This is a genomic window from Pseudomonas sp. PDM18, assembly GCF_014852585.1.
GTDB lineage: Bacteria > Pseudomonadota > Gammaproteobacteria > Pseudomonadales > Pseudomonadaceae > Pseudomonas.
The window spans coordinates 1-56,959 of sequence record NZ_JACVBX010000020.1 but is presented as its reverse complement, the minus strand read 5'-3'; the positions used below and the strand labels follow the sequence as shown (position 1 = coordinate 56,959).

General features: G+C 65.5%; 50 protein-coding genes and 2 pseudogenes (1 of these 52 cut by a window edge). 31 read left to right on the top strand and 21 right to left on the bottom strand.

All coding sequences use genetic code 11. The annotated features are described in order from the left end of the window. The 5 genes from IB274_RS27865 to IB274_RS27845 form a co-directional block, all read left to right on the top strand. Positions 1-420: the 3' portion of a thermonuclease family protein gene (locus tag IB274_RS27865; protein ID WP_225615075.1), read on the top strand. Its footprint begins 333 nt before the window's first position; the window shows 420 of its 753 coding nt (coding positions 334-753); its start codon lies beyond the left edge, outside the window; its stop codon occupies positions 418-420. Beyond that, on the top strand, positions 417-1,868 hold the full coding sequence (locus tag IB274_RS27860; protein ID WP_412548456.1) for a M48 family metalloprotease: 1,452 nt from the start codon (positions 417-419) through the stop codon (positions 1,866-1,868). The genes IB274_RS27865 and IB274_RS27860 overlap by 4 nt, the downstream gene beginning before the upstream one ends. Positions 1,869-1,971: 103 nt before the next feature. Next, complete coding sequence (locus IB274_RS27855) at positions 1,972-3,240, top strand: malic enzyme-like NAD(P)-binding protein (protein ID WP_192436031.1); 1,269 nt, start codon at positions 1,972-1,974, stop codon at positions 3,238-3,240. A 180-nt stretch (positions 3,241-3,420) separates the two neighbouring features. Beyond that, entirely contained in the window at positions 3,421-4,194 is a 774-nt protein-coding gene (locus IB274_RS27850; protein ID WP_225615074.1) for a phosphatase PAP2 family protein, read from the top strand. Between the two features lie 62 nt (positions 4,195-4,256). Next, positions 4,257-4,991 (top strand): substrate-binding periplasmic protein, encoded by a 735-nt coding sequence (locus tag IB274_RS27845; protein WP_192436030.1) that lies wholly within the window; start codon positions 4,257-4,259, stop codon positions 4,989-4,991. A 29-nt stretch (positions 4,992-5,020) separates the two neighbouring features. On the opposite strand, the gene yccS is transcribed toward IB274_RS27845, so the two are convergent. After that, positions 5,021-7,216 (bottom strand): YccS family putative transporter, encoded by a 2,196-nt coding sequence (gene yccS / locus IB274_RS27840; protein ID WP_192436029.1) that lies wholly within the window; start codon positions 7,214-7,216, stop codon positions 5,021-5,023. A gap of 229 nt (positions 7,217-7,445) precedes the next feature. Then, positions 7,446-8,822, bottom strand: coding sequence for an ATP-dependent RNA helicase DbpA (dbpA, locus tag IB274_RS27835; protein WP_192436028.1), 1,377 nt, complete (start codon positions 8,820-8,822; stop codon positions 7,446-7,448). 321 nt (positions 8,823-9,143) lie between these two features. Between dbpA and IB274_RS27830 the strand changes: the two genes are divergently transcribed. After that, on the top strand, positions 9,144-9,353 hold the full coding sequence (locus IB274_RS27830; protein ID WP_138213067.1) for a cold-shock protein: 210 nt from the start codon (positions 9,144-9,146) through the stop codon (positions 9,351-9,353). A gap of 110 nt (positions 9,354-9,463) precedes the next feature. Next, a complete protein-coding gene (locus IB274_RS27825; protein ID WP_192436027.1) occupies positions 9,464-9,976 on the top strand; it encodes an ATP-dependent zinc protease in 513 nt (170 codons plus the stop codon). On the opposite strand, the gene mdtD is transcribed toward IB274_RS27825, so the two are convergent. Then, the gene (gene mdtD / locus IB274_RS27820; protein ID WP_192436026.1) at positions 9,977-11,413 is read right to left on the bottom strand and encodes a multidrug transporter subunit MdtD; all 1,437 of its coding nucleotides are present in this window, start codon (positions 11,411-11,413) and stop codon (positions 9,977-9,979) included. It abuts the gene before it with no gap. Positions 11,414-11,704: 291 nt separating this feature from the next. Here mdtD and IB274_RS27815 point away from each other — a divergent pair, with 291 nt between their 5' ends. After that, positions 11,705-12,247, top strand: a complete 543-nt coding sequence (locus IB274_RS27815) for a DUF2780 domain-containing protein (RefSeq protein WP_192436025.1) — start codon at positions 11,705-11,707, stop codon at positions 12,245-12,247. A gap of 97 nt (positions 12,248-12,344) precedes the next feature. After that, complete coding sequence (locus IB274_RS27810; protein ID WP_192436024.1) at positions 12,345-12,908, top strand: DUF2780 domain-containing protein; 564 nt, start codon at positions 12,345-12,347, stop codon at positions 12,906-12,908. Between the two features lie 6 nt (positions 12,909-12,914). Here IB274_RS27810 and IB274_RS27805 read toward each other — a convergent pair whose 3' ends face one another. Beyond that, positions 12,915-13,799 (bottom strand): acyltransferase, encoded by an 885-nt coding sequence (locus IB274_RS27805; protein WP_192436023.1) that lies wholly within the window; start codon positions 13,797-13,799, stop codon positions 12,915-12,917. Positions 13,800-13,934: 135 nt separating this feature from the next. On the opposite strand from IB274_RS27805, the gene IB274_RS27800 reads away from it, so the two are divergent. From IB274_RS27800 to IB274_RS27780, 5 genes are all read left to right on the top strand, one after another. Next, the gene (locus IB274_RS27800) at positions 13,935-14,456 is read left to right on the top strand and encodes an ATP-dependent zinc protease (protein WP_192436022.1); all 522 of its coding nucleotides are present in this window, start codon (positions 13,935-13,937) and stop codon (positions 14,454-14,456) included. A gap of 66 nt (positions 14,457-14,522) precedes the next feature. Further along, complete coding sequence (creB, locus tag IB274_RS27795) at positions 14,523-15,212, top strand: two-component system response regulator CreB (RefSeq protein ID WP_192436021.1); 690 nt, start codon at positions 14,523-14,525, stop codon at positions 15,210-15,212. Continuing rightward, complete coding sequence (gene creC, locus IB274_RS27790) at positions 15,212-16,627, top strand: two-component system sensor histidine kinase CreC (protein ID WP_192436020.1); 1,416 nt, start codon at positions 15,212-15,214, stop codon at positions 16,625-16,627. The genes creB and creC overlap by 1 nt, the downstream gene beginning before the upstream one ends. Before the next feature lie 109 nt (positions 16,628-16,736). Further along, on the top strand, positions 16,737-18,179 hold the full coding sequence (gene creD / locus IB274_RS27785) for a cell envelope integrity protein CreD (RefSeq protein ID WP_192436019.1): 1,443 nt from the start codon (positions 16,737-16,739) through the stop codon (positions 18,177-18,179). 11 nt (positions 18,180-18,190) lie between these two features. Next, on the top strand, positions 18,191-18,487 hold the full coding sequence (locus tag IB274_RS27780; protein ID WP_081519652.1) for a hypothetical protein: 297 nt from the start codon (positions 18,191-18,193) through the stop codon (positions 18,485-18,487). 291 nt (positions 18,488-18,778) lie between these two features. Here IB274_RS27780 and IB274_RS27775 read toward each other — a convergent pair whose 3' ends face one another. Together IB274_RS27775 and IB274_RS27770 are read right to left on the bottom strand one after the other, a co-directional pair. Next, positions 18,779-19,402, bottom strand: a complete 624-nt coding sequence (locus IB274_RS27775) for a glutathione S-transferase family protein (protein WP_192436018.1) — start codon at positions 19,400-19,402, stop codon at positions 18,779-18,781. Between the two features lie 31 nt (positions 19,403-19,433). After that, the gene (locus tag IB274_RS27770) at positions 19,434-20,393 is read right to left on the bottom strand and encodes an SMP-30/gluconolactonase/LRE family protein (RefSeq protein WP_192436017.1); all 960 of its coding nucleotides are present in this window, start codon (positions 20,391-20,393) and stop codon (positions 19,434-19,436) included. 81 nt (positions 20,394-20,474) lie between these two features. Between IB274_RS27770 and IB274_RS27765 the strand changes: the two genes are divergently transcribed. Continuing rightward, a complete protein-coding gene (locus IB274_RS27765; RefSeq protein ID WP_192436016.1) occupies positions 20,475-21,332 on the top strand; it encodes a protein phosphatase 2C domain-containing protein in 858 nt (285 codons plus the stop codon). Positions 21,333-21,452: 120 nt separating this feature from the next. On the opposite strand, the gene IB274_RS27760 is transcribed toward IB274_RS27765, so the two are convergent. The 3 genes from IB274_RS27760 to IB274_RS27750 form a co-directional block, all read right to left on the bottom strand. After that, positions 21,453-23,861 (bottom strand): TonB-dependent siderophore receptor, encoded by a 2,409-nt coding sequence (locus IB274_RS27760; protein WP_192436015.1) that lies wholly within the window; start codon positions 23,859-23,861, stop codon positions 21,453-21,455. Positions 23,862-24,087: 226 nt separating this feature from the next. Then, positions 24,088-25,050 carry a FecR domain-containing protein gene (locus IB274_RS27755; RefSeq protein ID WP_192436014.1) on the bottom strand — a complete coding sequence of 321 codons (963 nt, stop codon included), beginning with the start codon at positions 25,048-25,050 and terminating at the stop codon, positions 24,088-24,090. Beyond that, the gene (locus IB274_RS27750; protein ID WP_401088583.1) at positions 25,047-25,550 is read right to left on the bottom strand and encodes an RNA polymerase sigma factor; all 504 of its coding nucleotides are present in this window, start codon (positions 25,548-25,550) and stop codon (positions 25,047-25,049) included. The genes IB274_RS27755 and IB274_RS27750 overlap by 4 nt, the downstream gene beginning before the upstream one ends. Positions 25,551-25,737: 187 nt before the next feature. On the opposite strand from IB274_RS27750, the gene IB274_RS27745 reads away from it, so the two are divergent. Further along, positions 25,738-26,490: a glutathione S-transferase family protein gene (locus IB274_RS27745; RefSeq protein ID WP_192436012.1), complete on the top strand. Its 753-nt coding sequence runs from the start codon at positions 25,738-25,740 to the stop codon at positions 26,488-26,490. Here the strand turns inward: IB274_RS27745 and IB274_RS27740 are convergent, their stop codons facing one another. Continuing rightward, positions 26,491-27,366, bottom strand: a complete 876-nt coding sequence (locus IB274_RS27740) for a LysR family transcriptional regulator (RefSeq protein WP_192436011.1) — start codon at positions 27,364-27,366, stop codon at positions 26,491-26,493. Positions 27,367-27,461: 95 nt separating this feature from the next. Here IB274_RS27740 and pcaD point away from each other — a divergent pair, with 95 nt between their 5' ends. Further along, positions 27,462-28,259 carry a 3-oxoadipate enol-lactonase gene (pcaD, locus tag IB274_RS27735; protein WP_192436010.1) on the top strand — a complete coding sequence of 266 codons (798 nt, stop codon included), beginning with the start codon at positions 27,462-27,464 and terminating at the stop codon, positions 28,257-28,259. 46 nt (positions 28,260-28,305) lie between these two features. On the opposite strand, the gene IB274_RS27730 is transcribed toward pcaD, so the two are convergent. Both IB274_RS27730 and IB274_RS27725 read right to left on the bottom strand, forming a co-directional pair. Continuing rightward, on the bottom strand, positions 28,306-29,835 hold the full coding sequence (locus tag IB274_RS27730) for an NCS1 family nucleobase:cation symporter-1 (protein WP_192436009.1): 1,530 nt from the start codon (positions 29,833-29,835) through the stop codon (positions 28,306-28,308). Positions 29,836-30,234: 399 nt separating this feature from the next. Beyond that, positions 30,235-32,412, bottom strand: a complete 2,178-nt coding sequence (locus tag IB274_RS27725) for a malate synthase G (RefSeq protein ID WP_192436008.1) — start codon at positions 32,410-32,412, stop codon at positions 30,235-30,237. A 294-nt stretch (positions 32,413-32,706) separates the two neighbouring features. On the opposite strand from IB274_RS27725, the gene IB274_RS27720 reads away from it, so the two are divergent. Together IB274_RS27720 and IB274_RS27715 are read left to right on the top strand one after the other, a co-directional pair. Continuing rightward, the gene (locus IB274_RS27720) at positions 32,707-33,156 is read left to right on the top strand and encodes a GNAT family N-acetyltransferase (RefSeq protein WP_192436006.1); all 450 of its coding nucleotides are present in this window, start codon (positions 32,707-32,709) and stop codon (positions 33,154-33,156) included. Between the two features lie 19 nt (positions 33,157-33,175). Further along, positions 33,176-33,694, top strand: coding sequence for a glycine cleavage system protein R (locus tag IB274_RS27715; RefSeq protein ID WP_045212798.1), 519 nt, complete (start codon positions 33,176-33,178; stop codon positions 33,692-33,694). Positions 33,695-34,341: 647 nt separating this feature from the next. On the opposite strand, the gene rarD is transcribed toward IB274_RS27715, so the two are convergent. From rarD to IB274_RS27680, 7 genes are all read right to left on the bottom strand, one after another. Further along, positions 34,342-35,229, bottom strand: coding sequence for an EamA family transporter RarD (gene rarD, locus IB274_RS27710; protein ID WP_192436004.1), 888 nt, complete (start codon positions 35,227-35,229; stop codon positions 34,342-34,344). A gap of 131 nt (positions 35,230-35,360) precedes the next feature. Continuing rightward, entirely contained in the window at positions 35,361-36,356 is a 996-nt protein-coding gene (locus tag IB274_RS27705) for a lysozyme inhibitor LprI family protein (protein WP_192436002.1), read from the bottom strand. A 57-nt stretch (positions 36,357-36,413) separates the two neighbouring features. Beyond that, positions 36,414-37,388 carry a serine/threonine protein kinase gene (locus IB274_RS27700; RefSeq protein WP_192436000.1) on the bottom strand — a complete coding sequence of 325 codons (975 nt, stop codon included), beginning with the start codon at positions 37,386-37,388 and terminating at the stop codon, positions 36,414-36,416. 68 nt (positions 37,389-37,456) lie between these two features. Next, entirely contained in the window at positions 37,457-37,828 is a 372-nt protein-coding gene (locus IB274_RS27695; RefSeq protein ID WP_192435992.1) for a hypothetical protein, read from the bottom strand. 107 nt (positions 37,829-37,935) lie between these two features. Continuing rightward, positions 37,936-38,700, bottom strand: coding sequence for a TOBE domain-containing protein (locus IB274_RS27690; protein WP_192435990.1), 765 nt, complete (start codon positions 38,698-38,700; stop codon positions 37,936-37,938). 93 nt (positions 38,701-38,793) lie between these two features. Next, positions 38,794-39,528, bottom strand: a complete 735-nt coding sequence (locus tag IB274_RS27685; protein ID WP_192435988.1) for a ComF family protein — start codon at positions 39,526-39,528, stop codon at positions 38,794-38,796. 25 nt (positions 39,529-39,553) lie between these two features. Then, positions 39,554-39,847, bottom strand: coding sequence for a hypothetical protein (locus tag IB274_RS27680; protein WP_081519671.1), 294 nt, complete (start codon positions 39,845-39,847; stop codon positions 39,554-39,556). Positions 39,848-40,087: 240 nt separating this feature from the next. Between IB274_RS27680 and bioB the strand changes: the two genes are divergently transcribed. From bioB to IB274_RS27630, 10 genes are all read left to right on the top strand, one after another. Next, a complete protein-coding gene (gene bioB, locus IB274_RS27675; RefSeq protein WP_192435986.1) occupies positions 40,088-41,146 on the top strand; it encodes a biotin synthase BioB in 1,059 nt (352 codons plus the stop codon). 138 nt (positions 41,147-41,284) lie between these two features. Continuing rightward, positions 41,285-42,490: an 8-amino-7-oxononanoate synthase gene (gene bioF, locus IB274_RS27670; protein WP_192435984.1), complete on the top strand. Its 1,206-nt coding sequence runs from the start codon at positions 41,285-41,287 to the stop codon at positions 42,488-42,490. After that, positions 42,483-43,208 carry an alpha/beta fold hydrolase gene (locus tag IB274_RS27665; protein ID WP_192435982.1) on the top strand — a complete coding sequence of 242 codons (726 nt, stop codon included), beginning with the start codon at positions 42,483-42,485 and terminating at the stop codon, positions 43,206-43,208. The genes bioF and IB274_RS27665 overlap by 8 nt, the downstream gene beginning before the upstream one ends. Further along, a complete protein-coding gene (gene bioC, locus IB274_RS27660; RefSeq protein WP_192435980.1) occupies positions 43,201-43,998 on the top strand; it encodes a malonyl-ACP O-methyltransferase BioC in 798 nt (265 codons plus the stop codon). Before IB274_RS27665 ends, bioC begins: the two co-directional genes overlap by 8 nt. A 105-nt stretch (positions 43,999-44,103) precedes the next feature. After that, positions 44,104-44,787 carry a dethiobiotin synthase gene (gene bioD / locus IB274_RS27655; protein ID WP_192435978.1) on the top strand — a complete coding sequence of 228 codons (684 nt, stop codon included), beginning with the start codon at positions 44,104-44,106 and terminating at the stop codon, positions 44,785-44,787. A gap of 73 nt (positions 44,788-44,860) precedes the next feature. After that, entirely contained in the window at positions 44,861-45,091 is a 231-nt protein-coding gene (locus tag IB274_RS27650) for a hypothetical protein (RefSeq protein ID WP_192435977.1), read from the top strand. A gap of 308 nt (positions 45,092-45,399) precedes the next feature. Then, positions 45,400-47,205 (top strand): phenylacyl-CoA dehydrogenase, encoded by a 1,806-nt coding sequence (locus IB274_RS27645; protein ID WP_138525329.1) that lies wholly within the window; start codon positions 45,400-45,402, stop codon positions 47,203-47,205. Between the two features lie 171 nt (positions 47,206-47,376). Beyond that, positions 47,377-48,657 (top strand): sensor domain-containing diguanylate cyclase, encoded by a 1,281-nt coding sequence (locus IB274_RS27640; protein WP_192435975.1) that lies wholly within the window; start codon positions 47,377-47,379, stop codon positions 48,655-48,657. Between the two features lie 119 nt (positions 48,658-48,776). After that, positions 48,777-50,573 carry an acyl-CoA dehydrogenase C-terminal domain-containing protein gene (locus IB274_RS27635; protein WP_192435973.1) on the top strand — a complete coding sequence of 599 codons (1,797 nt, stop codon included), beginning with the start codon at positions 48,777-48,779 and terminating at the stop codon, positions 50,571-50,573. 208 nt (positions 50,574-50,781) lie between these two features. Beyond that, positions 50,782-52,560, top strand: a complete 1,779-nt coding sequence (locus IB274_RS27630) for an acyl-CoA dehydrogenase C-terminal domain-containing protein (protein WP_192435971.1) — start codon at positions 50,782-50,784, stop codon at positions 52,558-52,560. A gap of 346 nt (positions 52,561-52,906) precedes the next feature. On the opposite strand, the gene IB274_RS27625 is transcribed toward IB274_RS27630, so the two are convergent. Next, positions 52,907-53,785, bottom strand: coding sequence for a LysR family transcriptional regulator (locus IB274_RS27625; protein WP_024763624.1), 879 nt, complete (start codon positions 53,783-53,785; stop codon positions 52,907-52,909). A 100-nt stretch (positions 53,786-53,885) separates the two neighbouring features. Between IB274_RS27625 and IB274_RS27620 the strand changes: the two genes are divergently transcribed. Further along, positions 53,886-54,593: an MOSC domain-containing protein gene (locus IB274_RS27620; RefSeq protein ID WP_192435969.1), complete on the top strand. Its 708-nt coding sequence runs from the start codon at positions 53,886-53,888 to the stop codon at positions 54,591-54,593. Positions 54,594-54,799: 206 nt separating this feature from the next. Next, a pseudogene (locus IB274_RS27615) lies at positions 54,800-56,772 on the top strand (PhoX family protein). A 36-nt stretch (positions 56,773-56,808) separates the two neighbouring features. Here IB274_RS27615 and IB274_RS29770 read toward each other — a convergent pair. Continuing rightward, a pseudogene (locus tag IB274_RS29770) lies at positions 56,809-56,959 on the bottom strand (IS110 family transposase); the annotation flags it as partial.

The following is a 56,959-nucleotide window of genomic DNA, read 5'->3' as shown; positions in this document are numbered from 1 at the left end:
CTGCTCGCCGAAGGCCTGGGCTACCTTGTAGCTATCGCTCCGAACACCGACCTCACTGCCTGCCAGCAGGCTGCCGAGCGGCAAGCGCGCAGCGCCGGGCTCGGCCTGTGGAAGCGCTCGCCGGTGCAGACGGCGGAACAACTTCACGAAAGCGGATTCGCAGTGGTTCGCGGACGGGTCGAGCAGGTACAACGCAATCGCGGCGGGCTGTGGATCGATCTCGACGGCCCGCTGGTGCTGCGGATCGAGGCCAAACTCGTGAAGCGCTTCGACGATGCAACCCTGCGCGATCTCAAGGGTCGACAGGTGGAGGCGCGCGGCTGGGTCATCGACCGCGCCGAGCGTGGTGGCGTAAAACCCGGACAGGCGCGCTGGATGCTGCCTGTGACCGACCCGGCGATGATGGAGGTATTGCCATGAGCTTGCGCTCGTTCGGAATTCTGACCCTGCTGGCGCTGCTGAGTGTCCTCGGCGGCTGCGCCACCAACCCGGCCACCGGCAAGTCTGATTTCGTGATGATGAGCGAGCAGAGCGAGCTGGAAATGGGGCAGAAGTACAGCCAGCAGATCGCCCAGCAGTATCCGCGCTATGAAGACGGCAAGCTGCAGGCTTACGTCCAGCAGGTCGGCGAGCGGGTTGCCCGCGCCAGCGACCGGCCGAACCTGCAGTATCACTTCACGGTCATCGACACGCCGGACATCAACGCCTTCGCCCTGCCCGGCGGCTACATCTATATCCACCGCGGGCTGATGGCCTACCTGGGCTCCGAAGCGGAGCTGGCTGCCGTACTCGGCCACGAGGTCGGCCACGTCACGGCCCGCCATAGCGTGCGCCAGCAGAGCCAGTCCAGCGCCTGGAGCATCCTCGGCCAGGCCGTGGCCATTGGCACCGGCGTCGGCGCCGCCGCGGACCTCACCAACGTGCTCGGCACTGCCTTCGTGCGCGGTTATGGCCGCGACATGGAGCTGGAGGCCGACGGCCTGGGCGCCAAGTACCTGGCCCGTGCCGGCTATGACCCGACCGCCATGATCCAGGTGGTGCGGGTGCTGAAGAACCAGGAAGACTTCGCCCGCGACGAGGCGGCGCGCAAGGGCCAGGCGACCCAGCCGGTCGGCTACCACGGGCTGTTCGATACCCACCCGGACAACGACCAGCGCCTCAAGCAGGTCATCGGCCCCGCCCAGACCCTGGCCGCCAACAGCCAGCACGAGATCGGCGCCGAGCGTTACCTGAAGGCCATCGACGGCATGCCTTTCGGCGACTCAGCCTCCAGCGGCGTGCGCCGCGGGCAGAGCTTCTACCACTCCGAGCTGGACTTCACCCTGACCTACCCGTCGGGCTGGGGCATCCTCAACCAGCCGACCGCGCTGGTAGGCTACACCGCCGACCAGCAGGCCTACATCGGTATGAAGCTGGTGCCCCGCGAAGGCCAGCTGACCCCGGCGGAGTACCTGCGCAAGGGCGCTGGCGGGCGGTTATCGAACGAAGAAAGTTTCCAGCAGGCCGGCCTGGAGGTGGCCACCGGCGTAGTGCCCGGTTCGCCGGCCCGCCGCGCTGCGGTGATCTACCAGAAGGACCACGCCTACCTGTTCATTGGTGTGGTCAAAGGTCGCGCTTCGCTGGAAAGCGAAGACGACCACTTCATGCAGGTCATCCGCAGCTTCCGGCCGATGCGCGCCGACGAGCAGAAACTCGCACAACCGCGCCGGATCGCCGTCATTCAGGTCAAATCCGGGCAGACTGTCGAGCAATTCGCGAAGGCAGAATCCGGTCCGGAATCTGACTCGATAAATCGTATACGTTTATTGAATGACTTGTATCCAACTGGCCAGCCAAAAGCTGGAGACTGGCTGAAAGTCGTACGCTAGAGGTCTTGACAGCAGGGGCTTGGGCTACCTTGGCAGGTGCGGGGTTTGTGCGTATGCTCGGACCCCCGTCTGTCCAACAAGCAACAAAAGCGGAAGTGCCCAAATGTCTGATCTCAAGACCGCTGCCCTCGAATATCACGCCCAACCCCGCCCCGGTAAACTGAGCGTCGAGCTGACCAAGCCGACCGCCACCGCCCGCGACCTGTCGCTGGCGTACAGCCCGGGCGTTGCCGAGCCGGTGCGCGAAATCGCGCGTGATCCGGAACTGGCCTTCAAGTACACCGGCAAGGGCAACCTGGTCGCGGTCATTTCCGACGGCACCGCCATTCTCGGCCTGGGCAACCTCGGCCCGCTGGCCTCCAAGCCGGTCATGGAAGGCAAGGGCGTGCTGTTCAAGCGCTTCGCCGGTGTCGACGTGTTCGACATCGAAGTCGACGCCGAGAGTCCGCAGGCCTTCATCGATACCGTCAAGCGCATCTCCATCACCTTCGGCGGCATCAACCTGGAAGACATCAAGGCACCCGAGTGCTTCGAGATCGAACGCGCGCTGATCGAGCAGTGCGACATCCCGGTATTCCACGATGACCAGCACGGCACCGCCATCGTGACCGCCGCCGGCATGCTCAACGCGCTGGAAATCGCCGGCAAGAAGCTGGAAACCGCGAAGATCGTCTGCCTGGGCGCCGGCGCCGCCGCCATCTCCTGCATGAAGCTGCTGGTGAGCATGGGGGGCAAGGTCGAGAACATCTTCATGATCGACCGCCAGGGTGTGATCCACTCCGGTCGCAACGACCTGAACCAATACAAGGCCGTGTTCGCCACCGAGACCGACAAGCGCACCCTGGCTGACGCCCTGGAAGGCGCCGACGTATTCGTCGGCCTGTCCGGCGCCAACCTGCTGAGCCCGGACGACCTCAAGCGCATGGCGCCGAACCCGATCGTCTTCGCCTGCTCCAACCCGGACCCGGAAATCAAGCCGGAACTGGCCCACGCCACCCGCGACGACGTGATCATGGCCACCGGCCGTTCGGACTACCCGAACCAGGTCAACAACGTACTGGGCTTCCCCTTCATCTTCCGCGGTGCCCTGGACGTGCGCGCCACCCGCATCAACGAAGAGATGAAGATCGCCGCCGCCCTGGCCCTGCGTGACCTGGCCAAGCTGCCGGTACCCAAGGACGTGTGCGACGCCTACGGCGTGAGCGCCATCGAGTTCGGCCGCGAGTACATCATTCCGAAGCCGATGGACAAGCGCCTGATCACCGTCGTTTCCGACGCCGTGGCCAAAGCCGCCATCGAGACCGGCGTGGCGACCCTGCCGTATCCGAAGCACTATCCGCTGCAGTCGGTGGAAGACGTCTTCAAAGGCTGATTCCGTCTGATTCGAAGAACCCCGCCTCGGCGGGGTTTTTCTTTTTCCGCTGAAGGAAACGAAGAGTTACCGATTAATGACTGAAGGCAGGGGCCTTCAGAACGTACCGGACTATCCTTCCCCGCTCATGCATTGACGCGTCCGCTGCCCTGGAGTGGGCCGGGCGCATGGGGGAGCATCATGAATCGGACTTTGCCGGCAGTCGCCACCCTGGCGGCCAGCGCCGCGCTCATCGGTTGCGCAGGGGCACCGCAAATGAGCTGGGAGAGGGTAGGGGATTCGGCGCAGCGCGCGGTCACCAGTGCCGACGTCTGGGCCCCGGTGGCCGGCGCGGCGGTGATCGCTGCCGGTGGCTGGGACCATCAGTGGCAGAAGTCGGCGAGCAACCACGACTGGTTCTTCGGCGGCGACGCCAACCAGGCGGCCGACCGCATGCTCAACCTCGCCACCGGCCTGAGCGTCGTCACCGCCCTGGTGGCTTCGCCCAAGGACGTGAGCAGCGAGGAGAAGTGGAGCTGGCGCGGGCGCAATCTGACGCTGCTGGCGGCGGACCGTTACGCGGTGACCGGCTTCGTCGAGGAGGCCAAGGAATGGTCCGGGCGTGAGCGGCCGGACGGGATTCCCGACGACTCCTTCCCCTCCAAGCACACCGCCGTGACCGCCGTGCACACCAGTTTCACCCGCCGCAACCTGGACTACATCGACATGGACCCGACCTGGCGCTACACCGCCAAGGCTGGCCTCTACACCCTTGACGGGCTGACCGCGCTGTCGCGCGTGGAAGGCGACAAGCACTATCCCACCGATGTGCTGGTCGGGATGGCGGTGGGCAACTTCTTCGCCAACTTCACCTACAACCTGTTCCTCGAAGGCCCGGAAAGCGAACGCTACAACGTGACAGTGGTGCCGGAAACCGGCGGCGGCATGAGCCTGCGCGCGGCGATGCTGTTCTGAGGTTGGCGCGACGCCGTGGGCAGCGTCTAGTCTTGAAAGCTTCTCTCTGGACGACAAACCCGATGCCGTTGCGCCTGTTGCTGATCCTCTTGTTCCTGTGCGTTACCGGCGCGGCGCGGGCCGGGGAAGTGCTGCGCATCGCGGCGGATCGCTGGCCGCCCTACGCGGATCGCCAGTTGCCCGGCAACGGCGTGGCGGTGCACCTGGTGCAGGCGGCGCTCAAGCGTGCCGGTTATGCCAGCGAGTACATCGAAGTGCCCTGGCCGCGCGTGCTGCACGGCGTGGCCAACGGTGAGTACGATCTGGTGGCGGATGCCTGGTATTCGCCGGAGCGGGAATCCTTCGGGGTGTATTCCGAGCCCTACCTGGTCAATCGTGTACGTCTGATCAAGCGCAAGGGCTCATCCATCACCTTCGCCAAACTGGCCGACCTCTACCCGTATCGCATCGCCATGGTGCGCGGATATGCCTATTCCCAGGCATTCGACAACGATCCGAAACTGCAGCGGGTACCGGTGTTCAGTTTCGTCAACGCAGCGTTGATGTTGCAGGCCGGGCGGGTGGACCTGACGCTGGAAGACGAGATCACCGCGCGAGTGCACTTCAACGGTGACCTCGCCGAACTCAAGGGGCAGCTGGATTTCCTGCCGGTGCCGCTGACCGAGAATGGCCTGCACATCCTGGTCGGCCGGCATGTGCCCGACCACGCGGCGATCATCGCGGCGTTCAACAAAGCGATCGGCGAGATGCACCAGGACGGCAGCTACGACGAGTTGATGCGCGAGCACGGGCTGTAGCGGTCGCTGCATTTCCCTGCAGGAGTGCGTCAGGCGGCTTCGATCTGTTCCGCGCCGAGGTCCTTCTTCAGCAGGTGCGCCGCCAGGGTGCGCAATGGTGTGAGCTGTCGGCAAATGAGTGCCAACTGGGTCTGCACCAGTCGGTGGGCGTCGTCCTGTTCCTCCGGCAGTTCTTCCAGGCGTTTGGCCAGCGCGTCTTCCTCGTCGCTGTAGATATCCACCGGGCGTCTCTCGTTGAGGCGCGCGGCGATGTCGTCGAGGCTGCTGGTCAGGCGTTCGGCGGCTTCGGCGATGAGGTCGTCGTTGACGTCCGGCGGCAGCTGGTTGCGGTGCGCGCCGAGGGCGGAAAGGTAGCTGAGCAGGGTGTGCGACAGCACCAGGAAGCGGAAGCCGATCTCCGCGTCCTTATGGAAGTGGCCAGGCTCCAGCAGCATGTTCGACAACGTGGTGGAGAGCGTCGCGTCGGCGTTGTGCGCGTTGCGCCGGGCGGTGCGGTAGGCGAGGTCGTCGCGCTTGCCGTTGGCGTACTGTTGCATGATTTCCCGCAGGTAGCGGCTGTTGCAGGCCAGGGTGCCGCCGACCAGGCGGTGCAGGCTGCGTCCGTGCCAGTCGGGCAGGATCAGGAATACCGCGATGCCGGCGATCAGCGCACCGAGCAGGGTATCGAACAGGCGCGGCAGGATCAGCCCGTAGCCGTCGCCCACCTGGTTGAAGCAGAACAGCACCAGCAGCGTGATCGCCTCCGTCGCCAGGGTGTAGCGGGTACTCCGCGTGGCGAAGAAGGCGACCCCGGCGACCACCGCCAGCAGCGACTGGATCAGCGGGTTGGGGAACAGGTCGATCAATGCCCAGCCAGCCACCAGGCCGACCAGCGTGCCGAGTATCCGCTGCACCATGCGGATGCGCGTGGCGCCGTAGTTCGGCTGGCAGACGAACACCGTGGTGAGCATGATCCAGTAGCCCTGGGTCGGGTGGATCAGGTGCAGCATTCCGTAGCCGGCGGCCAGCGCCAGCGACAGGCGCAGGGCGTGGCGGAACAGCAGTGAGGTCGGCGAGACCTGCAGGCGGATGCGCTCCAGCGCGTCCTTGAATGAGCGCGGCGAGCGGTCCAGCAGCGTGCTGTCCTGCTCGTCGTCGAGCATGTCGGGGTTGCTCGCGCCGCTGAGCTTGCGGTCCAGCGTGGTGAGGTTGGCCGCCAGCGCGCCGAGGGAGCGCAGCAGCCCGCGCCAGGCCGGGTTGCCCTGCTGGCGCAGGTACTCCAGCGAGGCGTTGAGGTCGGCCAGGGCCAGTTCGCTGTCGTTGTAATCGAACGGCTGGCGCAACTGGATCGCCTTCGCCAGCGCCTTGCACGCCTTGCCCTGCTGATTGAGCAGGCGCTGGCAGCGGAACAGCACGTCACTGTGGAAGAAGGCTTCGGCCAGCTGGTTGTATGGGTAGTGCGAGGAGCTGGCGCGCTCGTGGACGTCCTGGGCGATGAAGTAGAGCTTCAGGTAGCGGCTGATCTTCGGGCTCGGCCTGCCGTGGGACAGCCGGGCGAGGATGGTTTCCTTGGCCTGGTTGAGCGCCACCACGACCCGCCCGTTCTGCCGCGCCAGCGCCAGACGCTGGGCCTCGACGTCGAGCTGACGCAGCGGCTCCAGCAGGGTCGACTTGATCTTCAGGTACTCGCCCAGTTCGAGGAACAGTTTGGCGAGGCTTTGCTGCACCGGCTGATTGGCGAACAGCGCGTTCCACAGCACCGACAGCAGCCCGTACCAGAGCGCACCGGCCACCAGCAGCAGGGGTTCGCGCCAGAAGTCGGTGGGCGTGCCGCCGCGCTGGTCGACGCCGATCATGGTGTAGATCGACAGGATCAGGGTGGCCGAGGCGATCGCCGCATAGCGCTCGCCCAGGGCGCCAAGCAGGGTCATGGCGAAGGTCGAGAGCGCGAGCCCGGCGACGAACAAGTGTGGGTAGGGGAACAGCAGTTCGACCGCCAGCGCGGCGATGGTGAAGCACGCCAGGGTCACCAGCAGCGCCTGCAGGCGGCCCAGCCAGTGGTCGTCGGTTTCCGCCAGGGCGCTGGCGATGACCCCGAGGAACAGCGGGATCACCAGCTCCGGGCGACCCTGCAGCCAGCACGCGAGCATGACCCCGCTGAGGGCGACGAACACCCGCAGGCTGTAGGCGAACTTGTCCAGCGCCCAGAGGCGCCGCAGAGACTGGAGCAGTGGGGAGGAGAACATGCGCGTGGCGGGACTTCCGGGTGTCTGCCGCTCAGACTAGCGGATCGCTCCGGGCGCGGCTATCGCGAGGGCGACACGCAAGTGTCCTGGCTGCGCAGAGAGGCTTTTTCCAGGAGCTAGCATGCTCGCGAACTCCCAATTCTGGCGCTGCCGGATGGCACGTTCGCGAGCAATAACTAGGCGTTCCCCTCGCTCCTGCAGGATGCCCCAATCAAACAGGGCATCGGTGTCAGAGAATCCGCGCCTTGAACGAGCGACCCTTGATCTTGCCTTCGTTGAAATGCTTCAGCGCCTGCTTGGCGATGTCGCGCTCGACCGCGACGAAGGCCTGGAAATCGAAGATGGCGATCTTGCCGACCTGCGTGCCCTTGAGTCCGGCGTCGCCGGTCAGCGCGCCGAGGATATCGCCGGGACGCAGCTTGTCCTTGCGCCCGCCGGCGATGGCCAGGGTTGTCATAGCCGGCAGCAGCGGAGTGTCGTTGGCCTTGAGGAAATCGATGCGCTCCCAGTTCAGCGGCTTACCCTGCAGGTCTTCGATGGCCTGCGCGCGATTGGCTTCGGCGGGAGTGACCAGCGACAGCGCCAGGCCCTTTTCGCCTGCGCGGCCACTGCGGCCGATACGGTGAATGTGGATCTGCGCATCGCGTGACAGTTCGACGTTGATCACCGCTTCCAATGCGGCGATGTCCAGCCCGCGTGCGGCCACGTCGGTGGCCACCAGCACGCTGCAGCTGCGGTTGGCGAACATGGTCAGCACCTGGTCACGCTCGCGCTGTTCCAGATCGCCATGCAGGGCCAAAGCGGAAATCTTGCGGGCGTTAAGCTGCTCGACCACTTCCATGCACTGCTGGCGGGTATGGCAGAACGCGACGCAGGACTGCGGGCGGAAATGCTGAAGCAGGCGGACGACGGCATCGAGGCGCTGCTTGGGATCGATCTCGTAGAAGTGCTGTTCGATCTGGCTGTCGTCGTGCAGTGCTTCCACTTCCACGCGCTCGGGGTTCTTCAGGAACTTCGCCGCCAACTGGTCGATACCCTCGGGGTAGGTGGCGGAGAACAGCAGGGTCTGCCGGCGCGCCGGTGCCTGGCCGATGATGTCGGCGATGCTGTCGTAGAAGCCCATGTCGAGCATGCGGTCGGCTTCGTCGAGTACCAGAGTGTTCAGGCCTTCGAGCTTAAGGGTGCCGCGGCGCAGGTGTTCCTGGATGCGACCGGGCGTGCCGACCACCACGTGGGCACCGTGCTCCAGCGAGCCGATCTGCGGGCCGAAAGGCGTGCCGCCGCAAAGGGTCAGTACCTTGATGTTGTCGGCGGCGCGGGCCAGGCGGCGGATTTCCTTGGCGACCTGATCGGCCAACTCGCGGGTCGGGCACAGCACCAGCGCCTGGCAACCGAAGTAGCGCGGATTCAGCGGGCTGAGCAGGCCAATGCCGAAGGCAGCGGTCTTGCCGCTGCCGGTCTTGGCCTGGGCAATCAGATCGCGGCCCTTGAGGATCGCCGGCAGGGCGGTGGCCTGGATCGGCGTCATCTCGCGGTAGCCGAGAGAGTCGAGGTTGGCCAGCAGGTCGGCCGACAGCGCGAGGCTGGAAAATGCAGAGGTGGTCACGAAGGGAACCCGGGTGAATCCATATGGCCGCGCAGTGTAGCAGGAGAGCATCGCCAGCAGGGCTGAGAAGCCGATATGGCAAGGGTTTGAGGCCGCTCGTCCGATTTTCTCCAGGTGGTGCTCCGCGGTTTTTTCAAGAGATTCGCTTTCCTCAGATTTTTGTCGTAGAGTTTCTGCACTGTGTTTGCATGGGTCGCCGTCGATCGTGACCTGATGCGGTCGGTTCTTCCACCCCGTCCTGCTCGACTCCTTGTAACTCCTTGCAACTCAGTTCCTGGCCATTCGTGGCTAATTTCAAAAATACGTTCCAAGGAGAACACCATGTCGAATCGTCAGAACGGCACCGTCAAGTGGTTCAACGAGACCAAAGGCTATGGCTTCATTACCCCGGAAAGCGGCCCGGACGTGTTCGTACACTTCCGCGCCATTGAAGGTACCGGCTTCAAGACCCTGGCCGAAGGCCAGAAGGTCACCTTCGAAGTCGTGCAGGGCCAGAAAGGCATGCAGGCCGAGCGCGTACAGGTAGCCTAAGCGCTTCCTGGCGTCAGCCAAGAAACCCCGGGTGGAAACATCCGGGGTTTTTTATTGCCTATGTTCTGAATGCCTATAGTGCCGCCATCGTTTTTCCGGAGCCGCCATCCATGCCATCGCCCGCCTTCCGACTGCTGCTCGCCGCCCTGCTCTTCTCGGGCAGCGCCCTTGCCGCCGACGCCCCCACGCAGCCCACCACCTGGGGCTGGGTGGAAACGCTCATGCTCATGCCCGAGCAGGCGCCGCTCAAGGCCAAGCTGGATACCGGTGCGCAGACGTCGGTGATGGATGCGCGCAACATCGTCCGGATCAAGAAGAACGGCGAGCGCTGGGTGCAGTACGACGTGATGCTCACCGATCCTGCCACGGGTAAGGAGCAGCGCTTGCCCTTCGAGCGGCGCGTCGAGCGTGTGCTCAAGTTCAAGAATGAGAGCGGCGTCGAGCGCAGCCCGGTGGTGCTGATGGACGTATGCCTGGGCGGCAAGGTCTACCGCGAACAGTTCACCCTCCGTGACCGCCAGACCCTGGATTACCCGGTACTGCTCGGCCGCCGTACCCTGGAACACTTGGGCGCGGTGGACGCTTCGAAGACGCAGACTGTCGCGCCCACCTGCAAGCCCTGATCAGTGCTCGTCGACGCCATGCTCCGGCTCGACTCGGCGTGGCGTGGTACGACCGTCTTCGGCGTTGAGCTGGAAGAAGATCGCCGCCGCCAGCATCGAGAGGATGCCGACGCTGAAGTAGGTCGCGTGGAAGGCTGACAGCACGTCATCCTGCACGCTTTCCTGATCGCCAGTGAAGCCGCCCAGCAGTGCCGCCGCGCAGGCGATGCCCATGCCGATGGACAATTGCATGACCACCGAGAGCAGGCTGTTGCCCGCGCTTGCGTTGTCGTCGCGCAGGTCGATCAGCGTCAGCGTGTTCATCGCGGTGAACTGCAGCGAGTTGATCCCGCCCAGCACCGCCAGTTGCACCAGCAGCAGGATGTAGGAGGTGTTCTGGTCCACCAGCCCGAGGCTGGCGATCATCGCCCCCAGCAGCAGCGTGTTGCTCACCAGCAGCTTGCGGTAGCCGAACAGGTCCAGCAGCGGGCGCGCCAGTGACTTGATCAGCATGGCCGCCAGCGCCATCGGGATCATGGTCATCCCGGCACGCGAGGGCGAGAAGCCGAGGCCAACCTGTAGCAGCAGCGGCGTGAGGAAGGGCAGGGAGCCGCTGCCCAGGCGCGCGAACAGGTTGCCCAGCACCCCCACCGCGAAGGTGCGGGTGCGGAACAGCGCCGGCGGGAACAGCGGCGATTCGATACGCAGTGCCCGCAGCCAATACGCCGCCAGCAGCACCAGCCCGCCCACCAGCAGCAGGACCACGCGGACGTGGGGCATGTGCAGCTCGCCCAGGCCTTCCAGGGCGATGGTGATCAGCACCATGGCGCCACCGAAGAGCAGGAAGCCGATCGAGTCGAAGCGCGTCGCGCGCACGCCGTGCAAGTCCGGCATCAGGCGCAGGGCGACGATGAAGCCGACCAGCCCCACCGGCAGGTTGATCAGGAAGATCCAGTGCCAGCTGGCGTACTCCACCAACCAGCCGCCCAGGGTCGGGCCGGCGAGCGGGCCTAGCAGGCCGGGGATGGTGACGAAGCTGAGGATGCGCACCAGCTCCGTCCGCGGGTACACGCGCAGGATCACCAGGCGCCCGACCGGCATCATCAGTGCACCGCCGATACCCTGTACCACCCGCGCGCCGACCAGGGTGCCGAGGCTGGTGGAGAGCGCGCAGAGTAGCGAGCCGAGGCTGAACAGGAAGATCGCGAAGAGGAATACCCGGCGCGTGCCGAAGCGGTCGGAAATCCAGCCGGAGGAGGGGATCAGCAGCGCCACGGTGAGCAGGTAGGCGATCACCACGCCTTGCATGCGCAGCGGGTCCTCCGCCAGAGAGCGGGCCATGCTTGGCAGGGCGGTATTGAGGATGGTGCCATCCAGGGCCTGCATGAAGAAGGCGATGGCTACCAGCCAGGGCAGCAGGCGGGCCACTCGGGGCGTGAGGATGAAGGGTTCGCTCATGGTCGGTCCGTCGGGCGGGAATGGCTCTAGCTTAGGGAAACTTTGGCAGGCGTGGGGGAAATCGGCGCGCTCGCGAAACGGAAAGTAGCCGCCGTGACACCGGGAAGGATTGGACGCATGCCTCTTCATCGCCGCCATGCAGGCGCTGCGAGATCCCCCTCCTCAGGCGCTGAAACGGCTTTTCCGGCAGTTTCGTGGGGGGTACCGGATTTCTTCTGGCGGCGGCCATGGAGGAACAATGCCCTGCTCGTCCGGTCGATATGGCGTCCGGTACACCCCCAGGAGACAGCGATGTCCGTCAAACCCCGTGTCACCCTCGCACTGGCCGCCTTGCTGGCGGCTTCCTCTGCGTTTGCCTTCAACCTGGGCGACGCCGCCAAGGCGGTGTCCGGCGCGACCGGATCCGACACCTCGCGCGTTGCTTCAACGCCGCAGACCAGCGGCCTCCTCGATGCCCTGACCGGTCAGCTCGGTGTCAGTGACGAACAGGCGCTCGGCGGTACCGGCGCACTGTTGGGCCTGGCGAAGAACAAGCTGAGCACCGCCGATTATTCGCAGTTGGCGAAGACCGTTCCCGGACTCGACAAGCTTACCGGCAGCAACGCCCTGGGCGGCCTCGGCGGCCAGCTTGGCAACCTGGGCGGTGGCGCTTCCAGCGGCCTGCTGGGCAACGTCAGCAGCATGGGCGATGTGAGCAAGGCTTTCGGTGCGCTGGGCATGGACCAGGACATGACCGGAAAATTCTCCAGCGTGCTGCTGGATTACCTCGGCAAGCAGGGCCTGAACAGCAACCTGCTCGGCACCCTGGGCAGCCTCTGGGGCACCGGCGCCTGATATCCGCCGGGCGGCGCGGAACCGCCGCGCCGCGCTCCGGTCCTATCGACGATCCGGCCCCGTCCTGGGGCCGGACATCCGTTTTCCGGAGCCGTCGATGCCCCCCCGTTCCGTCGTCTTCCTGGCTGCCGCGTGGCTGGCCGCTTCCCCTGTGTTCGCCGCTACCTTCACCGACACCCGCGAGCCCGTTGCCGAGACGCAGAGCGTGCCGCCGGCGGCCAGCGCGTTGCTGGGCAATCTCACCAGGCAACTGGGCGTCAGCGAGCAGCAGGCGATCGGCGGTACCGGCGCCATGCTGGCGATGGCGATGAACAGCCTGAAGGAAACCGACACGGCGCAGCTGCAGAAATCCCTGCCGAACCTCGATCAACTCGCCGGCAACAGCTCGCTGGGCGATCTAGGCGGGGCGCTGGGCGGTTTCGGTGGACTGGGCAACGCTGCAGCGCTGCTGGGAGGGATCAACAACCTCCAGGACGTCGACCAGATATTCGGCGTACTGGGCATGGACCAGTCGATGATCGGCCTCTTCGCCGGGGTGATCCTCGACTACTTCACCGAACAGGGCCTGAGCAGCCAACTGCTGGGGACACTCGGCGGCCTCTGGGGCACTCCGATAGCCCCGCTGACGCCGGCTGCGCCGGTCGCCGGACGGGGCGCGTAGGGAGCGTCAGAACTCCTGGCGCAGCTGTTCGATTCGCGCATCCTTCTGTTCCCACAGCTGCGATACCCAGTGTTGCACGTACTGGCGGAACTCCGGGTCGTTCTCGTAATCGCCCTGCCATAGCGCGGGGTCGATCTCGCGCGCCTGGATGTCGACGATGACGCGCGGCACGCGTCCGCACAGCAGGTCCCAGAAGCCCGGTCGCGGGCCTTTCGGGTAGACCAGGGTGACGTCCAGCAGGGTATCGAGCTGTTCACCCAGCGCTGCCAGCACGAAGGCCACGCCGCCAGCCTTGGGGCGCAACAGGTTCTGGTAGGGCGACTGCTGCTGGGCCTGCTTGGCCGGGGTGAAGCGCGTGCCTTCGAGGTAGTTCACCACGGTCACCGGCATGCGCTTGAATTTCTCGCAGGCGGCCTTGGTGATTTCCAGGTCCTTGCCCTTGAGTTCCGGGTGCTTCTCCAGGAAGGCCTTGCTGTAGCGCTTCATGAAGGGGTAGTCGAGCGCCCAGAAGGCCAGGCCGAGGAAGGGCACCCAGATCAGCTCCTTCTTCAGGAAGAACTTGAAGTAGGGCGTTTTGCGGTTGAAGGCCTGCACCAGCGCCGGGATGTCGACCCACGACTGGTGGTTGCTGATCACGAGATACGAAGTGTCGCCGCGTAGCTGGGCGGCGCCGCGGATTTCCCAGACGGTCGGGGTCATCAGGGCGAAGATGGCCTTGTCGATCTCCGCCCAGGTCTCGGCGATCCACATCACCCCGCGCGAGCACGCATCCTTAGCCCCCTGACCGGGGACGACCAGCTTGAGCAGCGCGATAAGCATCATCGGCCCGATCAGGATCAGCGTGTTGAGCAACAGCAGGAGGCTGGCGATGACGCCTTTGACTGCCGGCATGGGGTCCATTCCTTGTGCGACGGTGGCGCGGCCATGATACGCAGACAATTGGTCTGGCCCAAGCGGCGCGGGTATGGCGAACCAATGGCCGCCGTGCTAGTCCTATGCGACATATTCCACCCCCGGAGATTCCGCGTGAAACGCGTCCTCGCCCTGCTTTCCCTTATTGCGCTCCCCGGCCTCGCACTGGCCGCAGACGCCAAGCTGTACGGCCGCTACGAATGGGTCAGCCTGCCTGAACTGAACCAGACCCTGCAGGCCAAGATGGACACCGGCGCCTACACCTCGTCGCTGTCGGCCAAGGACATCCAGATATTCCAGCGCGACGGCGAGGACTGGGTGCGTTTCAAGCTGGCCACCAAGGATGGCGGCGACTCGGTGTACGAGCACAAGCTGTCGCGCATCTCGAAGATCAAGAACCGCTCTGACGGCGCGGGCGATGAGGACGAAGAAGCTTCCACTCCCGGCCTAAGCCAGCGTCCGGTGATCGAGTTGCCGGTGTGCCTGGGAGGCGACCAGCGCACCATCGAAGTCAACCTCACCGACCGCAGCCACTTCAACTACCCCTTCCTGATGGGCGCCAAGGGCTTGCGCAAGTTCCACGTCGCCGTCGACTCGGGCGAGCGTTTCGTCGCCGGCAAGCCGAGCTGCTCCTGATCCTCGATTGACGCGGCGCGGGGCATGATGGACCCTTCTGCGGACCATCCCGGGAATCGGAATCCCATGCCCCACATCCTCATTGTCGAAGATGAAGCCGCCATCGCCGACACACTGCTCTATGCCCTGCAGGCCGAAGGTTTCGAGACCACCTGGCTGAACCTCGCCGGCCCCGCCCTGGAACGCCTGCAGGGTGAGGTGTTCGACCTGGTCATTCTCGATGTCGGCCTGCCCGACATCAGCGGCTTCGAAGCCTGCAAGCAACTGCGGCGCTTCTCCGAGGTGCCGGTAATCTTCCTGACCGCGCGCAACGCCGAGATCGACCGCGTGGTGGGACTGGAGATCGGCGCCGACGACTATGTGGTCAAACCCTTCAGCCCGCGCGAAGTCGCCGCCCGGGTGAAGGCCATCCTCAAGCGCACCGCGCCGCGTGAAGCGCCGGCCACGGCACCTGCCAACAACGGCCCGTTCGAGGTGGACGAGGAGCGCTTCCAGATTCGCTACCACGCCCATTCGCTGGCCCTGACCCGCCACGAATTCCGACTGCTGCAAGCATTGCTGGCGCGCCCCGAGCGCGTCTTCAGTCGCGAGCAGTTGCTCGATGCGCTGGGCGTCGCCGCCGATGCCGGCTATGAGCGCAACGTCGACAGCCACATCAAGAGCCTGCGCGCCAAGCTGCGCCAGGTCGCCCCCGCCGCCGAACCGATCCAGACCCATCGCGGCCTGGGCTACAGCTACGCGCCGGACAAGGCCTGATGCGCCTGTCGCTGCGGATCTTCCTGGTCTACTTCTTCTTCGTCGGGCTGACCGGCTGGTTCGTCCTGCGCACGGTGATGGACGAGATCCGCCCCGGCGTGCGGCAGTCCAGCGAAGAGACGCTGGTGGATACCGCCAACCTGCTCGCCGAGATTCTCCAGGCCGACGTGAAGAGCGGCACCCTCGACCAGAGTCGGCTGCCCGACATGCTCCGCGCATACGGCGCGCGCAGCCCGCAGGCGGACATCTGGGGCGTGAACAAGACCGCGGTGAACCACCGCATCTACGTTACCGACGCGCGCGGCGTCGTCCTGCTGGACTCCCTCGGCAAGGCGGTAGGCCAGGATTATTCGCGCTGGAATGACGTCTATCGGACCCTCAACGGCCAGTACGGGGCGCGCTCCAGCCGCGAGTCGGCGGACGATCCGGAGTCCTCGGTGATGTACGTCGCCGCGCCGATCCGCGACGGCGACAAGATCATCGGCGTGGTCTCGGTCTCCAAGCCCAATCGCACGCTGCAGCCCTACATCGACCGCTCGCAGCGGCGCCTGGCCTGGCTCGGCGCCGGGCTGATCGTGCTCGGCCTGCTGGTGGGCGCGGGGCTGTCCTGGTGGCTGAGCCGCTCGCTGGATCGCCTGACCCGCTACGCCCAGGCGGTGAGCGAGGGCCGCCGCGCGGAGCTGCCGAAATACCGGGGCGGCGAGATGGCGCAGCTGGCCGGCGCGGTGGAGCACATGCGCGTGCAGCTGGAAGGCAAGGATTACGTCGAGCGCTACGTGCATACCCTGACCCACGAATTGAAGAGCCCGTTGGCGGCAATTCGCGGAGCCGCGGAACTGCTCGAGGGCGAGATGCCCGCCGATCAGCGCGCGCGCTTCGTCGCCAACATCGCCGGGGAAAGCGAGCGCCTGCAGCAACTGATCGAGCGCCTGCTGAACCTCGCCCAGGTGGAGCAGCGCCAGGGGCTGGAGGAGCATGTGCCGGTGGCGTTGCATGAGCTGGCGAATGAGCTGATCGATGAGCGCATGGCTCGTGTGCAGGACGTGCAACTGGAGAATGCGATTCCACCGCAGGCAAGCGTGGTGGGTGAGCGTTTCCTGCTGCGCCAGGCGTTGGGCAACCTGCTGGACAATGCGCTGGATTTCACCCCGGCCGGTGGCGTGATTCGCTTCGTTGCGCAGCCTGACGGCGATGGTTGGCGCGTGGAGTTGTTCAACCAGGGCGAAGCGATTCCGGAGTTTGCCCTGCCGCGCCTGACCGAGCGCTTCTATTCGCTGCCGCGCCCGGTGAGTGGGCGCAAGAGCACTGGTCTTGGCCTCAACTTCGTCGCTGAGGTGGCAGCGCTGCATGGCGGTGAGTTGCGCGTGGAGAACGTCGAGGGCGGCGTGCGCGCGAGCCTGCTTTTGCCCTTGTAGGAGCGAGCCGAAGCCACATAAAACCCACACACTCTCCACACTTCGCCCCGAGCGCCCCCACGTACGGGCCCCAGGCTTGCCCCGTCGTCCACCTACGGAGAAGCCTTCGATGAATCGCCACCTCGGCATCAAGCTCGGCGCCATTGCGCTGCTGATCGTCCTCTTGCTGATACCCCTACTGATGATCGACGGCCTCGTAGACGAGCGTCAGAACTACCGCGACGAAGTCCTGCAGGACATCGCCCGCAGCGCCAGCTACAGCCAGCAGCTCACCGGCCCGCTGGTGGTCGTGCCCTATACCCGCACCATCCGTGGCTGGCGCCTGGACAAGGCGAGCCAGCAGCGCGTGCTGCAGGAGCGCGAGGTGCGCGGGCGGCTGTACTTCCTGCCGGAAGTCTTCAGCCTCGATGGGCAGATGCGCACCGAGCTGCGTCATCGTGGCATCTACGAGGCGCGGCTGTTCCACGCCGACAGCCAGGTCAGCGGCAGCTTCGTCCTGCCGGCCAACTACGGCATCACCAGCGACCTGGGCAGCTACCGTTTCGACGACCCGCTGCTGGCGGTGGGCATCAGCGACGTGCGCGGCATCGAGAACGCACCGAAGCTGAAGGTCGGTGACGAACTGCGCGACTTCCAGCCGGGCACCCAGAGCCAGTTCCTCGGCAACGGCGTGCATGCGGTGCTGCCACTCAAAGCCAGCGATCACGAACAGCGATTTGACTACGCCTTCGAACTGTCGCTGCTGGGCAGCAGCCGCCTCGACATCACCCCGGTCGGCCGCGACAGCCAGGTCAACCTGGTCTCGGACTGGCCGCACCCCAGCTTCGGCGGCGAGTTCCTGCCCACCGAGCGCAGCGTCAGCGACCAGGGCTTCAGCGCCCGCTGGCGCACCAGCTTCTTCGCCACGAATCTGGAGGACCAGCTGCGTGCCTGCACTGCGCCGGCCCAGGCGGATGTCGCCGACGCGGTCGAAGCGGTCGATGCGGATGCCTTCCGCGTCAACTCCGCCGAGTGCAACGAGTTCGGCCAGCACCGCTTCGGCGTGGCGCTGGTGGACCCGGTGGACCAGTACCTGAAGACCGACCGCGCGGTGAAGTACGCGCTGCTGTTCATCGTCCTCACCTTCGCCGGCTTCTTCCTCTTCGAAGTGCTCAAGCGCCTGTCGGTGCACCCGATCCAGTACGCCCTGGTGGGCATGGCGCTGGCGCTGTTCTACCTGTTGCTGCTGTCGCTCTCCGAGCATGTCGGCTTCGAGCTGGCCTACCTGCTGTCCGCTGGCGCGTGTGTCGGGCTGATCGGCTTCTACCTCTGCCATGTGCTGCGCAGCCTGTGGCGCGGAGCCGGGTTCAGCCTCGGGCTGGCCGGGCTCTACGGGATGCTTTACGCGCTGCTCAGTGCCGAGGACTACGCGCTGCTGATGGGTTCGCTGCTGCTGTTCGGCGTGCTCGGCGGCGTGATGGTCCTGACCCGTCACCTGGACTGGTACGGCATCGGCAAGCCCCGTGGCGATGACCTGGAATTTTCCCTGGAAGACGTGCGCGCGGCGCGCTGAGGAGAATGGATATGCCTAACCTGATGCGTTTTTCTCTGTGCCTGTTCGCCGGCCTTCTGGTGAGTGGCCTGTGCTTGCCGGTGCTGATGCTGCTCGGCCGCTTCGACTGGATCGCTCTGCTGGTGGCCACCGGCAAGCCGCTGGCGCACCTCGCGCTCTTGCTGCCGGGCGAACTGTGGACGCAACTCACCGGAGTCGAGGATGCGGCGAACAATCCCCATGTGCGCTCCTTCCTGGAGATGTGCATGGGCGTGGCACAGCTCGGCCTGCTGCTGGCGTTGCCGATCTACCGACTGGGGAAGAAGTGATGAGTGCCTGGAGCGGATTGCGCGAGGAGCGTGAAGTGGGGCGGCGGCTGGCGCAGCGGATCGCCGGGTTGTTCGAGCAGGGCTTGAGCGGCGAGTGGTGCGTGATGAGCGCTTTCAGCGACGAGTGGTGCGGCGCGGCTTGTGCGAGACGAAGTTCTGGCGCGCTGGCTATGCCCTCACCCCAACCCTCTCCCATAGGGAGAGGGAGCTGGGCGGTGCCGGCTGGAGAGTGTGGCCTTCGCCTGAACGTTCGATAGATCGAAGCTGGCGTTGTTCTCTGTAGCGGGAGCTTCAGGCCGGCACCGTGGCCTGCATCGAAGGCCGCTGGCTGACTTCGGCGAACCACTTGGACAGCTGCGGATACTCGGCGCGCCAGTCCCAGTGCGGCTGGCGGAAGTCCAGGTAGCCCAGGGCACAGGCCACGCCGATGGCAGCAATGTCGAAGCGCCCGGCGAGTTCGGCGTGGGCAGGGCCGTCGAAGTAGGCGAGGGTGCGGACGATCTTCAACTGCTGGTTGTCCAGCCATTTATCCCAGTGTTTTTCCTGTGGGCGCATGGCGGTTTCGTAGCGGATCAGCACGGCCGCGTCGAGCACTGCGTCGGCCAGCGAAGCAAGAGTGAGACGACGCCAGCGCGCTGCGCCCTCGCGGGGAATCAGCGGTTCGCCGGCGTGCTGTTGGTCGAGGTATTCGAGGATCACCCGGCTGTCGTTCAGGGTCTGGCCGTCGGCCAGGCGCAGCGCGGGAATCTTGCCGGCGGGGTTGTCGTGCAGTACGCCGGCGTCCGGCGCGATGGGCGTGTGGACGGCGGCGTACAGCTCCACGGAGTCCACCTGGCCGGTCTCGTGCAGCAGGACCATGACCTTGCGCACGAAGGGCGAAGCGGCGGCGTGGAACAGGACGGGGCGGGTACTCATCGGCAGCAACTCCTGGGGTTCGGTCATCGGTTCAATCGCGGATCAGCACCAGGCGATCGGTGCCGGATTCGGCCCCCCACACCTCGCCGGGCCGGCCAAGCAATTGGCGGACATTGGCGTTTGCGTGGTCGCTGGGGAAGGCCGTGAATGTCTCGCTCTGCGGGTCGAAGCGCAGCAGCGCATTCGCGGAAAAATCGCTCAGCCACACCTGGTCCATGGCATCGACGTAGACCGCATAAGGCTGCGGATGATCGCCCGGCAGTTTCCAGGTTTTCCACTGGTTGTCGCTGGGGTCGAAGCGTGCGAGGCTCCCGGCGTTCCACTGGCTGACCCAGAGCCGCCCCACGGAATCCGCCCACAGGCGGCGCGGGCCGCCATCCTTGCTCGGTGCATCGAAGGCGGTGGCGCTGCCCTGGATGCCGTCGATCTGGCCGATGTAATTACCTGCCAGCGAGGCGTACCAGACGCCGCCATCCGGAGCCACGGCGATGCCATACGGGCCCTTGCCGCGCGGCGCCGGCCAGACCTTCAGGTCGCGGCTGTCCGGGTTGAGACGGCCGTAGAAACCGTTCTGCCCGGTGAACCACAGCACGCCGTCGTCATCGAATACTGCAGTGTTGAGGTTGGCGTCGGCCGCCTCCTTGGGCAGCGGTATGACTTCCACCCCCAGGCGTTGTGCATCCACGTGGACGATGGCGTTCTGGCCGCTGTCGGTGATCCAGGCGTCGCCGTTGCCATCGGCGATCACGCCATGGGGACTGGAGCCCTTGCCCAGGCTGATCTGCTCGGTCTGCTCGGTCTGCCCGGTCTGCGGATCGAGCCGGCCGAGCACGCCGAGCTTCTGCGCGGTGTACCAGACCTTGCCGTCCTCGGTGGGCGCCACATCGTGCGGGCCGGAGTCCTTGGGCAGGTCGAAGTATCTCACCTCGGCGGCATGGGCGCCGGTGGCCAGCAGCAGGCTGGCGAGGAACAGCGGCAGGACGCGAAGCATGGGGCTCTCCTTGGCAGAGTCCGGATTCAGGTGAGACTGTACGCCGGTCAGTGTGGCCGACGAAACGAAGGAGAGCGGCTTGTGACGACGATTTCCGTACGTGGGGCGGCCTGCCGCCAGGGTTCGCCGGTGAACGACGATGCCATCGGCTACACCGCGCAGGCGGCCTGGGTGCTGGATGGCGCGACCAGTCTCGGGCAGGGATTGGTGGGCGGCGAGAGCGATGCGCGCTGGCTGGCGCAGAGCGCCAATGCGCACCTGCAGCGTCTGCTGGAAGAGCAACCGTTTCGGCCGACCGGCGACCTGCTGGCGCAATTGCAGGCGGGCATCGCCGCGGATTTCCAGCGCGACTCCGGCGTGGCCGCAAGCCTGGATCTCAACTTGCCCACCGCTTGCCTGAGCCTGCTGCGGGTGCTGGGCGATGGCTCGCTGGAGCTGCTCAATCTCTGCGACACCAGCATCCACCTGGCCTGGGACGATGGCCGTGTGGAGAGCTTCGGCGATACGCCGCTGGAAGAGATCGATCGCCAGTCGGTGCACCGCCTGCTGGCGCTACGCGAGGCGAATCCGGGCTGGAGCCACGCGCAACTCTGGCAGGCCAGTCGCGAATGGGTGCGGCGCAACCGCGCGCTGGCCAATACACCGGAAGGCTACTGGTGCCTCGACCCGAGTGAGCGCTGGATTCCCCACGTGCAGCGCCGGGTGCTCGACCCCGCGGGGCTGAAGGCGTTCATGCTGGTGAGCGATGGCTTCGACCGGCTGCTGGATTTCCGCCAGTACGATCTCGACGCGCTGTTCGCGGCGTTGCCCGAGCGTGGCGTGGAGGCGCTGATCGATGACCTGCGCGCGCTGGAAAGCGCCGATGACCAGGCGCTGGAGTATCCGCGGCTGAAGATCCACGACGATGCGAGCGTGGTGTGGGGAGAGGTGGTGCGCTGAGCAGGGGCCCGCATTGCGCGGGCCGTCGACACCGTAGGGCGAATAACCTGGAACAGGTTTTCCGCCGTTGTTTCGGCGGATAACGCTGGCGCGTTATGCGCCCTACGAGAGCCTGTTACGTCAGAACTTGTAATTGACGCTGGCGACCACGTTACGGCGGTCGCCGTAGTAGCAGTAGAAGCCGTCGCAGGTGGAGATGTATTCCTTATCGAATACGTTGTTGGCATTCAGCGCGACGTTCAGGCCATTGAGGCTGTTGTCGAGGCGGCCGAGGTCGTAGTGCACCGCGGCGTCGTAGACGGTGTAGGAACCTGTGTCGCCGTCCGACTTGTCACGTACGTAGCCCATGCTGCCGATGGCGATGTTGTGGGTCTCGCCGACGTAGCGGGTGCCGAAGCCCAGGCCGAAACCGTCGAGCAGGCCGTCATGCCAGGTGTAGTCGGCCCACAGCGAGGCCTGGTTTTCCGGGGTGAGCGGCAACGGACGGTTCTTATCCAGCGGGTTGGCGACCTTGGTCATCTTGCTGTTGGCGTAGGTGTAGGCGGCGGTCACCTTGAGGTTCTCGGTGACATTGCCCACCGCTTCCAGCTCGAAGCCACGGACCTGCGCCTCGCCTACCGGGCGGCTGATGAAGTCGCTGCCGGTGAGGACGATGTTCTTGCGGGTCAGGTCATAGACTGCGGCGCTGAGCATCAGGTCGGTGCCCACCGGCTGGTACTTCACGCCCAGTTCGACCTGTTTGCCGGTGCTCGGCTCGAAGGCCGCGCCGTTGGTCCCGCCGGCTTCGGTCTGGAACGACTCAGCGTAGGACACGTAAGGCGCCACGCCGTTGTCGAACACGTAGCTGAGCGCCGCATTGCCGCTGAAGTTGCTGTCGCGGCGGGTATCGGTAGCGCCATCGGCGTTATAGAACTTCGAACCGGTGTGGGCCCAGTCCTGGCGGCCGCCGAGGGTCAGGCGCCAGTTGTCCAGGGCGATCTGGTCCTGGGCGTACAGGCCCGTGTCGCGCATCTTCTGGTTGTAGTCGTTGTACGCGGTGTAGACGACGTTGCTGAAGTCCTGGCCGTAGATCGGCTTGCTGATGTTGCTGGTCGGCGCGCTGCCGTACAGCCACTTGTAGTTGGTGTTGGCGCGCTGGTGGTCCAGGCCCAGCAGCAGGGTGTGCTTGAGCGGGCCGGTGGAGAAGTCGGCCTGCAGGTTGTTGTCGATGGCGAACTGGCTGATGTCCTCGTCGACCACGTTGGCGCCACGGGACAGGGTGCCGTCATCGGCTACCGAGGTCGCGCTGCCGCCGGCGGTGATGCCCTGGAAGGACAGGTCGCTCTTGGTGTAGCGCAGGTTCTGGCGGAACTGCCAGACGTCGTTGATGCGGTGCTCGAAGGCGTAGCCCAGGGCGTAATAAGTCTTGTCGTAGAACTCCCAGTCCGGGTCACCCAGGTTCTCGTGGTACTTCACCTCGCCGGCGGGAGTCGACAGCTTGGTGCCCTGCAGCGGCAGGAACTGGCTGGTGATGCCGGTATCGTCGCGGTTGAACTGCGAGAGGAAGGTCAGCTTGGTGTCTTCGTCGAAGTTCCAGGTCAGGCTCGGGGCGATGTTGTAGCGCTTGTTGTCGACGTGATCGACCTGCGTGTTGCTGTCGCGCACCACACCGCTGACGCGGTAGAGCAGGTTGCCGGCGTCGTCGACCTTGCCGGTGCTGTCGAAGGAAATCTGCTTGTGTTCGTAGCTGCCGACCTGCAGCTGCACTTCGTGGCTGCTCTCGGCCTCGGGACGGCGGCTGGTCATGTCCAGCAGGCCGCCGGGCGGGGTCTGGCCGTACAGCGAGGATGCCGGGCCGCGCAGCAGGGCGACGCGCTCCAGGTCCCAGGTTTCCAGCTTGGGCATCACGTAGGAGCCCTTGGGCAGCGGCAGGCCGTCGAGGAATTGTGTCGGCTCGAAGCCGCGAACTTTCAGCCATTCGGCGCGGGTGTCGTTGCCGTAGCTGCTGGCGATTACGCCGGGCATGTAGCGCACCGCGTCGTCCAGGCTCTGCACGTTGCGGTCCTGCATCTGCTCGCGGGTGGCCACGGAGATGGAGCGCGGGGCTTCCAGCAGCGGGGTATCCGTTTTGGTGCCGGCGCGGGTGCGGGTGGCGAGGTAGCCGACGGCGGGGCCGTCCGGGTCTTCCTGGGTGCCGCTGATGGTGGTGGCGGACATCGACAGGGTGTCGCTCGGCACCGGCCGCAGGCTGTAGCTGCCCGATTCGCTTTCCACCAGTTCCAGCCCGCTGCCCTGCAGCGCCTGGCGCAGCGCGCCGGCGGCATCGTAGCGACCCTGCACGGGGTGCGCGCTGCGGCCCTGGGCCAGCGCCGGGTCGAGGCTGAGCGACAGGCCGGCTTGGGCGGCGATGCGGTTGAGGGTGCTGGCCAGCGGGCCGGCGGGGACCTGGTAATCACGCACGGCTTCGGCGGCGATGGCCGAAGTGGTGGCCAGCAGGATGGCGGTGGCTAGCAGGCAGGGGCGGAGCGACAGTTCGAACGGGCGGCGCATTGAAAACGACTCCTGAATGAAAACGTTTCTCGATGCCTCCTTGCCGGACGAGATTCAAAAAGTGATAGGGCTGCGTGGAAAATTTTTTCCGGATGTACGCAGTGGTTGATGCGAACGACTTTTCGTAGGATCGAGGGGGACGCCTAGTTCTTGCTCGCGAACCCGCTTGATGCCTGTGCTTCGGGGAGACTCTGTTCGCGAGCAAGCTCGCTCCTACTGGGGCATCTCAGCGACGTGGCACCACGCGGGACCACCACTGCCCGTGCTTCTCGATGCGCACCGGCAGTGTCGGCTCCAGCGAGCTGAGCGCCAGGTCGATGTTCTTCAGCGGGAAGCTGCCGGTGATGCGCAGGTCCGCCAGCGTCGGGTCCAGCGCGAGGTAGCCGGGGCTGTAGCGCGCCAACTGGTCGATCAGTTCGCCCAGACGCACGTTGTCCACCACCAGCATGCCGTGGGTCCAGGCATCGGCGGTGGCGCTATTGGCCTCCAGCGTGCCGAAGCCATTGGCGCGCACGCGCACTTGCTGGCCCTGGTTGATCACGCGTTCGTCCGGCAGTTGCTCGGGGCGTGCGGCCACGGCCGACTGCAGGACGTTCAGCAAGGTGCTGTCGCCGTCGTCGCGTTCCACCAGGAAGCGCGTGCCGAGGGCACGCAGGCGGCCTTCGTCGGTTTCGACGATGAACGGGCGGCTGTCGCCGTGGGCGGTTTCCACCAGGATTTCGCCGCTGAGCAGGACGATGCGCCGCTGCTCGGCGTCGAAGCGCACATCGACTGCGGTGCGGCTGTTGAGCACCAGCCGGGTGTTGTCCGGCAGACGCAGTTCGCGCTGCTCGCCGGTGGCGGTGACCAGGTCAGAGAAGGCATAGCGCACCGGCGTGTAGCGGTTGCCGATACCCAGCGCCAGCGCACCGACCAGCAGCAATGATAAGCCGGTGCCGGCGAGGCGGCGGACCTTGCGCCGGGATTCGCCCGACGAGCGCAGCAAGGCGTTGCGCGCGGCCTTGGGCGTGGCGCCGGCGAGGCTGCGGTCGAGCATTCCCAACTGGCTCCAGGCGCGGGCGTGTTCGCTATGGGCCGAATGCCAGCGGGCGAAAGCAGCCTCATCGTCCGGGCGCGATTCGCCGGAGCCCAGGCGCAGCTGCCAGCTGATCGCCTCGTCCAGTATCTGCAGGGAAACCGGTCCCTTCACGTCGGCTCGCCGTACAGCGCGATGTAGCACTGGCGCAGGCCCTGGGCGATGTACTGGCGCACCCGCGGTACGGATACGCCCAGTTGCTCGGCGATCTCTGCGTGCCCCAGGCCGTCCAGGCGGTTGAGCAGGAAGGCGCTGCGTGCGCGGGTGGACAGCTTGCCCAGCAGGCGGTCGATCTCGCGCAGGTCCGCAAGGATCAGGCAATGCTCCTCGGCGGAAGGCTGCACCGCTTCGGGCAGGCATTTCAGTTCGTCGAGGTAGGCCTGTTCCAGCGCAACGCGGCGCCAGTGATCCACCAGCAGGCCCTTTGCCACGGTCACCAGGAAGGCACGGGGTTCGCGCAGGGAGGGCAGCTCGCGACGACCGAGTACGCGGACGAAGGTGTCCTGGCTCAGGTCTTCGGCGCGCTGCGCACAGCCCAGGCTGCGATTCAGCCAGGCATTCAGCCAGTCGCGGTGATCGCGATACAAGGCGCCAACGAGTTCGCCGCTACCCATCTGGATGGCCGACAAGCTACTCCCCCGATGATCCCGAATGGGATCAAGTTCAAAAACGATAACTATTCGCAAATGATCGCAAAGTGCAGTCACCCGCGCAATCGGCACCCGTCGGCTTTTGCTTCCGGTCGCTCGCTTTATGGCGTCGTTCTACAATCGGACGACCTTTGTCGCGGAACGCCTCGCCATGTCCGACCCCGTGCTGATCATCGGCTCCTTCCTCTCGCCCTATGTGCGCAAGGCGCTGGTCCTGCTGGAAATGAAAGGCGTGGATTACCGCATCGACTCCGTCGTGCCATTCTTCGGCAACGAGGCATTCGAGCGCCTGAGCCCGCTTCGCCAGGTGCCGGTTCTGGTGGACGGCGAACTGGTGCTGAACGATTCCTCGGTGATCTGCCAGTACCTGGAAGAGCGTTATCCACAGCCGGCGCTGTACCCGGCGAATATTGCCGAGCGCGCCCGCGCGCGCTGGATCGAGGAGTTCGCCGACAGCCGCATGGGCCAAGTGGTGATCTGGCAACTGTTCGACCAGTTGGTGATCGGCCGCGGCGTTTGGGGCCGCGAGCCGGACGCGGCGTTGCTGGAGAAGACCTACCAGCAGGACCTGCCGGCCGTGTTCGATTACCTGGAGGCGCAGTTGCCGGAAAGCGGCTGGTTGTTCGGCGAGCTGTCCATCGCCGACATCAGCGTCGCCTGCTTCATGCGCAACGCGCAGATCACCCGCTACGAGCTGGATGCCCAGCGCTGGCCGAAACTGGCGGCCATGCTCGCGGCGGCCTTCGCGTTGCCGGCGTTCCAGAAGCTCAACCAGTTCGAGCGTGCCATCGCCCGCACGCCCATCGCGCAGCAGCGCGAGGCGCTGATCGCCGCAGGAGCGCCGGTCAGCGAGGTCAGCCACATGCGCGAACAGCCAGTGCGCGGGCCGATGAGTCGCAGCTGATCAGGCCTGCTGCAGGAAGCTCCAGAGTCGCTGCGCGACCGGGCCGTGGGCGCGGTCGCGTAGGCGCGCGGCGACCAGCTCTTCGCGACGGCCGGGCAGGTGGGGGCCGCTGAGATCGCGCAGGCGACCGTCGGCCAGTTCCTCGGCAATCAGGTGGCGCGGCAGATGGCCCCAGGCGAGGCCGTGCAACACCAGCTCCTTCTTCATCGCCTGGTCCGCCACCGTGCATTGCGGCGCACCTTCCAGGGTGAAGAAGTCCACCGGCGGCGAGTGCCGGGCGCTGTCGCGCATCACGCATTGGGTGAGCGAACGCAGGTGCTCCGGGCGGAGGTCCGTGGTGTCCGTCAGCAGCCCCGGCGCTATCACCGGGATGAAGTCCACTTCGCCCAGGTCCAGCCACTCCAGGCGCGGGTCGGCCTTGTCCACGCGGTGCAGGATCAGCTCGGCCTCGCCATCGAGCAGCCGCTCCAGCGGGCCGCTGACACTTTCGAAGTACAGCTGTAGGCGCGTACGGGGCTGAGTGGCGAAGAAGCGCGCGAGCTTTTCCAGCAGGGCAGGGCGCGGGCAGAAGTCGCCGAGCACCACCCGCAGTTCACTTTCCTCGCCGGCTGCCAGGTGCGCAGCGTGGTCTCGCAGGCTGCCCAGTTCGCGCAGCAGGCCCTGGGCGCGGCGGTGGAAGGATTCGCCGGCGGCCGTCAGGGCGACGCGATAGCCACTGCGATCCAGCAGCTCGAATCCGAGCTGACGCTCCAGGCGGGCAACTGCGGCGAAAACCGCCGGATGCGAACGGTGCAATTGCTGGGCTGCAGCCTGGAAGCCACCGGATTCGACCACCGCGTCGAAGCACTGCAGGTCGTGAAGGGTGAAATCGTGCATGTCAGCTTTCCTGACAGAGATGGTTCGCTCTTTGTAATTTCTTCCCGAGTCCGCCGCAACTAGCCTCGTTTCACCCCACTTGGAGAGAGGCTGCCATGAGCCCGCTGCACTATCTGACTACCCACGACAACGCCCGCATCGCCTATCGCCTGGAAGGCCCCGCCGAACGGCCCCTGCTGGTGCTGTCCAACTCCATAGGTACCGACCTGCACATGTGGGACGGGCAGGTCGCTGCGTTGAGCGAACACTTCCGCGTGCTGCGTTACGACGCTCGCGGGCACGGTGCCTCCAGTGTCCCCGCCGGCCCCTATTCGCTGGCGCGGCTGGGAGAAGATGTGATCGAGCTGCTCGATTCGCTCGGCGTTCAGCGTGCGCATTTCCTCGGCCTTTCCCTCGGGGGTTTCGTCGGCCAGTGGCTGGCGCTGAATGCTCCGCAGCGTATCGGGCGACTGGTGCTGGCGAACACCTCCGCCTGGCTCGGGCCGCAGGATCAGTGGGATGCGCGCATCGCCGAGGTGCTGGCAGCGGAGGATATGCTGGGCACCGCGGCGACTTTTCTCGCCAACTGGTTCCCTGCGGCCTGGCTGGATTCGCAGCGGCCGGAGGTGGAGCCGTTCCGCGCCACGCTGCTGGCGACCAACCGGCATGGGCTGGCCGGCTCCTTCGCGGCGGTGCAGGAAACCGATCTGCGCAGCGCGTTGCGCGACGTGCGCCTGCCCACGCTGGTGATCGCCGGGCAGTTCGACACGGTCACCGCCGCCAGCCACAGCGAGCTGATTGCCCAGGCGATCCCTGGCGCGCGCCTGCTCACGCTGCCGGCGGTGCACCTGTCGAACATCGAGTTCCCCCGTGAGTTCGAAGGCGCGGTGCTGGATTTCCTGCTGGCGCCCTGAACGAACAAGGCCGCCCGGGGGCGGCCTTGCGGTTTATCCACAGGCGTCAGTGATGCGCCGCATCCACCGCGATGGGCTCGCCGCAGACGTCCGCGTAGCTGCGCTTGCGGTCGGCCAGGGTGTAGTGGATCAGCGCGCCGAGCCCGGCGCCGAAGAACCAGGAAAACTGCGACAGCGCCTCGAACGCCGGCACCAGCGCCAGCACGATGGCGATCAGCGCCGCCGGGACGAACGCCGCCACGGCGCGCAGGTTCACGCCGCCGCTGTAGTGGTAGGCGGCGTCGCGGCTCTCGCTGTACAGCTCGGGTAGGTTCACCCGGCTGCGGCGCACCAGGTAGTAGTCGGTGACGATGATCCCGTACAGCGGGCCGAGCAGCGCGCCCAGGCCGCCGAGGAAATACACGATCACCGCCGGGCTGTTGTACAGGTGCCAGGGCAGGATCAGCACCGCGATGGTGGCGCTGAGCAGGCCGGCGCGGCGGAAGTTCAGCAGGTTCGGCGCGAGGTTGGTGAGCACGTAGGCCGGGGCGACGAAGTTGGCCATGATGTTCACCGCCACGGTGACGATCAGGAAGGCCAGGCAGGCCAGCACCAGGCCGAAGGTGCTGGGGATCGCGGCGACGATTTCCGTGGGGTTCTGCACCAGCTTGCCGTCGATGCTGAACTGCGCGCCGGCCAGTACCACGGCGATCAGCGCGAAGCCCAGCATGTTCACCGGCAGGCCCCAGAAGTTGCCGACGCTGATGGTGCGACGGTCCGGGCAGTTGCGGGTGAAGTCGCAGAAATTCAGGATCATGGTGCCGTACAGCGACACCCACAGCGCGGCGGCGCCCAGCACTTTCAGCCACATGGCCGAGCCGATCGGAGCGCTGCCGCTGGACCAGGCGATCGACAGGCCGGCGCGCCAGTACATCCAGCCGGCGAGGCTGGCGAAGGCCACGAGGATGATCGGGCCGGCGAAGGATTCGTAGCGCCGCACCATCTCCATGCCGTAGGCGAAGATCACCAGCTGCACGCACCAGATGCCGAGGAAGGTGATCCAGCCCAGGGTCGACAGGCCGAGGATCGAGTCCTGGTCGTAGGCCGCAAGACCCGGCGCGAGGGCGGTGAGCAGCACGCGCAGGACCACCGAGGCGAGGTAGGTCTGGATGCCGAACCAGGCGATGGCGATCACTGCGCGGATCAGCGCCGGCACCTGGGCGCCGTGGATGCCGAAGCTGATGCGGCACATCACCGGGTAGGGCAGGCCGGTCTTCTGGCCCATGTAGCCGGACAGGTTCATCAGGCCGTAGATCACCAGCGCGCCGAGGGCGAAGGCGGCGAGGATCTGCGCGCCACTCATGCCCAGTGCGAAGAGGCCGATGGCGAAGGAGTAGTTGGCGATGTTGTGTACATCGTTGGTCCACAGCGCGAACAGGCTGTAGCGCCCCCAGTTGCGGCCGGCGGACTTGGTCGGGGCGAGGTCGGCGCTATACAGGCGCGGGCTCAGGGTCGGCGCGGCAGTCTTCGCGGAAGTCGCGCCATCGACAGGTTGGACGGGGGAAACGCCGGACAGATGGGTAGGGCTGGAGTTCATGGGCTACTCGGCTTTTGTATGCACGGCTTTTGTGGTTTGTGTGCAAAGCCAATTCCATGCCAGTGCAGGAGGCTAGATTTTTTTCGGGCTCGCTGAAGGTGGGTTTGATTTGTACTTTAGCCCTTTGTTGGTGCGGCTTTGGTGGCTGTCCAAGTGGTCAGGAAATAAATTTTCCATGGCAATCATTAACTTGAAGGTCAGGTTGGCTGTGGGCCTTGGTGGAGCGTCTTGGGGATTTTGTACACAATAATTGTGCACATGCGTTACGTGCCCGAGTCCCTGTGGTGGGAATGAATCCCCGAGGGAGTCCGCGATTAGCTGGGCGTAGCGCTTGTTTCCAGCCAGCAGCCATAAAAAAACCGCCCCGGAGGGCGGTTTCTTCAACGCTTGGCGAGGTGCTTACAGACCGTTCTTGGCCTTGAACTCGCGGCGGCGGCGGTGCAGGACCGGCTCGGTGTAGCCGTTGGGCTGTTGGGTGCCTTCGAGGACCAGTTCCAGCGCGGCCTGGAAGGCCACGTTGTCGTCGAAGTTCGGCGCCATCGCGCGGTACTGGGCGTCACCGGCGTTCTGGCGATCCACCACCGAAGCCATGCGCTTGAGGCTTTCCAGCACCTGCTCCTGAGTGACCACGCCGTGGCGCAGCCAGTTGGCCAGCAGCTGGCTGGAGATTCGCAGGGTGGCGCGGTCTTCCATCAGGCCGACGTCATTGATGTCCGGCACCTTGGAGCAGCCGACGCCCTGGTCGATCCAGCGGACCACGTAGCCGAGGATGCCCTGGGCGTTGTTGTCCAGCTCGTTCTTGATCTCTTCCGCGCTCCAGTTGGTGTTCGGGGCGAGCGGAATGGTCAGGATGTCTTCCACCGAGGCCGGTGCGCGCTTGGCCAGTTCGGCCTGACGGGCGAACACGTCGACCTTGTGGTAGTGCAGCGCGTGCAGGGTGGCGGCGGTCGGCGATGGAACCCAGGCGGTGTTGGCGCCAGCCAGCGGGTGAGCGATCTTCTGCTCGAGCATGGCGGCCATCAGGTCGGGCATGGCCCACATACCCTTGCCGATCTGCGCCTTGCCCTGCAGGCCGGTGGCCAGGCCGACGTCGACGTTGTTGTTCTCGTAGGATCCGATCCACTTCTCGGTCTTCATGGCGCCCTTGCGGACCATAGCGCCGGCTTCCATGGAGGTGTGGATCTCGTCACCGGTGCGGTCGAGGAAGCCGGTGTTGATGAACACCACGCGCTCGGCGGCGGCCTTGATACAGGCCTTCAGGTTGACGGTGGTGCGGCGCTCTTCGTCCATGATGCCGACTTTCAGCGTGTTGCGCGGCAGGCCAAGCAGGTCCTCGACGCGGCTGAAGATCTCGGCGGCGAAGGCGACTTCTTCCGGGCCGTGCATCTTCGGCTTGACGATGTACATGCTGCCGGTGCGGCTGTTCTTGCGGGTCGCGCTGCCGTTCAGGTTGTGAATGGCGATCAGGCTGGTGAACAGACCGTCCTGGATGCCTTCGGGCACTTCGTTGCCCTGGGCGTCGAGGATTGCCGGGTTGGTCATCAGGTGGCCAACGTTACGCACGAACAGCAGGGAGCGGCCATGCAGGCTCAGCTCGGAACCATCGGCCTTGGTGTAGACGCGGTCCGGGTTCATGGTACGGGTGAAGGTGCTGCCGCCCTTGGAAACCTGCTCGGCGAGGTCGCCTTTCATCAGGCCCAGCCAGTTGCGGTAGACCACGACCTTGTCGTCGGCGTCGACGGCGGCCACGGAGTCTTCGCAGTCCATGATGGTGGTCAGCGCGGATTCCATCAGGACGTCTTTCACGCCAGCGGCGTCGGTCTGGCCGATCGGGCTGGTCGGGTCGATCTGGATTTCGAAGTGCAGGCCGTTGTGCTTGAGCAGCACGGCCTTGGGCTTCGCGGCTTCACCCTGGAAGGCGAGGAACTGAGCGGCGTTCTTCAGGCCGGTCTCGCTGCCGTTCTTCAGGGTCACGGCCAGTGCGCCGTTCTTTACCACATAGGCTGTGGCGTCGACGTGGGAGCCGGATTCCAGCGGGGCGGCTTCGTCGAGGAAGGCGCGGGCGAAGGCGATCACCTTGTCACCACGGACCTTGTTGTAGCCCTTGCCCTTCTCGGCGCCGTTCTCTTCGCTGATCGCGTCGGTGCCGTACAGTGCGTCGTACAGCGAGCCCCAGCGGGCGTTGGCGGCGTTCAGGGCAAAACGTGCGTTCATGACTGGGACGACCAGCTGTGGGCCGGCCATGCGGGCGATTTCGTCGTCGACGTTCTGGGTGCTGGCCTGGAAGTCGGCCGGCTCGGGCAGCAGGTAGCCGATTTCCTGCAGGAAGGCCTTGTAGGCGACCGCGTCATGCGGCTTGCCGGCGCGCGCCTGGTGCCAGCCGTCGACCTTTGCCTGGATCTCGTCGCGCTTTGCGAGCAGGGCCTTGTTCTTGGGGGCCAGGTCATTGATTACGGTTTCGACACCTGCCCAGAACTTGCCAGCGTCAATGCCGGTGCCGGGAATGGCTTCGTTGTTCACGAAGTCGAAAAGGACTTTGGCGACCTGCAGGCCACCGACTTGAACGCGTTCAGTCATTGCTTGCCTCACTCTGCTCAGGACCAGCTCTGGACACAGGCAAAACGCCTTGTAGTCCGAGCCGCGGAATACTACATGATGCCGTGGGAAAAATCAGTGGGCTAGCGTCGCGGTTAGACCAAAGTACGCATCTCAGTCACGTAGCAGGTCTTATGTTCGCAAATATCATCTGGATTGTTCCAGATAAATCTTAAAACTGTACACGCATTACCCGAATAGGTACCTGTGGCAGCCCGTCGCAGCTGGCTAACCTCGCCGTGCCTATACTGCTTCTTCCCTCCTGGAGAATCCCGCATGTCCGTGACGCTTGCCACCCCCACCGATCTGGATGACCTGGTTCTGCTGTTTTCCGGCTACCTCGATTTCTACGAGGTACCCGCGCCCCACGCGAAGATTCGCGAGTTTCTCGGAGCGCGCATCGGCAGCGGGCAGTCGACGGTGTTCATCGCGCGCAGCATCGATGGGCTGGCGGTAGGCTTCGTGCAGCTGTACCCGTTCTTCGCTTCCCTGGCGCTGCAGGCTTCCTGGCTGGTCAGTGACCTCTACGTGCTGCCGGCTGCGCGCCGCGATGGCTATGGCGAGGCGCTGATGAACGCCGCCCGCGCCCACGGCGAAGCCACCGGCGCCTGCGGCCTGATGCTGGAAACGGCGAAGACCAACCACGCTGGCCAGTCGCTGTACGAGCGGCTGGGCTACAAGCGGGACGACAAGTTCTACACCTATTGGCTGGACCTCACGGCCTAGCCCTTCGCGGAGACTGCTCATGGACCACCTCGTATTGACCGTCATCGCCCAGGACCAGCCCGGTCTGGTGGAGCGCGTGGCCAAATGCATCGCCGCCCACGGCGGCAACTGGCTGGAAAGCCGCATGTCGCGCATGGCCGGGCAGTTCGCCGGGATCCTTCGCGTAGCAGTGCCCGCCGAGGGCTATGACGAGCTGGTGGAAGGTCTGCAGGAGCTGAGCGAGCACGGCATCCGCGTGCTGCTGGCGGAGAGCGGCATCGAGCCGGCCTGCAACTGGAAGCCGATCCATCTCGACCTGGTGGGCAACGACCGCCCCGGCATCGTCCGCGATATCACCCAGCTGCTGGCCGAGCATGGCGTGAACCTGGAGAGCCTGACCACCGAGGTGCTCCCCGCGCCCATGAGCAGCGAGCCGCTGTTCCATGCCGAGGCGCTGCTGGCCGTGCCGCTGACCCTGCCGTTGGAAACCCTGCAGCAGAAGCTGGAAGAGCTGGCCGATGACCTGATGGTGGAGCTGAATTTCCACAGCGGGGAATGACGGCCTCGCTCTGAGTACGATTCTTGTGGAAAAACCTGTGGGCTCTCTGTTGATGGATAGACAGAGGGACCATTTTGCATGGGCTTCACGCCAATCCGTTTATCCACTTCCTGTTTCGCGGCTGTGCACAGATTGCGGGGATCGCGCCGTGGGCATTTTGTTGATAAGTCTCTGCATCCCGCTATTACCCTGGTCTTGGGCGATGTGGTCAGTTTTCGTACAGATGGCGCGCGGCGAATAGGGCGCTGCGGGCCAGGCAACCGCTGTGCACAAATATACTGGAAGAATCTGTGGAGAAGCCGTTCATGAAACGCTGCAGGGCACGTTAGCTCTGGGTTTCATAGGGTTGTCCACTTTCTGAGCGGGCGGCTCTGCTCCATCCACACGAAGCGGGGATCGGCCTGTGGAAAAGCCGGGGGAATATTCATGCAGGCCAGAGCTTGCGGGGCTTCCGAGGTGTTGATCAATTCTTGATCAGGGGCCGGCTCGCGCCTGGAGAAAGGGGCGGTGTGAAACGCTTGGCAGGACGGCCTGTGGAAGAGCTGGTCGTTATCCCCGCAATCGCGGGATAGAGCTGTGGACAATCTGCGGGTGAGTGCCTGCAAGCCACAGCTGGTGCGGCTTGCAGGCGGTGGATCAATTAATGATCAATCCCCGCGGGCGAGGCGGTAGCAGATATCCACGCTGTAGACGACCAGGCCGGCCCAGATGCAGCAGAGGGAGATCAGGCGCGTGGTGTCCAGATGTTCGCCGAACAGCAGGATCGCCTGCAGCAGCACCAAGGTCGGCGCCAGGTACTGCAGGAAGCCCAGTGTCGCGTAAGGCAGGTGGCGCGCGGCAGCGTTGAAGCACACCAGCGGCACCAGGGTGATCGGGCCGGCGGCAGCGAGCCAGATGGCGTCCCTGGTGGTCCAGAAGTCCGCGTGCACGCTCGGGTCGTCGGCGAACAGCACGAGGTAGCCGATCGCCAGTGGCAGCAGGATCCAGGTCTCTACCACCAGGCCGGGCAGGGCAGCCACCGGCGCCTGCTTGCGGATCAGTCCGTAGAAGCCGAAGGTTAGCGCCAGCGCCAGCGATACCCAGGGCAGGCTGCCCAGTTGCCACAGCTGCTGCGCCACGCCCAGCGCGGCGAGGCCGACCGCGACCCACTGCAGTGGGCGCAGGCGTTCGCGCAGGATCACCAGGCCCAGCAGGACGTTGATCAGCGGGTTGATGTAGTAGCCCAGGCTGGCCTCGATCATGTGGCCGTTGTTCACCGCCCAGACGTACACCAGCCAGTTGCTGGCGATCAGCAGGCCGCTGGCGGTGAGCACCGCGATGCGCTTGGGGTTCTCGCGCAGCTCGCGCCACCAACCGGGGTGTTTCCACACCAGCAGGAGCAGGGCGCCGAACACCGCCGACCAGATGGCCCGGTGGGTGATGATTTCCAGGGCGGGGATGCGTTCGAGCAGCTTGAAGTAGATCGGGAAGAGTCCCCAGATGACGTAGGCAGTCAAGCCCAGGGCGTAGCCCCGGCGGGGGTTGGCGGTGGCCATGGAACATCCTTGGTTAGGCAGCTAATGAGTGGCTGCACAATTCTAGGGCGCGTAACGGGGCTTGTCTGTGCCGCTGCGGTGGATGTCGCGACTGCGCCGGCGATTGTGCGTAACGATGGCGTTACGGTGCACTACTGGTCGCCGTACATTTCCTTGAAGGGCACTTGACGCGATGAGGTGGTTTTCCATACGCCATTGACCAGCTCCTCGGTGCTCAGCAGAACCATCTCGGGATCGCCACTGCCACCAGCAGCATCCTCTATTTCACGTTTCACCTCGACTGGCTGATTGGCCTCTACCACGTACTCGCTCTTCTCGTGGTAGCAGCAGCCGCTCTTGGCAAAGGTCGTCAGCCTCTTGCGCACGCTATCGACTTCGAAGAAGCCCAGGTTCTCCAGTGTCAGCCCACTCAACTCCGGGCTGTAGATGAAGCGCTGTCGTCTCGCATCGAAGAGAAATACGTCATAGCTCGGCCCGCCATAGGAACCGCGGTTGCCGTTCTGCACTGCAAAGTCCGGCTGGCCATCGAAGTTGAAATCGCCTGCATTGATCACGCCCTGGTAATCGTAAAGCCTCGCCGAGTTCACCAGTGGTTCGCCGTTCTCCTGCCGCGTCAGGAAAACATTGGGCAGGTAGATGGCTTGTGCGACCTCGTGGCTGCCGGTCCGCTGGATGCCGAGGTAGGCTGGCCCCTCGCAGGTCTGCGCGGTGCAAGGTTGCATGTCGAGCAGGAAGTCATAGCCCGGTGCGGCGTTACTGATCCTTAGCGCCTTCTTCCAATCGTGGCCTTGGGCGTCGCCGCCAGTCCCGGGGCCCAATTCCTCAATACGCTCGCGGTAAGCGTCGCTCAGGCAGTTGGAAATGGCGTCGTCGGCTTCACAGCGTTGTCGGGTGTTTCGCAGCCAACTGCGCTGGGCTTTCTTCAGTTGTGCCGGGTCCAGCTCGGGGCTGCCCAAATGAGCGCGGTAAGTCAGACCCAATTGCTCATCGAGCGCGGAGAGGTCATCGCTTGCACAGATGGTTTGTTCCATCGGCGTGTTGGCTTTCTGGCAGTCAAAACTGGCGGCCAGCGCCGAAGACAGAGTGAACGACAGGCAGGCGATAAAGGGCAAGCGCAGCAGTTTCATGGCGTGTCTTCCTTGAAGAGAAGCAGTGCCGAGCACTCCTGCGTCGGCACGGAGAAATCAGAACAGCCGCAACGGCTCCTCATCCAGCGCCGCCAGTTGCTCGCGCAGCACCAGCACCTGTTCGCCCCAGTAACGCTCGGTGCCGAACCAGGGAAAGCTCGGGGGGAACGCCGGATCGTCCCAGCGGCGCGCCAGCCAGGCGCTGTAGTGCATCAGGCGCAGGGAGCGCAGGCCTTCGATCAGCGGCAGTTCGCGCGAATCGAAGTCGTGGAACTCCTGGTAGCCATCGATCAGCTCGGAAAGCTGCCCGAGGCGCTCGTGGCGCTCGCCGGCGAGCATCATCCACAGGTCTTGCACGGCCGGGCCCATGCGGCAGTCGTCCAGGTCGACGACGTGGAAGGTCTCGTCGCGACACAGGAGGTTGCCGGGGTGGCAATCGCCGTGCATGCGGATGGGGTTGTACTTCACGCGGGCATACAGGTCGTCGACCTTCTTCAGCAGGTCGCGGGCCACGGATTCGTAAGCCGGCAGCAGACTTTTCGGGATGAAGTTGCCTTGCAGCAGGGTGGCGAGCGAGTCGTGTCCGAAATTCTGCGGCGTCAGCGCCTCGCGGTGTTCGAACGGGCGGTTGGCGCCCACGGCGTGCAGGCGTCCGAGCAACTGGCCGAGGCGATACAGCTGGTCGAGGTTACCCGGCTCCGGCGCACGGCCGCCGCGGCGGGGGAACAGGGTGAAGCGAAAACCGGCGTGCTCGAAGAGGGTCTTGCCCTCGTGCACCAGCGGCGCCACCACCGGGACTTCGCATTCGGCCAGTTCAGCGGAGAAGGTGTGCTCCTCAAGGATTGCCTCGGTAGTCCAGCGGCCGGGGCGGTAGAACTTGGCAATCAACGGCTCGCTGCCCTCGATGCCCACCTGGTAGACGCGGTTCTCGTAGCTGTTGAGCGCGAGTACGCGGGCGTCGCTGAGAAAACCGATGCTTTCCACCGCATCCAGCACCAGGTCGGGGGTGAGGGCGGAAAAGGGATGGGACATGGCGACGTTCCGGCAATGGTAAAGCTGCCTAGTTTACCCAGTCCGCTTCGTTTGGGTGGGCAGTTGCCTCAGCGGTCGGCGCAGTGTTTCCTCAGGTACTCGATGAAGTCCGTGGCCAGCGCCCGGCGCTCGCCCTTCACCAGGGTCAGTTTCTGCATCGTGCGCACTTTGCATTTGACCGGCTGGGCCTGGGTGTCGGCGCGTTGCAGAGGGGTAAGCAGCAGATCGTAGGGCGTGCCCTCGCGGATCTGCTCCGCAAGTTCGCTTTCCTCGCCACCGATCAGCAGGACCTTGTTGCGGGTCACGATCTGGTACTGGTCCACCATGGGTTCGAGGATCGGCATCAGCTCCTCGCTGGCGCCGACCCGCAGTACGTCGGGGCCGGCGTGGCTGGCAAGAGGCAGGAGCAGCAAGGTTAAAAGCAGCAGTGGGCGGCGCATGGTGAGGCTCCGATTAGCCATGGTTCCGTCCGGCCTGGGCGGAACGCTGTCAGCTATTGGAGCGCGGCGCAGCGCCGCGGGGCTTGATATGAAGCAGGGAAACGGGACTACAGCGGCGTGCCGAGGATTACCTGCGCCGGGGAGAACTGCGCGCGCACCGCCGACCCCGCTTGCAGGCCGAGGATTGCGATGCGCTCCGGGTCGGTCAGCGCGCAGAGCATCTGGCCGCTGGGCAACTGGATGCGCACCTCGCTGGGGCCGTCTTCGGCTTCGCGGATGTCATCGACGTGGCCTTCCAGTGCGTTCAGCCCTTCCGGGCAGGGAATGTGCGGCAGGTCGACGTAGAGCCAGCCGGCCTTCATCAGCGCCACCACTGGCAAGCCGTCGGCCAGTTCGAGCTTCTCAGTGCTCTCGCGGGTGACTCGCGCCTGGATGCGCGATCCACCGGGCAGCTCGATGCTCACCAGATCGTTGAGGCCGGACGGTTCCACCGCGCAGACGCGCCCGTGCAACTGGTTGCGTGCGCTGGTGCGCATCATCAGGCGCCCGATCAGCTCCAGGTCGGCCTGGTGCTCGACGTGCTCGACTATGTGTTCGCGCAACGCTTCCAGGCGCTGGTACAGCGCCAGCAGGCGATCGCCCTCGGCGGTCAGGCGTGCGCCGCCACCGCCCTTGCCACCGACGCTGCGTTCCACCAGCGGCCGGTCGGAGAGGTTGTTCAGTTCGTCGATGGCGTCCCAGGCGCTCTTGTAGCTCATCCCGGCGGCCTTGGCGGCGTGGGTGATCGAGCCGAGCTGGGCGATCTGCGCCAGCAGGGCAATGCGCTGCGGACGGCGGGTAACGTGTTGGGTCAACAGGCTGAGGGTGGTCATGGTTTCGCGGGTACTTATTGGTATGCCGCGAGGCTCCGTTGCTGGCGTGCAAAACGCAAGGGGCAGATGTCGGGAATGTGGCCCACCGGTCTTCTATTGCGGAGTCGGCGTGCGCGCCAGGCAATAGACATCGACCCGCCGCGCTCCCGCGCGCCGCAGCAAGCGGGCGATGCGCTCGGCGGTGGCTCCGGTGGTCAGCACGTCGTCCACCAGCGCCAGGTGCTGGCCTTCGACCACCGCGCCATCGTCCAGGGCGAAGGCGCCGCGCAGGTTGCGTTTGCGGGTGGCAGCGTCCAGGCCTTGCTGGGCCGGGGTGTCCTGCGTGCGAAGGATAATGCGGTTATCCACAGGCAGCCGTAGCGGCGTAGCCAACCACTCCGCCAGCAATTGCGACTGGTTGAAGCCCCGTTGCCGCTCGCGCCGGCGCGACAGCGGCACAGGGACCAGCCGGTCCGGGCGTGGCAATCCTTCCTCGTACGCGTGCAGCAGGTGGCGTTCGAGCAACTGCCCGAGCAGACGCCCGAGCGGCGCATTGGCCTGGTGCTTGAAGCGGGTGACCAGCTCATCGACAGGGAAGCCGTAGCGCAGGGGCGTTTCGACGCGGTGGAAGGCCGGCGGGCGGCGTAGGCACCCACTGCAGACCTGTTCGCAGATCAGCCCGGAGGCGGGCAGGGGGAGGGCGCACACCGTGCAACGCCCGGCTAGCCAGGGCAGGTCATCATCGCAGCCGGTGCAGAGCGGCAGGGCGGACTGTTCCGCCGTTGCGCCACACAGCAGGCATTGCACGCGAGGGCGCCACCAGATGGGGCGCCATTGAAGCAACCGCATTCCGCCCCTCCCTGGGCGGCGCTGCTCAATGGATCAGCCAGCTCAGTACCACCAGGCCCAGCACCGTCCAGATCAGCCCGCCGAAGATCGAGCGCCGCAAGAAGGCGCGGATGCCACTGTAGAGCAGCAGCAGGCCGATGAAGAGCAGGACGAAGCTGAAGATCGAGACGTCGATTCCCACAGCCCGCGCCAGGCCATGGAAAAAATCGTCCATGGCGCGCCACAGGCCGCCGAGCACGCCCGACAGCAGATCGACGATGAAGCGGATCGCCTTGCCGACCATCTGGCCAAGGCCGTCGAAGAATCCTTCTGTTCCCATCTGGGGTATGACTCCTGAATGTTCTGATTGCTTGGAGCGACGATTACCGACTTGGGTTCAGCGGCAACCGTAGGAATACGGATTGAGTAGATCAATAATTGATCACTTGTCGACCTGTGTCGCGAGAGTGGTTGACAGCGTCACAGCTCCACATATGATGCCTTGAGCCTGATTTCCCCGGTGGCGCGCCGCCGGGGCACCCTAGACAAGAGGCGCCCCAAGCGTCGAAGGACTTTGCCGATGAGTGCCACCGCAGCCCAAGTAACCCGCCACGACTGGACCCTTGCCCAAGTCAGCGCCCTGTTCGAACAGCCCTTCAACGACCTGCTGTTCCAGGCGCAGACAATGCACCGCGCGCATTTCGACCCGAACCGCGTGCAGGTTTCCACCCTCCTGTCGATCAAGACCGGCGCCTGCCCGGAAGACTGCAAATATTGCCCGCAGTCCGGCCACTACAACACCGGCCTGGACAAGGAAAAGCTGATGGAAGTGCAGAAGGTGCTGCAGGCCGCTGCCGAAGCCAAGGCCATCGGCTCCACGCGCTTCTGCATGGGCGCCGCCTGGAAGCATCCGGCGGCGAAGGACATGCCCTACGTGCTGGAAATGGTGAAGGGCGTGAAGAAGCTCGGCCTGGAAACCTGCATGACCCTGGGCAAGCTGACCCAGGAGCAGACTCAGTCCCTGGCTGAGGCGGGCCTGGACTACTACAACCACAACCTCGATACCTCGCCGGAGTTCTACGGCAACATCATCACCACCCGCACCTATAGCGAGCGCCTGCAGACTCTGGCGTACGTGCGCGAGGCGGGGATGAAGATCTGTTCCGGCGGCATCCTCGGCATGGGTGAGTCGGTGGACGACCGCGCTGGCCTGCTGATCCAGTTGGCCAACCTGCCCGAGCACCCGGAATCGGTACCGATCAACATGCTGGTGAAGGTCAAGGGCACTCCGCTGGCCGAGGAGAAGGACGTCGACCCGTTCGACTTCATCCGCACCTTGGCGGTCGCCCGCATCATGATGCCGAAATCCCACGTGCGCCTGTCCGCTGGCCGCGAGCAGATGAACGAGCAGATGCAGGCCCTGGCCTTTATGGCCGGCGCCAACTCGATCTTCTACGGCGAGAAGCTGCTGACCACCACCAACCCGCAGGCCGAAAAGGACATGCAGCTGTTCGCGCGTCTGGGCATCAAGCCCGAGGAGCGCGAGGAGCACGCCGACGAGGTGCACCAGGCCGCCATCGAGCAGGCGCTGGTGGAACAACGCGACTCCCAGCTGTTCTATAACGCGGCTTCGGCCTGATAGAGCCGCTTTTCTTCATGTACGAGCGAGTTTGCTCGCGAACGGCCCGGCACCGAAGTGTTCGGGAAGACTGTTCGCGAGCAAGCTCGCTCCTACAGGTCCTCGCCTCGCAGGACCACCGCCGACACGGGGTTGCGTATGCCTTTCGATCTCGCCGCCCGCCTGGCCCAGCGCCAGGCGGAGGACCTCTACCGCCGCCGTCCGCTGCTGGAATCGCCGCAGGGACCGGAAGTGGTCATCGACGGCCAGCCGATGCTGGCCTTCTGTTCCAATGATTACCTGGGCCTGGCCAATCATCCCGAGGTGATTGCCGCCATGCGTGCCGGCGCCGAGCGCTGGGGCGTCGGTGGCGGTGCCTCACACCTGGTCAACGGCCACTGCGGCCCGCACCACGAGCTGGAGCTGGCGCTCGCCGAGTTCACTGGCCGCCCGCGTGCGCTGCTGTTCTCCACCGGCTACATGGCCAACCTCGGCACCGTCACCGCCCTCGTCGGCAAAGGCGATAGCGTGCTGGAGGACCGCCTCAACCACGCCTCGCTGCTGGATGCCGGCCTGCTTTCCGGCGCACGCTTCTCGCGTTACCTGCACAACGACGCCGCCAGCCTCGCCTCCCGCCTTGATAAGGCCGAAGGCAACACGCTGGTCGTCACCGATGGCGTGTTCAGCATGGACGGCGACCTGGCCGACCTGCCCAGCCTTTGCGCGACGGCGCGGAAACAGAATGCCTGGGTGATGGTCGACGACGCCCACGGATTCGGCCCGCTGGGCGCGACCGGCGGCGGCATCGTCGAACACTTCGGCCTGGGAATGGATGACGTGCCCGTTCTGGTCGGCACCCTCGGCAAGGCTTTCGGCACCGCTGGCGCCTTCGTCGCCGGCAGCGAAGAGCTGATCGAGACACTGATCCAGTTCGCTCGTCCCTACATCTACACCACCAGCCAACCGCCCGCCGTGGCCTGCGCCACGCTGAAAAGCCTGGAGCTACTGCGCGCCGAGAGCTGGCGCCGCGATCACCTGAATGCGCTGATCGCGCGCTTCCGCGCAGGCGCTCGGGCCATCGGACTGAGCCTGATGGACAGCCCGACGCCAATCCAGCCGATCCTCATCGGCGGTAGCGCCCAGGCCATGGCGCTGTCGGCGGAGCTGCGCCAGCGCGGCATCCTCGTCGGCGCTATCCGCCCGCCCACCGTGCCGGCCGGCACCGCGCGCCTGCGCGTGACCCTGTCTGCCTCGCACACCGAAGCACAGGTCGACCGCCTGCTGCTGGCGCTCGCCGAAAGCTGGCAGCGCGTGTCGTCTAGCCTTCTGGCAGAGATCGATGCCGAGGAGGGCGATGATGCGTGACCAATTGATCCTGCTGCCGGGCTGGGGCCTGGGGAGTGCGCCACTGGAACCGCTGCGCGACGCGTTGCTGGAGCAGGCACCGCATTTGAATGTACAGATCGAGCCGTTGCCGGCGGACGCCGACCCGAATGTCTGGCTCGACGAGCTGGACGACAACGTCGCCCATGACGCCTGGATTGCCGGCTGGTCGCTGGGCGGCATGCTCGGCGCCGAGCTGGCGGCGCGCCGTGGCGAGTCCTGCCGGGGGCTGGTGACCATCGCCAGCAACCTCTGCTTCCGCCGTCGCGAGGACTGGCCGGATGCTATGGCCAATGAAGTCTTCGAGGATTTCTTCGAGGCCTTCCTGCTGGAGCCGCACCTGGTGCGCAAGCGCTTCACGATGCTGGTCAGCCAGGGCGCCCGCGACCCGCGCACCCTCGCCCGCCAGCTGCAGGTGGCGCTGCCGCAATTGAATGTCGAAGGCCTGACCGCCGGATTGCAACTGCTGGGGCAGCTGGATACTCGCGCCGCCCTCAGTCGCTATCCCGGCCCGCAGTTGCACCTGTTCGCCGCCAACGATGCGCTGGTCCCGGCCAGCGCCGCCGACGCGCTGCTGGAATGGCTGCCGGACGTCGAAGTCAGCCTGTTGCCCAGTGCCAGCCACGGCCTGCCGCTGGAACAGCCGGACGAAGTGGCGAGCGCCATCCTGAAGTTCATCCACGAGGGTGACGATGCCTGATTGCAGTACCAGCGCGCTGCCCGACAAACGCCAGGTAGCCGCCTCCTTCTCACGCGCCGCGTCGACTTACGACGCGGTGGCCGAACTGCAGCGTGCCGTTGGCGGCCGCCTGCTGGAGTTGCTCCCGGTGCAGGCCCCGCCGCAGCGCTGGATCGACCTGGGCAGTGGCACCGGCTATTTCACCCGCGCCCTGGCAGTGCGTTATCCACAGGCACAGGGGCTGTCCGTCGACATCGCCGAGGGCATGCTGCGCCACGCCCGCGAGCAGGGTGGTGCGCAGCACTTCATCGGCGGCGATGCTGAGCGGCTGCCGTTGCGCGATGGCGCCACCGACCTGCTGTTCTCCAGCCTGGCGATCCAGTGGTGCGGGGACTTGCCGGCGGTGCTGGCCGAGGCGCGCCGCGTGCTGCGTCCTGGTGGCGTCGTAGCGTTCAGCAGCCTGTGCATCGGCACGTTGGGCGAGCTGCGACAGAGCTGGGAGGCGGTGGATGGCTTCGTCCACGTGAACCGCTTCCGTCCATTCGAGCAGTACCAGCAGCACTGCGCGGGCAGCGGCCTGCAAGTGCTGGAGCTGCGCACCGAGGACCGTGTCCTGCACTTTCCCGACCTGCGCAGCCTGACCCACGAACTCAAGGCGCTCGGCGCGCACAACCTCAACCCCGGCCGGCCCGATGGGCTCACCGGGCGCGAGCGGGTGCGTGCGCTGATCGCCGCATACGAGCGCTTCCGCCAGCCCGAGGGCCTGCCGGCGACCTACCGGGTGGTCTACGCCGTCCTGCGCAAGCACTGACCCTTGTAGGAGCGAGCTTGCTCGCGAACGGGGCTCACCGGCAGCACCGGAGCTGGGCGAATTCGCGAGCAAGCTCGCTCCTACGAAGAGCACCAGAGGAAAACCATGTCCCACGCCTACTTCGTCACCGGCACCGACACCGAAATCGGCAAGACCACCATCGCCTCCGGCCTGCTGCATGCGGCGCGGCTGGCTGGGTTGTCCACGGCGGCTGCCAAGCCGGTAGCCTCCGGCTGCGAGCGCAGTCCGGAGGGACTGCGCAATTCGGACGCGCTAGCGCTGCTGGGCGAGTGCAGCGTGCCGCTGGCCTATGAACAGGTGAACCCCTTCGCCTTCGAGCCGGCGATTGCCCCGCATCTGGCCGCCCGCGAACAGGGTGTGCAGCTGACGGTGGAAGCGCTGAAAGGCCCGGTGCGGTCGATTCTGGAGCTGGGCGCCGATTTCACCCTGGTGGAAGGCGCCGGCGGCTGGCGCGTGCCGCTGGCGGGGGAGGAGAACCTTTCCGACCTGGCCATCGCCCTTGAACTGCCGGTGATCCTCATCGTCGGCGTCCGCCTGGGCTGCATCAACCATGCGGTGCTCAGCGCCGAGGCGATCCAGCGCGACGGCCTGCTGCTGGCCGGTTGGGTAGCGAACATCGTCGATCCACAGACCTCCCGTCTGGAAGAAAACCTCGCGACCCTCGCCGAACGTCTGCCCGCACCCTGCATCGGACGCGTGCCGCGCCTGCCCCACGCGACTGCGGCGGCAGTGGCCGCGCACCTGGACCTGGGCATCCTGGATTTGTAACCGGGCCTTGGCCTGGCGGACTCCGTCTGCTTGAATAGTGGCCACTTGCTGCTTTTGCTGTGGAGGCGTGTCGATGGAAGTTTCCGGTAATGCTTTCTCTGCGGGCCTGTATGGCGTGCAGAACGGCCAGCGCCGCGTCGACCGCGCCAGCACCGACATCGCCACCGCCGGCAGCGCGCCCAGCGAAGTGCTCAACGACCGCCTTGTCGACCTGCGCCGTGGCGAGCATGAGGTGAAGGCCAACGCCAAGGTCATCCAGGCTGCCGACGAAACGCTTGGCACCCTCATCGATATCCGCGCCTGACCGCGTCTCTTTCCATCCCTGATTCTGCTCAGCGGCCGGCTGTCCTTGCGACACGCCGGCCGCTCTGCCATGGGCTTTAATTAGCCTTAGGACGTCTCTGCGGATACACCCTGCGGAGGACCCTGTGAGCGTGACCAGGCGGTCGGTTTGCATGCTTGACAAGGGTATGGCGTAAACGTATGTTTCAAACGCCTGTTTGACTGTCCGGATGCGTACGCGCACCGACTGGGCGGCCGGGAATGCTCCCGCACTGCGACCGCAGCAACCGGTCGCCCATTAACCAGAACCCTTCGTAGAGGTTTACCGCTATGCCTGATTACAAGGCCCCCTTGCGTGATATCCGTTTCGTTCGCGACGAGCTGCTGGGCTACGAAGCGCACTACCAGAACCTGCCGGGCGCCGAAGACGCCACCCCGGACATGGTCAATGCCATCCTCGAAGAGGGTGCGAAGTTCTGCGAACAGGTAATTGCTCCGCTGAACCGCACTGGCGACCTGGAAGGCTGCAAATGGAGCCCGGAGGGCGTCAAGACTCCGACCGGCTTCAAAGAGGCCTACCAGCAGTTCGTCGAAGGCGGCTGGCCGAGCCTGGCCCATGACGTCGAGCACGGCGGTCAGGGTCTGCCCGAATCCCTGGGTCTGGCCATCAGCGAAATGGTCGGTCAGGCCAACTGGTCCTGGGGCATGTACCCGGGCCTGTCCCACGGCGCCATGAACACCCTGCACGCCCACGGCACCCCGGAGCAGCAGCACGCCTACCTGACCAAGCTGGTTTCCGGCGAGTGGACCGGCACCATGTGCCTGACCGAGCCGCATTGCGGCACCGACCTGGGCATGCTGCGCACCAAGGCCGAGCCGCAGGCTGACGGCACCTACAAGATCACCGGCACCAAGATCTTCATCTCCGCTGGCGAACACGACATGGCCGACAACATCGTCCACATCGTGCTGGCCCGCCTGCCCGACGCCCCGCAAGGCACCAAGGGCATCTCGCTGTTCATCGTGCCGAAGTTCCTGCCCAACGCCGAAGGCAACGTGGGCGAGCGCAACGCCGTTTCCTGTGGCTCCATCGAGCACAAGATGGGCATCCACGGCAACGCTACCTGCGTGATGAACTTCGACGCCGCCACCGGCTTCCTGATCGGCCCGCCGAACAAGGGCCTGAACTGCATGTTCACCTTCATGAACACCGCTCGCCTGGGTACCGCGCTGCAAGGCCTGGCCCACGCCGAAATCGGTTTCCAGGGTGGCATCGCCTACGCTCGCGAGCGTCTGCAGATGCGTTCGCTGACCGGCCCGAAAGCTCCGGAAAAAGCCGCTGACCCGATCATCGTGCACCCGGACGTTCGCCGCATGCTGCTGACTGCCAAGGCTTTCGCCGAAGGCAACCGCGCCATGCTGTACTTCGCTGCCAAGCAGGTCGACATCGTCCAGCGCAGCCAGGACGAAGAAGAGAAGAAAGCCGCTGACTCGATGCTGGCCTTCCTCACTCCGATCGCCAAGGCGTTCATGACCGAAGTGGGCTTCGAAGCCGCCAACCACGGCGTGCAGATCTATGGCGGCCACGGCTTCATCGCCGAGCACGGCATGGAACAGAACGTCCGCGACAGCCGCATCTCCATGCTGTACGAAGGCACCACCGGCGTTCAGGCGCTGGACCTGCTGGGCCGCAAGATCCTCATGACCCAGGGCGAAGCGCTCAAGGGCTTCACCAAGATCGTGCACAAGTTCTGCCAGGCCAACGAAGCCAACGAAGCGGTCAAGGAATTCGTTGCACCGCTGGCTGCGCTGAACAAGGAGTGGGGCGACCTGACCATGAAGGTCGGCATGGCTGCCATGAAGGACCGCGAGGAAGTCGGCGCTGCTTCGGTCGACTATCTGATGTTCTCCGGCTACGCCTGCCTGGCCTACTTCTGGGCCGACATGGCTCGCCTGGCTGCCGAGAAGCTGGCTGCCGGTACCAGCGAAGAGGCCTTCTACCAGGCCAAGCTGAAGACCGCGCGCTTCTACTTCCAGCGCATCCTGCCGCGCACCCGCGCGCACGTTGGCTCCATGCTGTCCGGCGCCAACAACCTGATGGACCTGGCCGAGGAAGATTTCGCCCTCGGTTACTGATCAGCGCGTTAGGCGGACGGCTTGCCGTCCGTCTGCTGAACAGGAAGAAGCCCGCCGCAAGGCGGGCTTTTTCGTATCTCCGATCACACAAATGCCTGCAGAAAATGCCATCATTACGCCACTGGCCGGCCGCCTGAGCGTGAGCCCGGTATCCACCCTGCGGAACCCCTTGTGCGACCCACGGCCCCCTACCGGCTCAGCCACTTCCTCACGCCTCTGCTGCTGATCCCGGCCGGCATCGCCGCCGGCTCCCTGGCCGAACTGTCCGACTTCTTCACCTCGCTGTTCAACGTCCTGCCGACCCTGCTGTTGCTGCTCGGTGGCGCGCTTTGCCTGGTCTACAACCGCCAGCGCCAGTTGTTCATGCTGACGGGCGTGTACATCGCCTACTTCCTGCTCGATACCCAGGTCGACTACTTCCAGGCCCACCGCGTGGTGATGCCCGAGGCTGCGCTGGTGTTCCACCTGTGCTGTGTACTGCTGCCGCTGCTCTATGGGATGTACGGCATCTGGCAGGAACGCATGCACCTGCTGCAGGACCTGCTGGCCCGCAGCGCCGCGCTGATCGCCGTGGCAGGTGTGGCGACGGCCCTGGCCAAGCGTTTCCCGCAGGGCCTGGCGGAGCTGCTCAGCGACACCTACTGGCCGGCGTTGCACGGTCAGTGGATGAGCCTGGCGCAGCTGTCCTACTTCGGCTTCCTCATCGCCTTCATCGCCCTGGTCGCCGCCTACGTGCGCCAGCCGCGCCCGCTGCACGCCGCGCAACTGGTTGGCCTGCTCGGGTTGCTGTGGATGCTGCCCAAGGTGTTCATCCTGCCCCATGCGCTCACCGTGATGACCAGCCTGGTGATGCTCACCCTGGCCGGCGCGGTGGCCCATGAGGCCTACCAGATGGCCTTCCGCGACGAACTCACCGGCCTGCCCGGGCGCCGCGCGCTGAACGAGCGTTTCCAGCGCCTCGGCCAGCAGTACGTGCTGGCGATGATCGACGTGGACCACTTCAAGAAATTCAACGACAGCCACGGTCACGACGTCGGCGACCAGGTGCTGCGCATGGTCGCCAGCCAGTTGCGGCGTACCGGTGGCGGTGGCAAGGCGTACCGCTATGGCGGTGAAGAATTCACCGTGGTCTTTGCGGGCAAGACGGTGGAACAGTGCCTGCCTTATCTCGATGGCGTGCGCCAGGCCATCGAGGGCTACGCGATGCACCTGCGCGATCGCGGCAACCGTCCCAGGAACGACCGCCAGGGCCGCAGCAAACGCAGTGGCAAGGATTCGCAGACCGTCTCGGTGACCATCAGCGTCGGCGTCGCCGAGCGCGATGGCGAGCGGCGCAGCCCGGAGGAAGTCATCAAGGGCGCCGACGAGGCGCTGTACTCGGCCAAGAGCGGCGGACGCAACCGCGTGGCCGTACACGGGCAATCGCGTCGCGGAGCGGTGCGCACCGCCTGACCCGGCCGGGTTATGACCCCGCATTCAGCGCGTGCAGCGTGATTGTCCAGGCGGTCACGCGCCGATAGGTTCGAGGTTTCCGCGCCACGCTGGCGCCCCGAACCGAACGGAGATTCGCGATGCCCGAGTACAAGGCCCCCCTGCGCGACGTGCGCTTCCTCACCGACGAAGTCTTCGACTTCACCGGCCGCTACGAAGCCCTCGGCGCCACCGACGCCACCCCGGACATGTTCGCCGCCATCCTCGAGGAAGGCGCGAAGTTCTGCGAGCAGGTCATCGCCCCGCTGAACCGCTCCGGCGACGAGGAAGGCTGCCACTTCGACAACGGTGTGGTGACCACGCCCAAGGGCTTCAAGGAAGCCTTCGCGCAGTACGTCGAGGCCGGCTGGAACGGCGTTTCCAGCGACCCGGAATACGGCGGCCAGGGCCTGCCGCCGTCCCTCGGCCTGCTGGTCAGCGAGATGATCGGCGCCTCCAACTGCTCCTGGGGCATGTACCCCGGCCTGACCAAGGGCGCCATGGCCGCGATCCACGCCCACGGCACCGCCGAGCAGAAGAACACCTACCTGCCGCGCATGACCAGCGCCGTCTGGACCGGCACCATGTGCCTCACCGAGCCGCACTGTGGCACGGACCTGGGCATCATCAAGACCCGCGCCGTGCCCAACGCCGACGGCAGCTACGCGATCACCGGCACCAAGATCTTCATCTCCGCCGGCGAACATGACATGAGCGAGAACATCATCCACCTGGTGCTGGCCAAGCTGCCTGACGCGCCGGCTGGCACCAAGGGCATATCGCTGTTCATCGTGCCCAAGTTCAACCTCGACGCGAACGGTGAAGCTGGCGAGCGCAACGCCGTGGCCTGTGGCTCCATCGAGCACAAGATGGGCATCAAGGCTTCGGCCACCTGCGTGATGAACTTCGACGGCGCCAAGGGCTTCCTGATTGGCGAAGCCAACAAGGGCCTGGCCTGCATGTTCACCATGATGAACCACGCGCGCCTGGGCACCGGCATGCAGGGGCTCTGCCTCGGCGAAACCAGCTACCAGGGCGCCGTGCGTTACGCCCAGGACCGCCTGCAGATGCGCTCGCTGACCGGCCCGAAGGCGCCGGAGAAGCCCGCCGACCCGATCATCGTCCACCCGGACGTGCGCCGCATGCTGCTGACCATGAAGGCGTTCAACGAAGGCAACCGCGCGCTGGCCTACTTCACCGCGCAGCTGCTGGACATCGAGCACCTGTCCCAGGACGCCGAGGAGCGCGAGCGCGCGGCCAACCTGCTGGCCTTCCTCACCCCGATCTGCAAGGCCTTCATGACCGAGACCGGCCTGGAAGTGACCAACCACGGCATGCAGGTGTTCGGCGGCCACGGCTTCATCCGCGAGTGGGGCATGGAGCAACTGGTGCGCGACTGCCGCATTGCGCCGATCTACGAGGGCACCAACGGCATCCAGGCGTTGGACCTGCTGGGCCGCAAGGTCCTCGGCAGCCAGGGCAAGCTGCTGATGGGCTTCACCAAGCTGGTGCACCAGCTCTGCCAGCAGCACGCCGAGCACCCGCAGCTGAAAGCCCAGGTGGCCCAGCTGGCGGCGCTGAACAAGCAGTGGGGCGAGCTGACCCAGAAAGTCGGCCTGGCCGCCATGAAGAACCCGGACGAAGTCGGCGCCGCCTCGGTGGATTACCTGATGTTCTCCGGCTACGTCACCCTCGGCTACTTCTGGCTGCGCATGGCGCTCGTCGCCGGGCAGAAGCTGGAGGAGGGCGCCGGCGAGAAGGCCTTCTACGAAACCAAGCTGGCCACCGCCGAGTTCTACTTCAGTCGCCTGCTGCCTCGCGCACTGTCCCATGTGGCGGCGGCGGAGGCCGGGTCCGAGGTGCTGATGCGCCTGTCGGCCGAGCAGTTCGCCCTGTAATCCCCGTGCCAGACAAGGAGGCCCGCTGCGTGCGGGCCTCCTCGTTTTTCGCTACATATTGTGACCAAACTATTGTTGTGCGGTCACAACATGACGCTTAAAGTCTGAAAAGTTGTTGGAGTAAACTCCGGCGGCGTACCTTCGTGTACCTCCTATTCTGATACCGCTGGCTGCCTGATCAGCCGTCGTTTTCGTTCGAGGATCCATCATGGCTGACTACAAAGCTCCCCTGCGCGACATGCAATTCGTCCTCAATGAAGTCTTCGAGGTCGCCAATCTCTGGGCCGAACTGCCTGCCCTGGCCGAGACCGTTGATGTCGAGACCGCTGCTGCGATCCTCGAAGAGGCCGGCAAGGTCACCGGCGGCGTGATCGCCCCGCTGAACCGCAGCGGCGACGAAGAAGGCTGCAGCTGGAGCGCCGAAGGCGTGAAGACCCCGGCCGGCTTCCCCGAGGCCTACCGCACCTACGCCGAAGGCGGCTGGGTGGGCGTGGGCGGCGCGCCGGAGTTCGGCGGCATGGGCATGCCCAAGGTGATCGGCGCCCAGGTCGAGGAAATGGTCAACTCGGCCAACCTGTCCTTCGGCCTGTACCCGATGCTGACCGCCGGCGCCTGCCTGTCGCTGCTCAACCACGCCAGCGAAGAACTGAAAGCCCAGTACCTGCCGAACATGTACGCCGGCACCTGGGCCGGCTCCATGTGCCTGACCGAGCCGCACGCCGGCACCGACCTGGGCATCATCCGCACCAAGGCCGAGCCGCAGGCTGACGGTAGCTTCAAGATTTCCGGCACCAAGATCTTCATCACCGGCGGCGAGCACGACCTGACCGAGAACATCATCCACCTGGTGCTGGCCAAGCTCCCCGACGCGCCGGCCGGCTCCAAGGGCATCTCGCTGTTCCTGGTGCCCAAGGTGATGGTCAACGCCGACGGCTCCCTGGCCGAGCGCAACGCCGTGTCCTGTGGCTCCATCGAGCACAAGATGGGCATCAAGGGTTCCGCCACCTGCGTGATGAACTTCGACGGCGCCACCGGCTGGATCGTCGATGCGCCGAACAAGGGCCTGGCCGCCATGTTCACCATGATGAACTACGAGCGTCTGGGCGTGGGCATCCAGGGCCTGGCCACCGGCGAGCGCTCCTACCAGAGCGCCGTGGAATACGCCCGCGAGCGTATCCAGAGCCGCGCGCCGACCGGCCCGGTCGCCAAGGACAAGGCCGCCGACCCGATCATCGTCCACCCGGACGTGCGTCGCATGCTGCTGACCATGAAGGCGCTGAACGAGGGCGGCCGCGCCTTCTCCAGCTACGTCGCCATGCAACTGGACACCGCCAAGTACAGCGAAGAACCGACCACCCGCAAGCGCGCCGAGGAACTGGTCGCCCTGCTGACCCCGGTGGCCAAGGCCTTCCTCACCGACATGGGCCTGGAAACCACCCTCCACGGCCAGCAGATCTTCGGCGGCCACGGCTTCATCCGCGAGTGGGGCCAGGAGCAGCTGGTGCGCGATTGCCGCATCACCCAGATCTACGAAGGTACCAACGGCATCCAGGCGCTGGACCTGATGGGCCGCAAGATCGTCGGCAGCGGCGGCGCCTACGCCAAGCTGTTCACCGACGAGATCCGTGCCTTCACCGCCTCGGCTTCCGCCGAGCTGGCCGAGTTCACCGGCCCGCTGAACGCAGCCGTGCAGAACCTGGATGAGCTGACCGCCTGGGTCCTGGACCGCGCCAAGGGCAACCCGAACGAGATCGGCGCCGCGTCGGTCGAGTACCTGCACGCCTTCGGCTACACCGCCTACGCGTACATGTGGGCCCTGATGGCTCGCGCTTCGCTGGGCAAGGAAGGCCAGGACGAGTTCTATGCCAGCAAGCTGGGTACCGCGCGCTTCTACTTCGCCCGCCTGCTGCCGCGCATCCACTCCCTGACCGCCTCGGTGAAGGCCGGCAGCGAGTCGCTTTACCTGCTGGACGCCGCGCAGTTCTAATCGGCTGATCCAAGAAGCCCCGCTCCGGCGGGGCTTTTTCATGGCGATATTTCTTTTCCGAAGGGCGATATTTCGAATCCGTGTAAGCCAAAGCTTACAAAGAGCGGTGGTAATCGGCGTCTTTCTGACAACGGCTTACAGCGGTAACCTTCTCCTCAGTCAGGACATTGCGCAGGAAGCGCCAAAGACAACACGGAAATATAGGGATTCCACCATGGATGGTGGCCTGCATGGACGTCAGGATATCGGTCTGCAAAACCCCGCTTCGCAAGAAGCGGGGTTTTTTCTTACCCGCGATTTCGCGAGCGCCTTGCTCCACTCCGCGATGGGGGCACCTGTAGGAAAATCAAACCGCCCCATCCAGCAGCGAGCGCAACAACTCCACGGTCGGCTGCTGCCGTTGCGCATCGCGATAGACCAACCCCACGCTCAGCGGAATACGCGGTTCGCTCAATGGCTTCCATAGCAGGTCCTTGTGCGCGTGCATCTGTCGCGCGCGCCCCGGCAGCACGGTGGCGAAGCGGCTCTGCGGCAGGCTGTCGAGGATGCCGCCCATATGGTTCAGCTCCGCCTGCACCCGTGGCCGCCGGCCGATGGCTGCCAGTTGCTCCTGCCAGATCTGCCGCGCGCGGAATTCCTCGCCGAGCAGCAGCATCGGCAGTTCCGCCGCCTGGGCCAGCGACACCTTCTTGAAGTCCTTCAGCGGATGGTCCGCCGGTATCACCAGTTGCAGTTCGTCCGGATACAGCTCCACCCCGTGCAGCGCCGGCTGGCGCGGCGGCAGGAAGCCGATGCCGATGTCCAGCTGGCCGATCAGCAGGCGGCGCTCGATCTCCACCCCAGAGAGTTCATAGATGCGTACCTGCACATGCGGTTGCGCGGCGTGCAGGCGCTCCACCAGATGCGGTACCAGGCTCGCGTTGACCGTCTGCAGTACGCCAATGGCCAGGCTGCGCGCACTCTGCCCACGGAAACCGCGCAACGCCTCGCGAGCCCGCTCCAGGCCTTCCAGCAGCGGCACCGCGTGGTTGTACAGCGTATGCGCGGCGGCGGTTGGCAGCAGGCGTTTGCCGCTGCGCTGGAACAGCGCCACGTCGAGGTTCTGCTCCAGCTGGCGGATCTGCTGCGACAGCGCCGGCTGGGAAATCGCCAGGCGTTCAGCGGCGCGCCCAACGTGGCCTTCCTCATAAAGCGCGACGAAATAGCGGAGCTGGCGGAAATCCATAAGGTCTGCTTATCAACGAAACTGGAAAATCGAAATGGAGTATCACCCCTCCAGGTCACTACTCTAGCGCTAGTCCGCTGTCTCAGATGGGTAGACAAAGGTGGAAAGCATCGTCATCCAGGGCGTTTTCATAGGCAAAGTCGAAGAAAGCTGGGGAGGTCTGCTCAGCGACATCGGCAAGCTGGAAACGCATCAGGAAGTCTGGCTCGGCGCCGAAGGGCTACCGGGCGACGCACGGGCCGACCTGCGCCGCGACGGCGGTCTGGACCGCGCGCTGCACCACTACCCGGCCGAGCACTACCGCCACTGGCGCAAGCAGCACCCGCAGACGCGCTGGCGACAGCCGGCCTTCGGCGAGAACCTGTCGACCTTCGGCCTCAATGAACAGGAGGTCTGCATCGGCGACCTGTTCCGCTGGGGCGAAGCGCTGATCGAAGTGAGCCAGCCGCGTTCGCCCAGCTACCGCCTGGCCAAGCGCTGGAACCTGCCCGAACTGCCTTTCGAGGTGCAGGAGCAGGGGCGCTGTGGCTGGTTCTACCGGGTGCGCCGTTCCGGCATGGTCGCCCCCGACGCACCGCTGGAGCTGGTGCAGCGGCATTACCCGCAGCTCACCGTGGCGAGCCTGCTGGACTGGTACTTCGGCCACCCGCTGGAACGTACCGGGCTGCGCCTGATGATGGCCTGCGACGCGCTCTCCCTGCGCTGGCGCAAGACCGCCGCGCAACGCCTCACCAGTGGCGTGCTGGAAGACTGGACGGCCCGCCTGGCGGGCCCCGAATGTTCGGAGCAGGGCGGCTTACAGAGCTGAGCCGCACTGTTTCGCAAATGCCCTCGCGCCCGCCCCCGGACGTCGTCTTGGTCCTGTGGGGCGGCTTTTATTGCCGCCGCCGAGCCTGTCACAGGGCTCGGCGGCGTTGTCATGCCGACGTAACACCGCATTCCTAACCTTCCGCCGATAGCTTCTACTGACAACCCGAGCCGTCAGAAAGACGGCCGCGCGGAAGGAACCATCTGATGAGCGAGCGTTTCCAGGAATTCCACGACGACTGGCCGCCTTTGACGACCAGTCGATCAACCCCTCCGGCAACGTGCCGATGAGCGAGCTCATCGATGCTTCGCGCCGCCGCCTGCTGAAGAACAGCCTGGTGCTGGGCGCGGTCGGCTTCCTCGGTGGCAGCCTGCTCCCCGGCCGCTCGCTGTTCGCCGCTGACGCTCCGGTACCGACCGGGCTGCTGGGCTTCAAGGGCGTGGCGGTGCAGCAGGACCCGAAGTTCGACCGGGTGATCGTCGCCGAGGGCTACAGCGCACGGCCGTTCTTCTCCTGGGGCGACGCCGTGGTAAGCGGCTCACCGGCCTGGAAAGGCGACGCCAGCGAGGACTGGAAAGCCCAGGAACTGCAGGCCGGCGACAACCATGACGGCATGCACTACTTTCCCTTCCCCGATGCGCCGGACAGCCACGGCCTGCTGGTGATCAACCACGAGTACATCAACCCGACGCTGCACCCAAAGGGCCAGACCTTCGAGGACCGCCCCGATGGTTCGCGCGGCCGTCCGGAAGGCGAGGTGCGCAAGGAGATCGCCGCCCATGGCCTGAGCGTGATCGAGGTGAAGAAGGACGCCGGCGGCCAGTGGCAGCGTGTCGAGGGTTCGAGCTACAACCGCCGTATTACCGGCAGCTCTCCGCTGGACCTGTCCGGGCCGCTGGCCGGCCACGACCTGCTGCGCACCGCCAGCGACCCCGAGGCCAGACAGGTGCTCGGCACCCTGAACAACTGCTCCATGGGTGTCACGCCCTGGGGCACCTACCTGGCCTGCGAAGAGAACTGGCACCAGTACTTCGTCAACCGCGACAAGGCCGACTACGCCAAGCGCGTTTCGCACAAGCGCTACGGCCTGTCCAACGGCCAGTTCAGCAATTACTACGCCTGGGAAGCGGTGGATGAGCGCTTCGACGCCACGCCCAAGGCGGACCAGCCCCACGGCGGCCACGTCAACGAGCCGAACCGGTTTGGCTGGGTGGTGGAGATCGACCCATTCGATCCGACCTCCACGCCGAAGAAGCGCACCGCCGTCGGCCGTTTCTGCCGCGAGTGCTCGACCCTCTCGCTGGGCGCCGACAACCGCATGGCCTTCTACTACGGCGATGACACCAAGGGCGAGTACATCTACAAGTTCGTCCCGGCGGGCAAGTACCAGCCGAACAACCGCGCGGCAAACGTCGACCTGCTGGACGAAGGCACCCTCTACGTCGCCCGTTTCAATGCGGATGGCAGTGGCCAGTGGCTGCCGCTGGTCCATGGGCAGAACGGACTCGCCGCCGAGAGCGGGTTCGCCAGCCAGGCCGAGGTGCTGGTCAATGCCCGCGCGGCTGCCGACCTGCTGGGCGCTACGCCCATGGACCGCCCCGAGTGGGTCGCGGTGCAGCAGACCACCCGCGAGGTCTACGTCAGCCTCACCAACAACGACGCGCGCGGCAAGAAGCAGCCGGTAGACGCCGCCAACCCGCGCAAGGAAAACCTGCACGGGCAGATCCTGCGCTGGAACGAGGCTGGGGGCGATCCGACCTCGACGACTTTCCAGTGGGAAATCTTCCTGCTGGCCGGCGAGCACAAGGGCGCCAACGCGCCGGAGAACCTGATCGGCACCATCAACGGCGACATCTTCTCCTCGCCGGATGGCCTGTACTTCGACACCGCTGGCCGCCTGTGGATAGAGACCGACTACGACGACGCCGAAGCGCCGATGCAGGCCATGGGCTGCAACCAGTTGCTCTGTGCCGACCCGCATAGCCGCGAGGTGCGGCGCTTCCTGGTCGGCCCGCGTGGCTGCGAGCTGACCGGCATCACCCAGACGCCGGATGGCCGGACGCTGTGGGTGAACATCCAGCACCCGACCCTCAGCTTCCCGGCCAGCGACGGCAAGAGCATCCCGCGTTCGACGACGCTGGTGATCACCAAGGATGATGGGGGCGTGATCGGGACGTGATGGCCAGGTCGTGATGCCTTGTAGGAGCAACTGTCTTCACACGGCACCTGTCCTCCAACCGGTGCCGTCTCTCACCATCGCGTTGATCCGCACGATCAGTACGCGCATGCATGCCACTAATGCGACCTTCGGGCACCGCCCCTTGTCCCGTAGTTTTTGGTAGCGATCAGCAAACTCCTGCTGATAA

Bases quoted from the DNA above. Each gene is read 5' to 3' on its own strand.
- IB274_RS27860 (WP_412548456.1), top strand. From the start codon at position 417: ATGAGCTTGCGCTCGTTCGGAATTCTGACCCTGCTGGCGCTGCTGAGT.
- IB274_RS27855 (WP_192436031.1), top strand. From the start codon at position 1,972: ATGTCTGATCTCAAGACCGCTGCCCTCGAATATCACGCCCAACCCCGC.
- IB274_RS27850 (WP_225615074.1), top strand. From the start codon at position 3,421: ATGAATCGGACTTTGCCGGCAGTCGCCACCCTGGCGGCCAGCGCCGCG.
- IB274_RS27845 (WP_192436030.1), top strand. From the start codon at position 4,257: ATGCCGTTGCGCCTGTTGCTGATCCTCTTGTTCCTGTGCGTTACCGGC.
- yccS (WP_192436029.1), bottom strand. From the start codon at position 7,216: ATGTTCTCCTCCCCACTGCTCCAGTCTCTGCGGCGCCTCTGGGCGCTG.
- IB274_RS27830 (WP_138213067.1), top strand. From the start codon at position 9,144: ATGTCGAATCGTCAGAACGGCACCGTCAAGTGGTTCAACGAGACCAAA.
- IB274_RS27825 (WP_192436027.1), top strand. From the start codon at position 9,464: ATGCCATCGCCCGCCTTCCGACTGCTGCTCGCCGCCCTGCTCTTCTCG.
- mdtD (WP_192436026.1), bottom strand. From the start codon at position 11,413: ATGAGCGAACCCTTCATCCTCACGCCCCGAGTGGCCCGCCTGCTGCCC.
- IB274_RS27815 (WP_192436025.1), top strand. From the start codon at position 11,705: ATGTCCGTCAAACCCCGTGTCACCCTCGCACTGGCCGCCTTGCTGGCG.
- IB274_RS27810 (WP_192436024.1), top strand. From the start codon at position 12,345: ATGCCCCCCCGTTCCGTCGTCTTCCTGGCTGCCGCGTGGCTGGCCGCT.
- IB274_RS27805 (WP_192436023.1), bottom strand. From the start codon at position 13,799: ATGCCGGCAGTCAAAGGCGTCATCGCCAGCCTCCTGCTGTTGCTCAAC.
- creB (WP_192436021.1), top strand. From the start codon at position 14,523: ATGCCCCACATCCTCATTGTCGAAGATGAAGCCGCCATCGCCGACACA.
- creC (WP_192436020.1), top strand. From the start codon at position 15,212: ATGCGCCTGTCGCTGCGGATCTTCCTGGTCTACTTCTTCTTCGTCGGG.
- creD (WP_192436019.1), top strand. From the start codon at position 16,737: ATGAATCGCCACCTCGGCATCAAGCTCGGCGCCATTGCGCTGCTGATC.
- IB274_RS27780 (WP_081519652.1), top strand. From the start codon at position 18,191: ATGCCTAACCTGATGCGTTTTTCTCTGTGCCTGTTCGCCGGCCTTCTG.
- IB274_RS27775 (WP_192436018.1), bottom strand. From the start codon at position 19,402: ATGAGTACCCGCCCCGTCCTGTTCCACGCCGCCGCTTCGCCCTTCGTG.
- IB274_RS27770 (WP_192436017.1), bottom strand. From the start codon at position 20,393: ATGCTTCGCGTCCTGCCGCTGTTCCTCGCCAGCCTGCTGCTGGCCACC.
- IB274_RS27760 (WP_192436015.1), bottom strand. From the start codon at position 23,861: ATGCGCCGCCCGTTCGAACTGTCGCTCCGCCCCTGCCTGCTAGCCACC.
- IB274_RS27750 (WP_401088583.1), bottom strand. From the start codon at position 25,550: ATGGGTAGCGGCGAACTCGTTGGCGCCTTGTATCGCGATCACCGCGAC.
- IB274_RS27745 (WP_192436012.1), top strand. From the start codon at position 25,738: ATGTCCGACCCCGTGCTGATCATCGGCTCCTTCCTCTCGCCCTATGTG.
- IB274_RS27740 (WP_192436011.1), bottom strand. From the start codon at position 27,366: ATGCACGATTTCACCCTTCACGACCTGCAGTGCTTCGACGCGGTGGTC.
- pcaD (WP_192436010.1), top strand. From the start codon at position 27,462: ATGAGCCCGCTGCACTATCTGACTACCCACGACAACGCCCGCATCGCC.
- IB274_RS27730 (WP_192436009.1), bottom strand. From the start codon at position 29,835: ATGAACTCCAGCCCTACCCATCTGTCCGGCGTTTCCCCCGTCCAACCT.
- IB274_RS27725 (WP_192436008.1), bottom strand. From the start codon at position 32,412: ATGACTGAACGCGTTCAAGTCGGTGGCCTGCAGGTCGCCAAAGTCCTT.
- IB274_RS27720 (WP_192436006.1), top strand. From the start codon at position 32,707: ATGTCCGTGACGCTTGCCACCCCCACCGATCTGGATGACCTGGTTCTG.
- IB274_RS27715 (WP_045212798.1), top strand. From the start codon at position 33,176: ATGGACCACCTCGTATTGACCGTCATCGCCCAGGACCAGCCCGGTCTG.
- rarD (WP_192436004.1), bottom strand. From the start codon at position 35,229: ATGGCCACCGCCAACCCCCGCCGGGGCTACGCCCTGGGCTTGACTGCC.
- IB274_RS27705 (WP_192436002.1), bottom strand. From the start codon at position 36,356: ATGAAACTGCTGCGCTTGCCCTTTATCGCCTGCCTGTCGTTCACTCTG.
- IB274_RS27700 (WP_192436000.1), bottom strand. From the start codon at position 37,388: ATGTCCCATCCCTTTTCCGCCCTCACCCCCGACCTGGTGCTGGATGCG.
- IB274_RS27695 (WP_192435992.1), bottom strand. From the start codon at position 37,828: ATGCGCCGCCCACTGCTGCTTTTAACCTTGCTGCTCCTGCCTCTTGCC.
- IB274_RS27690 (WP_192435990.1), bottom strand. From the start codon at position 38,700: ATGACCACCCTCAGCCTGTTGACCCAACACGTTACCCGCCGTCCGCAG.
- IB274_RS27685 (WP_192435988.1), bottom strand. From the start codon at position 39,528: ATGCGGTTGCTTCAATGGCGCCCCATCTGGTGGCGCCCTCGCGTGCAA.
- IB274_RS27680 (WP_081519671.1), bottom strand. From the start codon at position 39,847: ATGGGAACAGAAGGATTCTTCGACGGCCTTGGCCAGATGGTCGGCAAG.
- bioB (WP_192435986.1), top strand. From the start codon at position 40,088: ATGAGTGCCACCGCAGCCCAAGTAACCCGCCACGACTGGACCCTTGCC.
- bioF (WP_192435984.1), top strand. From the start codon at position 41,285: ATGCCTTTCGATCTCGCCGCCCGCCTGGCCCAGCGCCAGGCGGAGGAC.
- IB274_RS27665 (WP_192435982.1), top strand. From the start codon at position 42,483: ATGCGTGACCAATTGATCCTGCTGCCGGGCTGGGGCCTGGGGAGTGCG.
- bioC (WP_192435980.1), top strand. From the start codon at position 43,201: ATGCCTGATTGCAGTACCAGCGCGCTGCCCGACAAACGCCAGGTAGCC.
- bioD (WP_192435978.1), top strand. From the start codon at position 44,104: ATGTCCCACGCCTACTTCGTCACCGGCACCGACACCGAAATCGGCAAG.
- IB274_RS27650 (WP_192435977.1), top strand. From the start codon at position 44,861: ATGGAAGTTTCCGGTAATGCTTTCTCTGCGGGCCTGTATGGCGTGCAG.
- IB274_RS27645 (WP_138525329.1), top strand. From the start codon at position 45,400: ATGCCTGATTACAAGGCCCCCTTGCGTGATATCCGTTTCGTTCGCGAC.
- IB274_RS27635 (WP_192435973.1), top strand. From the start codon at position 48,777: ATGCCCGAGTACAAGGCCCCCCTGCGCGACGTGCGCTTCCTCACCGAC.
- IB274_RS27630 (WP_192435971.1), top strand. From the start codon at position 50,782: ATGGCTGACTACAAAGCTCCCCTGCGCGACATGCAATTCGTCCTCAAT.
- IB274_RS27625 (WP_024763624.1), bottom strand. From the start codon at position 53,785: ATGGATTTCCGCCAGCTCCGCTATTTCGTCGCGCTTTATGAGGAAGGC.